This window comes from Microbulbifer bruguierae, assembly GCF_029869925.1.
GTDB lineage: Bacteria > Pseudomonadota > Gammaproteobacteria > Pseudomonadales > Cellvibrionaceae > Microbulbifer > Microbulbifer bruguierae.
The window spans coordinates 4,240,421-4,298,091 of record NZ_CP118605.1 but is presented as its reverse complement, the minus strand read 5'-3'; the positions used below and the strand labels follow the sequence as shown (position 1 = coordinate 4,298,091).

50 protein-coding genes (1 of these 50 cut by a window edge) are annotated in these 57,671 nt (G+C 53.7%); 13 read left to right on the top strand and 37 right to left on the bottom strand.

The genetic code is table 11. The features are described 5' to 3' along the window. Nucleotides 1–702: the 5' end (the start) of a TonB-dependent receptor gene (locus PVT68_RS17540; RefSeq protein WP_280320375.1), read on the bottom strand. It extends 1,530 nt beyond the left edge of the window; 702 of the gene's 2,232 nt are visible here — the first part of the coding sequence; the start codon lies at nucleotides 700–702; the stop codon falls past the left edge of the window. A 340-nt stretch (nucleotides 703–1,042) separates the two neighbouring features. Continuing rightward, nucleotides 1,043–1,576, bottom strand: a complete 534-nt coding sequence (locus tag PVT68_RS17535; RefSeq protein WP_280320373.1) for a carboxymuconolactone decarboxylase family protein — start codon at nucleotides 1,574–1,576, stop codon at nucleotides 1,043–1,045. Between the two features lie 90 nt (nucleotides 1,577–1,666). On the opposite strand from PVT68_RS17535, the gene dinB reads away from it, so the two are divergent. The 4 genes from dinB to PVT68_RS17515 all read left to right on the top strand — a co-directional run bounded on the left by dinB (nucleotide 1,667) and on the right by PVT68_RS17515 (nucleotide 4,570). Beyond that, nucleotides 1,667–2,749 (top strand): DNA polymerase IV, encoded by a 1,083-nt coding sequence (gene dinB / locus PVT68_RS17530; RefSeq protein ID WP_280320371.1) that lies wholly within the window; start codon nucleotides 1,667–1,669, stop codon nucleotides 2,747–2,749. Between the two features lie 178 nt (nucleotides 2,750–2,927). After that, nucleotides 2,928–3,248, top strand: a complete 321-nt coding sequence (locus PVT68_RS17525; RefSeq protein ID WP_280320370.1) for a DUF6116 family protein — start codon at nucleotides 2,928–2,930, stop codon at nucleotides 3,246–3,248. Between the two features lie 156 nt (nucleotides 3,249–3,404). Next, nucleotides 3,405–4,115: an RNA polymerase sigma factor gene (locus PVT68_RS17520; protein ID WP_280320368.1), complete on the top strand. Its 711-nt coding sequence runs from the start codon at nucleotides 3,405–3,407 to the stop codon at nucleotides 4,113–4,115. After that, complete coding sequence (locus PVT68_RS17515; RefSeq protein WP_280320367.1) at nucleotides 4,112–4,570, top strand: hypothetical protein; 459 nt, start codon at nucleotides 4,112–4,114, stop codon at nucleotides 4,568–4,570. Before PVT68_RS17520 ends, PVT68_RS17515 begins: the two co-directional genes overlap by 4 nt. A gap of 120 nt (nucleotides 4,571–4,690) precedes the next feature. Here the strand turns inward: PVT68_RS17515 and PVT68_RS17510 are convergent, their stop codons facing one another. From PVT68_RS17510 to PVT68_RS17470, 9 genes are all read right to left on the bottom strand, one after another. After that, nucleotides 4,691–5,680, bottom strand: coding sequence for an NADPH:quinone oxidoreductase family protein (locus PVT68_RS17510; RefSeq protein WP_280320365.1), 990 nt, complete (start codon nucleotides 5,678–5,680; stop codon nucleotides 4,691–4,693). 31 nt (nucleotides 5,681–5,711) lie between these two features. Beyond that, nucleotides 5,712–6,893 (bottom strand): acetyl-CoA C-acyltransferase, encoded by a 1,182-nt coding sequence (locus tag PVT68_RS17505; RefSeq protein WP_280320364.1) that lies wholly within the window; start codon nucleotides 6,891–6,893, stop codon nucleotides 5,712–5,714. A 37-nt stretch (nucleotides 6,894–6,930) separates the two neighbouring features. After that, entirely contained in the window at nucleotides 6,931–7,857 is a 927-nt protein-coding gene (locus PVT68_RS17500; protein ID WP_280320362.1) for an SDR family NAD(P)-dependent oxidoreductase, read from the bottom strand. 25 nt (nucleotides 7,858–7,882) lie between these two features. Then, a complete protein-coding gene (locus PVT68_RS17495) occupies nucleotides 7,883–8,341 on the bottom strand; it encodes a MaoC family dehydratase (RefSeq protein WP_280320361.1) in 459 nt (152 codons plus the stop codon). A 25-nt stretch (nucleotides 8,342–8,366) separates the two neighbouring features. Continuing rightward, a complete protein-coding gene (locus PVT68_RS17490) occupies nucleotides 8,367–9,161 on the bottom strand; it encodes an SDR family NAD(P)-dependent oxidoreductase (RefSeq protein WP_280320359.1) in 795 nt (264 codons plus the stop codon). Between the two features lie 2 nt (nucleotides 9,162–9,163). Continuing rightward, on the bottom strand, nucleotides 9,164–9,940 hold the full coding sequence (locus tag PVT68_RS17485; protein WP_280320357.1) for an SDR family oxidoreductase: 777 nt from the start codon (nucleotides 9,938–9,940) through the stop codon (nucleotides 9,164–9,166). 47 nt (nucleotides 9,941–9,987) lie between these two features. Further along, nucleotides 9,988–11,055, bottom strand: a complete 1,068-nt coding sequence (locus PVT68_RS17480; protein ID WP_280320355.1) for a phosphotransferase — start codon at nucleotides 11,053–11,055, stop codon at nucleotides 9,988–9,990. Then, complete coding sequence (locus PVT68_RS17475) at nucleotides 11,056–12,270, bottom strand: acyl-CoA dehydrogenase family protein (protein ID WP_280320353.1); 1,215 nt, start codon at nucleotides 12,268–12,270, stop codon at nucleotides 11,056–11,058. It lies immediately after the preceding gene. Between the two features lie 90 nt (nucleotides 12,271–12,360). Further along, nucleotides 12,361–13,032, bottom strand: a complete 672-nt coding sequence (locus tag PVT68_RS17470; protein ID WP_280320351.1) for a histidine phosphatase family protein — start codon at nucleotides 13,030–13,032, stop codon at nucleotides 12,361–12,363. Between the two features lie 198 nt (nucleotides 13,033–13,230). On the opposite strand from PVT68_RS17470, the gene PVT68_RS17465 reads away from it, so the two are divergent. The 3 genes from PVT68_RS17465 (at nucleotide 13,231) to PVT68_RS17455 (ending at nucleotide 20,024) form a co-directional block, all read left to right on the top strand. Continuing rightward, nucleotides 13,231–14,124, top strand: a complete 894-nt coding sequence (locus tag PVT68_RS17465) for a LysR family transcriptional regulator (protein ID WP_280320349.1) — start codon at nucleotides 13,231–13,233, stop codon at nucleotides 14,122–14,124. Between the two features lie 213 nt (nucleotides 14,125–14,337). Next, nucleotides 14,338–16,368 carry an NADPH-dependent 2,4-dienoyl-CoA reductase gene (locus PVT68_RS17460; protein ID WP_280320348.1) on the top strand — a complete coding sequence of 677 codons (2,031 nt, stop codon included), beginning with the start codon at nucleotides 14,338–14,340 and terminating at the stop codon, nucleotides 16,366–16,368. Nucleotides 16,369–16,748: 380 nt separating this feature from the next. Next, entirely contained in the window at nucleotides 16,749–20,024 is a 3,276-nt protein-coding gene (locus tag PVT68_RS17455) for a CapA family protein (protein WP_280320346.1), read from the top strand. Nucleotides 20,025–20,105: 81 nt separating this feature from the next. Here the strand turns inward: PVT68_RS17455 and PVT68_RS17450 are convergent, their stop codons facing one another. The 8 genes from PVT68_RS17450 to PVT68_RS17420 all read right to left on the bottom strand — a co-directional run bounded on the left by PVT68_RS17450 (nucleotide 20,106) and on the right by PVT68_RS17420 (nucleotide 25,420). Beyond that, on the bottom strand, nucleotides 20,106–20,513 hold the full coding sequence (locus PVT68_RS17450; protein ID WP_280320344.1) for a hypothetical protein: 408 nt from the start codon (nucleotides 20,511–20,513) through the stop codon (nucleotides 20,106–20,108). Between the two features lie 37 nt (nucleotides 20,514–20,550). Further along, the gene (locus PVT68_RS18440) at nucleotides 20,551–21,030 is read right to left on the bottom strand and encodes a GFA family protein (protein WP_456085773.1); all 480 of its coding nucleotides are present in this window, start codon (nucleotides 21,028–21,030) and stop codon (nucleotides 20,551–20,553) included. Between the two features lie 70 nt (nucleotides 21,031–21,100). Further along, nucleotides 21,101–21,505, bottom strand: coding sequence for a GFA family protein (locus tag PVT68_RS17445; RefSeq protein ID WP_280320342.1), 405 nt, complete (start codon nucleotides 21,503–21,505; stop codon nucleotides 21,101–21,103). 41 nt (nucleotides 21,506–21,546) lie between these two features. Then, nucleotides 21,547–23,424, bottom strand: a complete 1,878-nt coding sequence (locus PVT68_RS17440) for an AAA family ATPase (RefSeq protein ID WP_280320341.1) — start codon at nucleotides 23,422–23,424, stop codon at nucleotides 21,547–21,549. Between the two features lie 144 nt (nucleotides 23,425–23,568). Then, nucleotides 23,569–24,039, bottom strand: coding sequence for a hypothetical protein (locus PVT68_RS17435; RefSeq protein WP_280320339.1), 471 nt, complete (start codon nucleotides 24,037–24,039; stop codon nucleotides 23,569–23,571). Between the two features lie 22 nt (nucleotides 24,040–24,061). Beyond that, on the bottom strand, nucleotides 24,062–24,502 hold the full coding sequence (locus tag PVT68_RS17430; RefSeq protein WP_280320337.1) for a GNAT family N-acetyltransferase: 441 nt from the start codon (nucleotides 24,500–24,502) through the stop codon (nucleotides 24,062–24,064). Nucleotides 24,503–24,591: 89 nt separating this feature from the next. Continuing rightward, nucleotides 24,592–24,912: a hypothetical protein gene (locus PVT68_RS17425; RefSeq protein WP_280320336.1), complete on the bottom strand. Its 321-nt coding sequence runs from the start codon at nucleotides 24,910–24,912 to the stop codon at nucleotides 24,592–24,594. 130 nt (nucleotides 24,913–25,042) lie between these two features. Continuing rightward, the gene (locus PVT68_RS17420; RefSeq protein ID WP_280320334.1) at nucleotides 25,043–25,420 is read right to left on the bottom strand and encodes a hypothetical protein; all 378 of its coding nucleotides are present in this window, start codon (nucleotides 25,418–25,420) and stop codon (nucleotides 25,043–25,045) included. A gap of 592 nt (nucleotides 25,421–26,012) precedes the next feature. On the opposite strand from PVT68_RS17420, the gene PVT68_RS18435 reads away from it, so the two are divergent. After that, entirely contained in the window at nucleotides 26,013–26,348 is a 336-nt protein-coding gene (locus PVT68_RS18435; protein WP_407666109.1) for a DDE-type integrase/transposase/recombinase, read from the top strand. A 122-nt stretch (nucleotides 26,349–26,470) separates the two neighbouring features. Continuing rightward, a complete protein-coding gene (locus PVT68_RS17410; protein ID WP_280320333.1) occupies nucleotides 26,471–26,902 on the top strand; it encodes a helix-turn-helix domain-containing protein in 432 nt (143 codons plus the stop codon). Nucleotides 26,903–27,124: 222 nt separating this feature from the next. Here PVT68_RS17410 and PVT68_RS17405 read toward each other — a convergent pair whose 3' ends face one another. From PVT68_RS17405 to sdhC, 11 genes are all read right to left on the bottom strand, one after another. Next, a complete protein-coding gene (locus tag PVT68_RS17405) occupies nucleotides 27,125–27,814 on the bottom strand; it encodes a sulfotransferase family 2 domain-containing protein (RefSeq protein WP_280320331.1) in 690 nt (229 codons plus the stop codon). A gap of 712 nt (nucleotides 27,815–28,526) precedes the next feature. Beyond that, nucleotides 28,527–29,390, bottom strand: coding sequence for a crotonase/enoyl-CoA hydratase family protein (locus tag PVT68_RS17400; RefSeq protein ID WP_280320329.1), 864 nt, complete (start codon nucleotides 29,388–29,390; stop codon nucleotides 28,527–28,529). Nucleotides 29,391–29,529: 139 nt separating this feature from the next. Beyond that, nucleotides 29,530–30,402: a succinate--CoA ligase subunit alpha gene (gene sucD, locus PVT68_RS17395; protein ID WP_280320327.1), complete on the bottom strand. Its 873-nt coding sequence runs from the start codon at nucleotides 30,400–30,402 to the stop codon at nucleotides 29,530–29,532. 2 nt (nucleotides 30,403–30,404) lie between these two features. Next, nucleotides 30,405–31,571 carry an ADP-forming succinate--CoA ligase subunit beta gene (gene sucC, locus PVT68_RS17390; RefSeq protein ID WP_160153144.1) on the bottom strand — a complete coding sequence of 389 codons (1,167 nt, stop codon included), beginning with the start codon at nucleotides 31,569–31,571 and terminating at the stop codon, nucleotides 30,405–30,407. Nucleotides 31,572–31,720: 149 nt separating this feature from the next. Next, entirely contained in the window at nucleotides 31,721–33,163 is a 1,443-nt protein-coding gene (gene lpdA, locus PVT68_RS17385) for a dihydrolipoyl dehydrogenase (protein ID WP_280320322.1), read from the bottom strand. Between the two features lie 169 nt (nucleotides 33,164–33,332). Next, nucleotides 33,333–34,526 carry a 2-oxoglutarate dehydrogenase complex dihydrolipoyllysine-residue succinyltransferase gene (gene odhB / locus PVT68_RS17380; protein WP_280320320.1) on the bottom strand — a complete coding sequence of 398 codons (1,194 nt, stop codon included), beginning with the start codon at nucleotides 34,524–34,526 and terminating at the stop codon, nucleotides 33,333–33,335. 82 nt (nucleotides 34,527–34,608) lie between these two features. After that, entirely contained in the window at nucleotides 34,609–37,434 is a 2,826-nt protein-coding gene (locus PVT68_RS17375) for a 2-oxoglutarate dehydrogenase E1 component (protein WP_280320319.1), read from the bottom strand. Nucleotides 37,435–37,609: 175 nt separating this feature from the next. Further along, entirely contained in the window at nucleotides 37,610–38,314 is a 705-nt protein-coding gene (locus PVT68_RS17370; protein ID WP_280320317.1) for a succinate dehydrogenase iron-sulfur subunit, read from the bottom strand. Between the two features lie 18 nt (nucleotides 38,315–38,332). Further along, complete coding sequence (gene sdhA / locus PVT68_RS17365; RefSeq protein ID WP_280320315.1) at nucleotides 38,333–40,105, bottom strand: succinate dehydrogenase flavoprotein subunit; 1,773 nt, start codon at nucleotides 40,103–40,105, stop codon at nucleotides 38,333–38,335. A 3-nt stretch (nucleotides 40,106–40,108) separates the two neighbouring features. Continuing rightward, complete coding sequence (gene sdhD / locus PVT68_RS17360; protein ID WP_226662482.1) at nucleotides 40,109–40,477, bottom strand: succinate dehydrogenase, hydrophobic membrane anchor protein; 369 nt, start codon at nucleotides 40,475–40,477, stop codon at nucleotides 40,109–40,111. After that, the gene (gene sdhC / locus PVT68_RS17355; protein ID WP_280320311.1) at nucleotides 40,471–40,845 is read right to left on the bottom strand and encodes a succinate dehydrogenase, cytochrome b556 subunit; all 375 of its coding nucleotides are present in this window, start codon (nucleotides 40,843–40,845) and stop codon (nucleotides 40,471–40,473) included. The genes sdhD and sdhC overlap by 7 nt, the downstream gene beginning before the upstream one ends. Before the next feature lie 660 nt (nucleotides 40,846–41,505). On the opposite strand from sdhC, the gene gltA reads away from it, so the two are divergent. Further along, entirely contained in the window at nucleotides 41,506–42,795 is a 1,290-nt protein-coding gene (gene gltA / locus PVT68_RS17350) for a citrate synthase (protein ID WP_280320310.1), read from the top strand. Between the two features lie 402 nt (nucleotides 42,796–43,197). Beyond that, nucleotides 43,198–43,473, top strand: a complete 276-nt coding sequence (locus tag PVT68_RS17345) for a hypothetical protein (protein ID WP_280320309.1) — start codon at nucleotides 43,198–43,200, stop codon at nucleotides 43,471–43,473. Between the two features lie 86 nt (nucleotides 43,474–43,559). On the opposite strand, the gene PVT68_RS17340 is transcribed toward PVT68_RS17345, so the two are convergent. Continuing rightward, complete coding sequence (locus PVT68_RS17340) at nucleotides 43,560–43,787, bottom strand: DUF3820 family protein (protein ID WP_280320308.1); 228 nt, start codon at nucleotides 43,785–43,787, stop codon at nucleotides 43,560–43,562. Between the two features lie 240 nt (nucleotides 43,788–44,027). On the opposite strand from PVT68_RS17340, the gene PVT68_RS17335 reads away from it, so the two are divergent. Next, entirely contained in the window at nucleotides 44,028–46,328 is a 2,301-nt protein-coding gene (locus tag PVT68_RS17335; RefSeq protein WP_328517456.1) for a S46 family peptidase, read from the top strand. Nucleotides 46,329–46,452: 124 nt separating this feature from the next. Here PVT68_RS17335 and PVT68_RS17330 read toward each other — a convergent pair whose 3' ends face one another. Further along, nucleotides 46,453–46,638: a hypothetical protein gene (locus tag PVT68_RS17330; protein ID WP_280320307.1), complete on the bottom strand. Its 186-nt coding sequence runs from the start codon at nucleotides 46,636–46,638 to the stop codon at nucleotides 46,453–46,455. 4 nt (nucleotides 46,639–46,642) lie between these two features. Next, a complete protein-coding gene (locus PVT68_RS17325) occupies nucleotides 46,643–47,854 on the bottom strand; it encodes a BaiN/RdsA family NAD(P)/FAD-dependent oxidoreductase (RefSeq protein WP_280320306.1) in 1,212 nt (403 codons plus the stop codon). Nucleotides 47,855–48,135: 281 nt separating this feature from the next. On the opposite strand from PVT68_RS17325, the gene PVT68_RS17320 reads away from it, so the two are divergent. Continuing rightward, nucleotides 48,136–49,260 (top strand): AraC family transcriptional regulator, encoded by a 1,125-nt coding sequence (locus PVT68_RS17320; RefSeq protein ID WP_280320305.1) that lies wholly within the window; start codon nucleotides 48,136–48,138, stop codon nucleotides 49,258–49,260. A gap of 97 nt (nucleotides 49,261–49,357) precedes the next feature. Here the strand turns inward: PVT68_RS17320 and PVT68_RS17315 are convergent, their stop codons facing one another. The 4 genes from PVT68_RS17315 to PVT68_RS17300 form a co-directional block, all read right to left on the bottom strand. Beyond that, complete coding sequence (locus tag PVT68_RS17315; protein ID WP_280320303.1) at nucleotides 49,358–50,923, bottom strand: tetratricopeptide repeat-containing sulfotransferase family protein; 1,566 nt, start codon at nucleotides 50,921–50,923, stop codon at nucleotides 49,358–49,360. 61 nt (nucleotides 50,924–50,984) lie between these two features. Beyond that, nucleotides 50,985–53,528, bottom strand: a complete 2,544-nt coding sequence (locus PVT68_RS17310) for a family 20 glycosylhydrolase (RefSeq protein WP_280320301.1) — start codon at nucleotides 53,526–53,528, stop codon at nucleotides 50,985–50,987. A 49-nt stretch (nucleotides 53,529–53,577) separates the two neighbouring features. Continuing rightward, complete coding sequence (locus tag PVT68_RS17305) at nucleotides 53,578–54,525, bottom strand: hypothetical protein (RefSeq protein ID WP_280320299.1); 948 nt, start codon at nucleotides 54,523–54,525, stop codon at nucleotides 53,578–53,580. A 68-nt stretch (nucleotides 54,526–54,593) separates the two neighbouring features. Then, entirely contained in the window at nucleotides 54,594–57,428 is a 2,835-nt protein-coding gene (locus tag PVT68_RS17300) for a TonB-dependent receptor (protein WP_280320298.1), read from the bottom strand. Between the last annotated feature and the right edge of the window lie 243 nt (nucleotides 57,429–57,671).

Below are 57,671 nucleotides of genomic sequence, written 5' to 3'. Positions count from 1 at the left end.
GTCGGCGTCGCCAAAGCGGCGCGCCACATCTAAAGCGCCGTAAGCGTTACCGTTACCTTCCACACCCGCGGTAACGCGGGTCAGTGCCTCTTCCGGGGCGTGCTTCGGCACCAGGTTTACCCCGCCACCGAGGCCACTGCCGCCGGGAGCCGCGCCGTTCAGAAAGGCGCTAGCGCCGCGGAAAACTTCCACCCGCTCCAGCAACTGGCTGGCGACAAACTGGCGCGGCAGGATGCCGTAGACACCGTTGTAGGTCATATCGTCGGAAAACACCGGGAAGCCGCGAATCATGTACAGCTCCTGGAAATTACCGAAACCCTTGGCCACGCGCACGGTGGGGTCATTTTGCAGTACGTCCGCGACACTCACCGATTGCTGATTCAGCATCAGATCACCGGTGTAGCTGGTGCTGGAGAATGGCGAATCCATCATATCCAGGTTACCCAGTATCCCGGCGCGGCCGCCCCGGGCGACCTGGCCTCCGGCGTACTCTTTTGACAGCACTACCTGTGAGCCGTCGCCGGTCACCTCGACTTCTTCCAGTTGCTCTGCCGCACTCGGCGCCGGCGCCGTTGCCGGCGTTTCTTCAGCCAGCGCAGCACCCGCGAACAGTCCCACAAGCCCTATACCTGCGACCCTGATGGCGCGGCTCAGTTGATCAACAGAGAAAAATACATCCGACGTGTTGTGGCTAGAGGGCATGTCCGCTTCCCGTTATGTCTTTATGCGATGGATGATGATCCGGGCAATCGACGATTGCCCATAAGAAAAAGGGGTACAGCTGGTACTTTTGTACCTCTTTTAGAAAGTGCGCATACTATTGATAACTATTCTTATTTTCAAGTCCGAACGCGATTTAGTTGGGTAAATGCGCCAGAACGGGAATTCACACACGCGACGAAACTCACCGCTAAATTGCTTTAGAAACACACGGCAAGAGAAACATGCACAAGAAGAAACCTGCGGAAAGGAAAAGATCCGGAAGCACGAATGCGCCGGGATCGAGAGCTATAGCCCGGGAATAAAATCTACGCGCCTGCGCTCACGGGCGGATATCCGCAGGAATATCCAGCATGGTCGACACATGACTGATCTCTGAAGCCAGACTGGCGACCGCCAGCGCCTCGAGAATGTCCGCATCCGCCGCACCGGCGTCCCTCGCGTGATCGATATACCGCTCCCCGTGGTCGTGGGGCGTCAGATTGCCATGACGGGCTATTTCCAGCAGAGCATGCTCACGAGGTTCCAGATGGGCGTGATCCGGGTTGGTGCGGACCCGCAGGATTTCATGGGGGTCTACCCCCAGTTGCCGCAGCGCGCTGCTGTGCAGGGTAATACCGTAATCACTGTGCTCATCCTCAGCCACCATCAGCGCGATCTCCTCTTTAAGGCGCCGCGACAACCGACCGGTAAGCATGGTGTGCTGATAGCGCTCCCAGAGTTCAACCAGTAGCGTCGGATTGTTGGCGTAGGCCCGAAACAGCATGGGTACAAAACCGAGCTGCGCACGCACCTCATCGAGAACGCCGGAAACCCCATGCTCCATCTCATGATCCATCAGCGAGATTCTGCTCATCACATACCTCCTCACGCCTATTTTCTCCACCCCGAGTTCGGTTATTGCAAATCCGGTTGGCCAAATTCTGATACTGGATATAATCCCAGCATGCGAAAGATCATCCATTGCGACTGCGACTGCTTCTACGCCTCAGTAGAAATGCGAGACGACCCGAATTTGCGGGGGCGTCCCATCGCCGTGGGCGGTGCCAGCGATCGCCGGGGTGTGATTTCCACCTGTAACTACGAGGCCCGCAGCTTCGGTGTGCGCTCGGCCATGCCCACCGCACAGGCCAAGAAGCTATGCCCTGACCTGATTGTAGTGCCGGGCAATATGAAAAAATATCGGGAAGTGAGCGCTCAAATTCGGGAAATTTTCCTCGCTTACACCGACCATATCGAACCACTTTCCCTCGACGAGGCTTTTCTGGATGTCACTGACAGCGCCCATTGCAGCGGCAGTGCAACTCTGATCGCGCAGGAGATTCGCGCTCGGGTACATAAAGAATTGGGTATCACCATTTCCGCGGGGGTCGCACCGAACAAGTTCCTCGCCAAGATCGCCAGCGATTGGCAAAAACCCGATGGACTGACAGTCATCCGACCTGACGCAGTGGAAGAGTTTGTCCTTCGACTACCGGTAAAAAAAATCCATGGTGTGGGGCGGGTGACGGCGGAAAAAATGCAGCGGGAAGGAATCCGCACCTGCAGCGATTTACGGCGTTTTTCCCTGGTTGAGCTGGTGAACAAATACGGTAAGTTCGGCAACCGCCTCTACAATCTGTGTCGCGGTGTGGACAACAGACCGGTCAGTAGCGATGGCTCGCGCAAAAGTGTGAGTGTCGAACACACGTTTACCAGTGACCTGTGCAGCCAGGAAGAATGGCAACAGGAAATGGTCAACCTCTACGGTCGCCTGCAGGAGCGTATTGGCAATCTCGGTGACCGCTATGAAATCAGTGGCGCCGTAATCAAGGTCAAGTACACAGATTTCACCCAATCCACCCAGGAGCGCAGCAGCCGATCCGCGCGCATCAGCGAATTCAAACAGCTGTTACAACAGTGTTGGGACAGGCGTAACGATCCCATCCGTCTGTTAGGCGTCGGAGTGAAACTCAAGGATTTACGCGCTGAATTGGGCCCGGAGCAGTTACCCCTGCCCTTCCGGGGCAGCGCCCGCCCAACTGCCTGATGATCGCTCACTTTTCGGACTAGCACTGCGCCCATGGCAGAAACCTCTGCATGCGCAATGAAGCACTGCGCGCCAACCAAGGCCTATTTCCAGCGCCCCAACGCCCCTCCCTGCACACGGAAAAATTCGCCCCGGACTATACTCCGAACACGGTACTGAAAGCACTTTTGTTCAATCTATGAAGCGCGCACTCCCCAGCGTCCTGGTGGGCTGGTTTTTAAGTTATGCCCGTCGGCTGAAACACCCACAGCTATTTAAGTGGATGTGTGCCCTGTTTCTGGTGGACCTGCTGATTCCCGACCTGGTTCCCTTCGTCGATGAAATTTTGTTGGGGCTTGGCACCCTCTTCCTCGCCGCGTGGAAAAAAAGGGGCACGGATACTGGTGGAGAGATAACGGAAAATGAAAGCAGGAACGAAAAAGTGGTTTCAGGCACCGCGGAGAAAATGACCGATCGCCAGGAAGCGTCGGCGCGCCGAAGCAATCACGGTAAACACTGAGTATGAGAGTGGTATTCGCTCGGCAGTATTCAGCGAAATAACGTTAAATTTACTCGTTCAACGAAGTACCTCTGAGCCCTTTCCCGGGGCGTGATCTTCAGAGGATGTGCAACCGGGTAAGTGACATTGGGAATTGGAGCCAAGGAGGCAAATCCAATGTTTGCGGACAAGTTGTGCAGTCTCAGTGATGAAGACTTACTCGAACAGTATTGCAGCACACGCAATCAAAAAGCTGTTCGTGAAATTTACCAGCGCTACAAAGATCCCTTGTTTCGCTATTGCGCACAGACGTGTCTGCGACACTGCGTGCCTGTGATGGAGAAACTGTGGGGAATGCTGCTGGACAATCCTCCGTCCCCGAGGGAGCGGCAACTCAAAAACTGGTTCTATATCCAGATCAACAAACTGATGCAGTTACCGCAGGAAACTAGCTCAGAAACCAGTTCCGAACCACATGCTGCGGAAGAATCTCTGCGCGAGGCACTGGAGCGCTCGGATATTCTGCAAGCGATACAACAGCTGCCCCGGCGACAGAGAAATATTTTTCTGCTGGTGAACGAGTGCGGACTGTCATTGGCAACCGCCGCAGATATCGAGCGCATCACCCTCGCCCAGGGTCGACAGGACCTGGCCGAGGCCCGAAACCTGATCGCGTTCAACCTGCACGGGAGCGCACGCAAACCCTGGAAATCGGCGGATACCCTGGCGAAGGAAGCCGCCGAATCCGCGGAGCGGGAAGTGACCGCACCGAAAACGGAAACCATACGCCCCGCAGTTCCCTGGAGCAGCTGGGGAAAACGGCCCGCAAAACATTCGCCAGCCACACCCGCTACTGCTGATCGCTCTGTGGAGGTAGCACAAGTATGAACAGCAAACATTGGCAAAATGACTACCGGCGCGCGATCAATACGATTCGCTCACCGGCACTACTGGATGAAAAAGTCCTCGCCGGCATAGGAAAGATTCAACCCGTACGGGCCGAATCTGCCAAGGGGCACCGCACCCTTTCCAAGGTCGCATCCGGGTTCAGCGCAATTGCTATCGCCATTGTGATGCTACACCCCGCCCAGTATATCGATGCCGCACAAGGGCAACAGGCAGCACCGGCCGAAGAAAAACCCGGGGCCGAACAATACAAACCCACGCTCAGTCTCGCGCCGGTGAATCTGGATGGCTGGCACATTCTGCGAGCCGAAGTCGACGCAGGCAATTATGTTGAGCTCTGCGCGCAATGGCGACAACAGCAGCGGACTACCGACGTGGAGCCTCTGCCCAACGACCTCAAGGAACAGGCACGTGGCCACTGCCGAATTCTGCCCTGATACTTATCTACTGTGATGCTTATCTACAGTGATACTGGCCAGGTAAAAAAAAGGGGATCCAGCCTTGAACTGGATCCCCTTTTTAATTCCGCGTTTATTCCGCGAACCTCCAATAACCGGTCAGGTCGCAGCCTCGCCCATGGTAAGCACTACTTTACCAAGAGCCTTGCGCGCATTGATGGCTGCAAACGCCTGGCTAAAGTCCTCCAGTGGATAAACGGCAGTGGTCAGCGGCTGTAGCCGTCCCTCGTTTACATACCCGAGCAATTCAGCAAAGTTCTGCATGTTGCCCTTGGGATCCCGGCTCGCCCATCCGCCCCAGTAAATACCGAGAATGTCACCCGCTTTCAGCAGGGGCAGATTGAGCGGAAGGCTGGGAATATCCCCAGCGGCGAACCCGATCACCAGGTAACGCCCGCCCCAGGCGATGGAGCGATAAGCCTGCTCCGTAAAGGCGCCGCCGACCGGATCGTAAATCACATCCGCGCCCTTGCCATCGGTCAGCGCGCGAATACGCTCTTTAAGATCTTCACTGCTGTAGTTGATGGTTTCATCGGCACCGAGGTCGCGACAGAACGCGAGCTTTTCGTCCGAAGAGGCGCAGGCGATTACCCGTGCGCCCATCAGTTTCCCCAGCTGTATCGCCGTTACCCCAACGCCACCGGCTGCCCCCAGCACCACCAGGGTTTCCCCCGGCTTGAGCTGCGCGCGCTGTTTGAACGCGTAGTAAGAAGTCGCGTAGGTAATACAGAAACCGGCTGCCTGCGCAAAATCCAGTTGCTCGGGCATCGGCATCAACAGTTTGTGATCCACATTAACCGCTTCGGCAAACGCGGCCAGCCCGGGCATGGCGATCACGCGATCCCCAACCCGGAACCCCTTCACCGCATCGCCCACTTCGCGGATGATGCCTGCGCACTCACCGCCAGCCACAAAAGGCAATTCCGGCTTTACCTGATATTTTCCCTGCACCATCAGGCCATCGGGAAAATTGACCCCGGCCGCGTGCACCTCAAGACGCACTTCATGCGGCTTCAACGCTGGCAATTGCCATTCGCGGACTTTCAGGTTTTCTACCGGGCCAAAGGCCTCGCACACCAATGCTCGCATATTTACCTCCCGATTATTATTTAGTGCCGGATCAGACGATCTCGAACAGGCCCGCAGCGCCCATGCCACCACCCACACACATGGTCACCACAACATACTTCACACCACGGCGTTTACCTTCCAGCAATGCATGGCCGACCATACGTGCACCACTCATGCCGTAGGGATGTCCGATAGAAATGGCGCCGCCGTTGACATTGAGCTTTTCATTATCGATGCCCAGCTTGTCCCGGCAGTACAGTACCTGCACCGCAAACGCCTCATTCAATTCCCACAGGCCAATATCGTCCATGGTGAGACCGTTGCGAGCCAATAGCTTGGGAATCGCAAATACCGGACCTATACCCATTTCGTCCGGCTCGCAACCAGCCACCGCCATACCGCGGTAAATACCCAGCGGATTCAGGTTGCGCTGCTCTGCCAGTTTGCTATCCATCAACACCATGGCCGCGGCGCCGTCAGACAACTGTGAAGCGTTACCTGCGGTAATCACCCCATTGTCACGCACTGGCTTCAGTCCACGCAGACCATCGATGGTGGTGGAAGGACGGTTGCCTTCGTCCATTTCCAGCGTTACTTCCCGCGTGGACTGCTCACCGGTTTCTTTGTTCACCACAATCATATTTGCGGTGACCGGCACAATTTCGTCCCGGAACAATCCCGCTTGCTGGGCGGCCGCGGTGCGCTGTTGTGACTGCAGGGAATACTCGTCCTGCAGATCGCGGCTAATACCATAGCGCTTGGCAACGATTTCCGCGGTATCGATCATGGGCAGATAAATATCCGGGTGCATCTGCAACAGCGCAGGATCGGCAACACGGAAACTGTTCATCTGCTGGTTCTGTACCAGAGAAATGGATTCCATACCGCCAGCGATGGCCACTGGCAGGCCGTCCTGGGTAATTTGCTTGGCCGCGGTGGCCACGGCCATCAGGCCGGAGGAACACTGGCGATCGATGGTCATCCCCGCAACGGTGGTGGGCAGGCCCGCACGCAGGGCGATCTGTCGCGCTACGTTAGTACCGGTCGACCCCTGCTGCAGAGCGACACCGAAAACACAGTCTTCGATCTCGCCATGTTCTACCCCTGCACGGGTAACCGCCGCGGTCACCGCATGCGCGGCCAGGCTCGGACCTTCGAGATTGTTAAATGCACCGCGGTAGGCCTTGCCGATGGGCGTGCGTGCGGTGGAAACGATTACAGCTTCTTTCATTGAAATTCTCTCCCTCTGGCTCTTTTTAACCGCCGGATTAACCGTCGAGTTTCACACCAGTGCCCTGTGCGGCCTTCTGGATAAATTTAACGGTCTGATTCAGGCCGCCGACAAGTTCCTGCTGCCCGCGCTCATCACTGATGGCATCGAGATTGGCCAGAACGTTCTCCGCCGTCTGTTGCTCCGGGGGCAGGTAAATACCCTCGGTTTCCAGAATGCGTGCCTTGGCATAGGCTCCCGCACCAGCGCACAGAATAAAGCGGTTTGGACCGTCGTCCGCCACCAGCGCAATCAGGCCCGCGGTCACCGATTCCGGGGTCAGCAGTTCCAGCGCCTTGGGATCGGGAATAATGTCTTCGGTCATACGCGTGGCCGCAGTGGGAGAAAGGCAATTGACCCGGATGCCATATTTCTCGCCTTCCAGACACAGGGTATTCATCAGTCCCACCACACCGGTTTTGGCGGCACCGTAGTTTGACTGCCCGAAGTTGCCGTACAGTCCGGAAGACGACGTGGTCATTACAATGCGACCGTACTGCTGCTCGCGCATGATGTCCCACACCGCCTTGGTGCAGTTCACCGAGCCCATCAGGTGCACATCCACCACCAGCTTGAAGTCATCCATTGGTGCCTTGGCGAAAGACTTGTCGCGCAGGATACCGGCATTGTTCACCAGAATATCCACGCGACCCCAGCGCTCGGCGGCCTGCTTCACCATTTCCTGCACCTGCTGGTAATCGGTGACATTGGCCCCGTTGGCCATAGCCTCTCCGCCGGCGGCTTCGATTTCCGCAACCACCGCTTCTGCCGCCGTCAGGGATCCACCGGAACCATCGCGGGCACCACCCAGATCATTCACCACCACTTTCGCCCCGCGGCGAGCGAGCTCCAGAGCGTGGGATCGTCCCAGGCCATTGCCCGCACCAGTGACGATGGCCACTTTGCCTTCGAAAGAAATAGACATGCTTCTCTCCATCAAAATTTATTGTTTAGACAAACTGCATCACCAGCCATTCGGCGATCAGCGCTGGTTTTTCCTGCCCTTCAATTTCCAGAGTCACTTCAAGTTTGAGCTGAAACTGACCGGAATTTTTCTCGATAATATCGAGAACTTTCGCGCGTGCGCGCACCCGCTGATCCACTTTCACCGGATTGATAAAACGCACCTTGTCCAGGCCGTAATTCACACCCATTTTCACGCCGTCCACAGCGATCTGCAGTTGTTCGGCGAAAAAGGACAATAGTGAAAGAGTCAGAAATCCGTGGGCTATGGTAGTACCGAACGGAGACTTCGCCGCGGCTGCGGGATCGACATGGATAAACTGACGATCCAGGGTGCACTCGGCAAACATATCAATACGGTTCTGGTCGATCTGGAACCAATCGGTCGGCCCGGTCTCGCGACCGATTGCGCTGGAATAATCCTGCGGAGAAATAGTGATAGACATTTGAACTCCCTTTACTGAATGTTGATTAAAACGCGGAAACACCGCCATCGACCGCCAGTGTCTGGCCGGTAACATAACTGAGTGCCGGTGAACACAGCATCACCATGGCACTGACCACTTCTTCCGGTTTCCCCAGGCGTTTCATCGGACAACCCGCGGCAAAGATGCCATGCACCTGCTCTACGGTGGCGCCTTCGGGAGCGGTCATATCGGTAATCATCGGCGTGAGGGTATAGAAGGGGCAGATCGCATTCACCCGCACGTTGTGGCGGGCGTATTCCACCGCTGCGGTACGGGTGAGGCCGATGACCGAGTGCTTGGCACCGGCGTAGGCGGAAGACTTGGGCGCGCCGCCGAGACCGGCCATCGAGCTCACATTCAAAATAATGCCGCTGCCCTGGGTGCGCATCAGTTTCAGCTGATGCTTCATCCCGAAAAAAACGCCCTTCACGTTGACGCTATGCTGCAGGTCGAACGTCTCTTCCTCGACGTCTTCGAAATACTGCATCGGCGGTGCGATACCGGCATTGTTTACCGCAATGTCCAGGCGTCCGAAATTTTCCCGCGCCAGTGCCACCATCGCTGCACAATCGGTTTCCGACGACACATCGCAGGCTACGGCCTGTACCGCAACACCGGCATCGGTGAGTTTTTCCACCACTGGTGCCAGTCCGTCCTCGTTGATATCACCCAGCACCAGGCTCGCGCCACGGCGCCCCAGCTCTTCCGCCAGCAGCGCGCCGAAGCCGCTGGCGGCGCCGGTAATCAGCGCTACCTTGCCAGAAAAATCCAGCAGTGGATCAGGTCTGAAGTCCGCCATGGTTACAGACCTCCACAGGCGGTGAGTCCGCCATCCACCACCACGCATTCACCATTGGTGTAGCTGCTCGCATCGGATACCAGGTACAGCACCGTGCCGGCCATTTCTTCCGGCTCTGCATGGCGATGCATGGGGATATGGCCGATGGCCATGTTGTAGATTTCTTCGTGGCTGAACAGCGCTCCGGCAAATTTGGTTTTGGTCAAACCCGGCAGCAGCGCATTGACGCGGATATTGAACTGCGCGCACTCCTTGGCAAATGCTTTGGTCATGTTCACTACCGCAGCCTTGGTAATGGAGTAAATACCCTGGCCGACACCGGGCTGCAGTGCATTGATGGAGGCGGTATTGACGATGCAACCACCACCGTTTTCCCGCATCAGCTTGCCCGCTTCCACAGACATGAAGAAATAACCGCGGATATTTACGTCCACGGTTTTCTGAAAAGCACTCAGATCCGTATCCAGGATGTGGCCGAAATACGGATTGGTGGCGGCGTTGTTGACCAGAATATCCAGCTTGCCGTACTGGCTGCGGATATGGCTGAAGGTCCGGGAGATATCGTCCATATTGCCGATATGGCAGGCCAGCGCTTCGGCCTTGCCACCGGCGTCGGTGATCGCATCCGCCACTGCCTGACAGTCTTCGATCTTGCGGCTGGAAACCAGCACATGGGCACCCTGCTCCGCCAGTAATTTGGCAATGGCTTCACCGATGCCGCGACTGGCGCCGGTGACCAGCGCGATTTTTCCACTCAGATCAAACAGATTGGTCGCCATAAAAATTCTCCCAACGATCTATTGTTTTTTATTCACTTTGCTATTTATTAACTTTCTTTCTCGATAACACCCAGTGCGAGCATCGCCAGTGGCTCCACAAAGGCACCAAGTTTGGCCGCATTCTTGCTCGACGCATTGCCGTCCTGCGCGCGCTTGGCCACACCCTGGATAATTGCCGCCAGCCGGAAAAAGCTGAAGGCCAGGTAAAAGGCCCAGTTATCGATGCCGGCAATCCCCATACGCTCACAGTAGCGCGCCACATAGTCACGCTCGCTGGGGATGCCGAGAGCGGAGCGATTCACCCCCATCAACCCGGAAATATTTCCACCGTCTGCCGGCATACGCAGTTGCATGCACTGGTAAGCCAGGTCAGCAAACGGATGTCCGAGGGTGGACAGTTCCCAGTCCAGTACCGCGATAGCACGGGACTCGGTGGGGTGGAACATGATGTTGTCGAGGCGGTAATCCCCGTGCACCAGGGACACACGGCCATCGTCTGGCGGCAGATTTTCACCCAGCCACTGGATCAGCGTGTCCATCGCGGCAATTTTTTGCAGTTCCGATGCGCGATACTGTTCCTGCCAGCGGCCGAACTGCCGCTCGAAATAATTGCCCGGACGACCGTAATCGGACAAACCCACGGCGTCCACATCCACACTGTGTAATGCAGCCAGCACACGGTTCATTTCTTCATAAAAATCCGTGCGCTGCTGGTTGTCGAGTTCCGGCAGGGCCGCGTCCCAGAAGATGCGCCCCTCGCAGTATTCCATCAGATAAAACATGGAGCCGATTACATCGCGGTCTTCGCACAGGTGCAGAACACGGGGCACCGGCACGCCGGTATCCGCCAGTGCCTGCATCACACGAAATTCCCGGTCTACGGCGTGGGCGGACTTCAACAGTTTTCCCGGCGGCTGGCGACGCAATACGAAAGTACCGGCAGAGGTGTGCAACTGGAACGTCGGGTTGGACTGGCCACCGGAAAATTTACTGGCACGAACAGCGCCGTCAAAACCCGGCAACTTGTCTTTCAGCTTTTCTTTCAGGTAGGCGCTCAGACGTTCGGTATCCAACTGGTCAACCTGCGGTACCGGCGCTTCGGTTACATCCCCCATTTACACGCCCTCACTGCCGTAGGCCGCCGCCAGGTTGCGCCCCAGTTGCATCATGTGCACCTGGTCCGGGCCGTCGGCGAGGCGAATCGTACGCGCGTAGGCGTAGGCTCTGGCAAGATTGAAATCCTGACCAAGGCCGGCGGCGCCGTGAATCTGAATCGCGCGATCAATCACATTGCACGCCATCTGCGGAGCAACGATCTTGATCATGGAAATCAACTCCCGTGCCGCCTTGTTGCCGTGGCGATCCATCTGGTCCGCCGCTTTCAGTGTGAGCAGGCGCGCCTGTTCGATTTCACAGGCAGACTTCGCAATGTCTTCCCGCACCGAACCCTGTTTGCTCATGGGGCGGCCGAATACCACACGCTGCTCTGCACGCGCGGCCATCAATTCCAGTGCGCGCTGTGCCTGGCCGATCAGGCGCATGCAGTGGTGAATGCGGCCCGGACCGAGGCGCCCCTGGGCGATTTCAAAACCGCGCCCTTCTCCGAGAATCAGGTTTTCCGCCGGCACCCGCACATTGTCGAAAATAATTTCCCCGTGACCTTCCGGCGCATCGTCGTAGCCGAATACGGTCATGGGGCGAATCACGTTGACCCCCGGCGTATTCATCGGCACCAGAATCTGTGACTGCTGGCGATAGCGGTCGCTGCTGTCCGGTGCGGTTTTACCCATCACAATCATGATTTCGCAGCGGCGATTGAGCGCGCCGCTGATATAAAACTTGTGACCGTTGATCACGTAGTCATCGCCATCGCGCACAATCGACGTTTCGATATTGGTGGCGTCGCTGGAGGCGACTTTCGGCTCGGTCATGGCGAAGGCGGAGCGAATTTCTCCCGCCAGAAGTGGCTTCAGCCAGCGCTCCTGTTGCGCGGGGGAACCGTACTGGGTCAGCACTTCCATATTGCCGGTGTCCGGCGCGCTGCAGTTGAACACCTCGGACGAAAACAGCACCCGGCCCATTTCCTCCGCCAGCGGCGCATATTCCAGATTGGTGAGCCCTGCACCAAACTCGGTGCCCGGCATAAACAGATTCCACAGCCCGGCATCCTGCGCCTTGCGCTTGAGCGCCTCCATCACCGGAGGCTCACCCCAGCGGTCTTCTTCCAGCTGCTGGTAATAGGTCTGTTCCGCGGGGAGGACTTCCTCTGTCATAAACTGCCGCAGGCGTTGCAACAGATCCTGTACTTTGGGGGAATATTCGAAATTCATTGGCTGCCCTTGCATTTGTCGTTTTCAGGCGTTGTTTATTGCGTTTGGCTTTTCGCGTTTGTGTTTCGCTGATCGATTTAACGGGTGAATTTAGCTGTAAGTGATGTACTGACGCCGCTGCCCGCTGTCCAGGTGTGGCACATGATTGAAACTGTGCAGACTGAGGCCGCTGCGGCCGGCAAAAAAATGGCTGACTGCGGTATTCTTGATCTGCATATTCAACTGAATCACACCGTGGGCCGGCGCTCCCAGAATCTGCCGCACCATCATCGCAATGGCGCCGCCGGAACTGACCACCAGGGTTCTGCCGCGACTGGCGCCAGCGGCGATGATTCCCAGTACTTCCTCAATACGCTGTTCAAACTCCTGCCAGGTTTCCGCCGCGTGTATTTCGCCGACGGACCAGGCGTGCATGGCCTGCTTCAGCACACGGTAGTAATCCGCGCGCGCCGCCCCTGGCCCCGGCATCACCCCGGGATTGCTCGCCTCATAGGCCTGCATCACCCGCTTGAAATCAAACTCGTTCAATTGCGGCAGTTCCTGCAACCGGTCGGTATCAGCACCGAGTCCGTCACAGATGCCCTGTGCGGTTTCCCGGTGTCTGCGCAGGTCGCCGCACACGATGTGGTCGAACTGCTCACCGGCTTCCGCCCAGTGCTCGCCAAGCCAGCGGGCCTGCTGCCATCCAAGCTCGGAAAGCTGGTCGTAATTGTCACTACCGAACGACGCCTGGCCGTGGCGTACGGCAAAAATTTCGGGCACGGGTACTCCTCGATTGCGTGGCAGAGTAATGGATGGAAACCGGCTTTCGAATTACGTCCCGGGTTATTCACTCTCCCGGTGCGATGAGACATAAAGCTAGCGATTCCGCGTGGATCATCAAAGTTTATTATGTAAATATTCCATCATTCACATTAGTGATGATTGCCCGGTAACCGAGGGGAAAGGAAATAGCGAAACATGCAGTTGCAACAGATCGATATGAATCTCTTCCCGGTACTGGATGCCATCTACGCCACCCGCAACCTCACCCGCGCGGCGGAGCGCCTGCATATCACCCAGCCCGCCGTCAGCAATGCGCTGGCGCGCCTGCGTCGGGCGCTGAATGACCAGTTGTTCATTCGCACCCCCAGCGGCATGAGCCCCACTCCGCTGACGGAAAACATCATGCCCCGGGTGCAGCAGGCGCTGGCACTGCTGGGCAGCAGCGTGACCGAGCAGCATCAGTTTGAGCCGACAAATGCGCAGAAAACCCTGCGCCTGTCCATGAACGACATGGCGGAAACCCTGGTGTTACCGCAGCTGCTGGAGCATTTGCAGCAGGTCGCGCCCGGGATCAGTGTGGAGTCCTACTACGTGCCGCGGGACAGTCTGGTCAAGGAGCTGGCCGCCAACAGCCTGGACTTTGCCCTGGATATTCCCCTGGTCTCCGCCACACAACTGCATCAGCAGCGTTTGGTGGCGGACCGCTACCAGTGCATGTTGCGACCCGACCACCCACTGGCCGAGCAGTCCAGCCTGACCCTGGAGCAATATCTGGAGCTGGAACACATACATGTCTCCAGTCGCCGCAGCGGCCCGGGCATTGCGGATATGGCCCTCAACAAGCAGGGACGGCGGCGCAAGATCAAACTGCGGGTACAGCACTACCGGGTAGCACCGCTGGTCGTACTGAGGACCGACCTGGCCCTCACGGTTCCGATCAGTCTTGCCCGCCAGTACCCGGCCCGCTGCTTCGAGTTACCGTTTCAGATACCGCAGATGGACTGGCACCTGCTGTGGCACCGCAGCCAGGACGACGATGCCGCCCACCGCTGGCTGCGGGAGCAGATCATCTCGCTATTTGGAAGCTAGGACACGGTGCCGGGTCATTCCGGGGGAGAGACAGGAAGGTCAGAGGATTCGGTCGGATTGGTCAGTGTCAGTGGTTTCCGGCACTTGCTATCCTTCGGGCCTGATATGCAACTTTTTGCATAACCACAAATGCTTGTGTAGTCACAGATGCGTTTCATTATCACGTTGCACGACAGCCCACGCTGACGAACGACCAGAAAGAGAATGACCGATATGTCACAGCCGTACCCTCACCTGCTCGCCCCGCTGGATCTGGGGTTCACCACCCTCAAGAACCGGGTTTTGATGGGTTCCATGCACACCAACCTGGAAGAGCACCCCGGTGGCTTTGACCGACTGGCGGCGTTCTATGCCGAGCGCGCCCGCGGTGGTGTTGGCCTGATCGTCACCGGCGGTATCGCCCCCAACGAAGAGGGCGGTGTATTCCAGGGTTCGTCAAAGATGACCACCGCGGAAGAAGCACTGGAACACCGCGCCATTACCGATGCGGTACACGCAGAGGGCGGCAAGATCTGCATGCAGATTCTGCACGCCGGTCGCTACGCCTATAACCCCGCGCTGGTTGCCCCCTCCGCCATTCAGGCGCCGATCAACCCCTTCACGCCGAAGGAACTGAGCGACGAGGAAGTCGAGCAGCAGATCGAAGACTATGTGCGCTGCGCCACCCTGGCCCGCGAAGCCGGCTACGACGGTGTCGAGGTCATGGGCTCCGAGGGTTACTTCATCAACGAATTTATCGTCGAGCGCACCAACAAGCGCACCGACCGCTGGGGCGGCAGTTTTGAAAACCGCATCCGCTTCCCGCTGGAAATCGTGCGTCGTATCCGCGAAGCCGTGGGCAGCGACTTCATCATCATCTATCGCCTCTCCATGCTCGACCTGGTGGAAGGCGGCAGCGATTTCGATGAGGTGATCGCCCTCGGCCAGGCCATCGAAAAAGCCGGTGCCACCATCATCAATACCGGTATCGGCTGGCACGAAGCCCGCGTACCCACCATCGCCACCAGTGTGCCCCGCGCCGCCTTCAGTGAAATCACTGCCAAGGTGAAACAGCACCTGAGCGTGCCCGTCGTCACCAGTAACCGCATCAACATGCCACAGGTGGGCGAAGACGTACTCGCCAGCGGCCAGGCAGATATGGTTTCCATGGCGCGTCCGTTTCTCGCCGATGCCGAGTTCGTCAACAAGGCGGCGGAAAACCGCGCGGATGAAATCAATACCTGTATCGGCTGTAACCAGGCCTGTCTCGACCACACCTTTGAGCTGAAACTCACCTCCTGCCTGGTGAACCCGCGCGCCTGTCACGAAACCGAGCTGAACTACCTCCCGGTTACCAATGTGAAAAAAGTAGCCGTGGTGGGCGCTGGCCCTGCCGGCCTCGCCGCTGCCACCGTCGCCGCCGAGCGCGGCCACGAGGTCACCCTGTTCGAGGCCAGCAACAAGGTGGGCGGCCAGTTCAATATTGCCAAGCAGATCCCCGGCAAGGCGGAATTTGAAGAGACCCTGCGCTACTTCAAACGCAAGCTGGAACTGACCGGCGTAGAGCTGCGCCTCAACACCATTGCCGACGCCGAAACCCTGGCGGACTTCGAAGAAGTCATCATCGCCACCGGTATTTCTCCGCGCAAACCGCCGATTGAAGGTATCGACCACGACAAGGTACTCACCTACCTCGACGTGTTGCGCGACAAGAAACCCGTGGGTAAATCCGTTGCCGTGATCGGCGCCGGTGGTATCGGCTTCGACGTGGCCGAATACCTGACCCACAGCGAAGACCACGCCAGCGACCTGGTCGCCTTCAGCAAGCAGGAGTTCTTCGACGAGTGGGGCGTGGATATCGCCCTCGAAAACCGCGCCGGCCTCAAGCCCCAGGAACCGGTCAGCAGCCCGCGCCAGATCTTCCTGCTGCAGCGCAAAACTTCCAAAGTGGGCGCCGGCCTCGGCAAAACCACTGGCTGGATTCACCGCAGCAGCCTGAAGCATCGCAAGGTACTGAGCCTGGCGGGCGTCACCTATGAAAAGATCGACGACCAGGGCCTGCATATCCGCCTCGGCGATGAACAAAAGCTGCTGGAAGTGGATAACGTTGTGGTCTGCGCCGGCCAGGAACCCCTGCGCCAGCTGCACGACGAACTGCAGCAGCGCGGCGTCAGCAGCCACCTGATCGGCGGCGCCTTCGAAGCGGCGGAGCTGGACGCCAAGCGCGCGATCGACCAGGGCTCACGCCTGGCGGCTTCTCTGTAAACAGCACGATCACTGCCATTAACCCGGCAAGTTTATTGCCGGGTTAATGGCAGGCTCCGCGGGTCGCGGGTGCCTCGGAGATTGACGCGCCCGCCCTTTCCCTTCTCAACGATTCCCACCCGCCCTTTTTTACTCAACGCCCTTCATTTTCCCCACAGCCTTCCCTCAATAGATTTCCCGCATAAGCCCTACATCCGACCGGCAGCTTCGCGCCGCAGACCTATACTTGCTGCATCGTCAAACCTCGACAGGGAAAGTTTGTCCGCCGGGTGCACGACAAGTCACCCAACCAGCAAGGGCCACAATGCCCCCAGCCATCTTCTGGCATTGACGACTTCCCGCCGCCACTCCCGATAACGCCGCAGGAAAGCCAGCAAAGCATGCCCACATCCAGCTCGTCGAAGTCCGCCGCCGCGCCGTCCTTTTCCAGCCTGCTGTCCCGTGCCCGTCCCCACGTCGAACGGGAACTGGAAAAACTGCTTCCCCCCTACACGCTGTTTTTCTCCATCAGTGATGGCAAACAAAGGGCCAGGGTGTGCCACGCCCGCGGTGGCGACTTTGCCAGCCTGTGGCAATCCCTTGCCAGTAGCGTACGCAAGCAACTGAAAAACGCACAAATGCCGGCACGCTGGCTGCGGATCGACTGGGTGACCCACAGCCAGATATTGACCTGGCGCGCTCTACAGCAGCGCTTTGAACACACCAAGCGGGGCTATTTCCGCTACGGCCTTGCCCTGGACGAAGACTGGAGCCTCGCCTTCCTTGAGCAGGAGCTCAATGGCAACGCCATGCTGTACGGCGGCAACAAGATTCCGCACGTAGTGCTGAACCCGCATAAATTCCGCGCCTATGCCGATCGGCGCTTTGGCAAGAATGCGAACCTGGATTTCAGTGATCAGGCACTGGTGACCCAACTAAGCACCGAGGGGATTTATCTTGATCACCAGACGCCGCCACAGAAACTTTACGGCCCCGGGCGCAACGCGGGCCGCCGCATTATTGAAGAACTGGACGAAGCCACCAGCAGGCACCTGATCAATACCAGCAGCCGCTACCTGGCCAGTCAGGTCCTCAAGAACGGTCGCTTCGAATATGGCTGGCACTGTTGTTTTGACCGACCGATCGGCACCTACAACACGCTGCGCCACGCCAGCTCGATTTACGCGATGACCGAAGCCTGGGAAGTCACCCAAGACCCGGAACTCAAACAATCGATCGATCGCGCCCTCGCCCATCTCACCAAAAAGCTGATCCAACCGGCCCGGCTGCCTTCCGGGGAACAGGCCGCCTTTCTGGTCGAAGCCAATAACGAAATCAAACTGGGCGGCAATGCGGTATGCCTGTTGGCGCTGGTGAAATATTCCGAACTGACCGGCACCACGGCGTATCACACTCAGCTGGATCAACTGGCCGCGGGCATCCAGTTTATGCAGGACACGGAAACCGGAAAGTTCGCTCACGTACTGCGTTACCCGGAGCTATCGGTCAAAGACGAATTCCGTGTTATCTACTACGACGGCGAAGCCACCTTCGGTCTAATGCGCCTGTACGGCCTAACCAAAAACGAACGCTGGCTGAACATGGTTGAGAAAGCGTTCGAGTATTTTATTGCCAACAACCACTGGCAGGCCCACGACCACTGGCTTAGCTACTGCGTCAATGAACTGACCCTGTACCGGCCGCAAGCACGTTACTATGAGTTCGGTATTCAAAACGTAAATGGCTACCTGGATTTTGTGCTGGAGCGCATCACCACCTTTCCCACCCTGCTGGAATTGATGATGGCGGCAGAGCGCATGGTCACCCGTTTGCGTGAGCAGCCCGAATATTCACACCTGCTCGCACAACTCGACCTCCCCAAGTTTTATCGCGCCCTGCACACCCGCGCTATGTACCTGCTGAACGGCTATTACTGGCCCGAGTACGCCATGTACTTCGAAAACCCCGGAAAAATTATCGGCAGCTTTTACATCCGCCACCACGCCTTTCGCGTGCGCATCGATGATGTCGAACATTACCTCTCCGGATTCGTGGCCTTTCGCAAATACCTACTACGAGGTGGGCTGCCAGAGACGTTTTCCACCGCACTCACCGATTATCCAATGGCGGTAAAGAAGAGAAATCGGCGGGCAACCTTCGCCTGGGGCGGCGACGTCAATCTCGGCAGACGCCAGCACTACCGCATGGAAGAACTGGGCGAGGAACAGGTACTGGGACGACTACCCGCCTTGAGCAGCGCGGATCTCAGTGTGGTCAATCTGGAATGCGTCGTCGCCACCACCGGCGAACAGGGAATCGACAAAGGGGAAAGCGCGCCCTACTACTATCGCGCACGCCCAGAGATGCTGAAGCTGCTCTGCCGCGCTGGTATCGATGCGGTCACCACGGCCAACAACCACAGTGGCGACTACGGGTGTCAGGCGCTGTTGGAACAAGGTTTCTGGCTGAACGCCATTGGTATTGGCCACACCGGATCCGGAGTCAATCTGGAAGCAGCGCTCAAACCGATTATTCGCGCTGCCGGCGACCTGAACATCGCCATTTTTTCGCTGGATGCCACCCAAAAACACTTTGCCGCAGGGGCACGCCAGCCCGGTATCGCCCACCTGCCAATACGCTCACCGCAAGAATGGGAAGCGCTACTGAGACCGCGTATCGCCATCGCTCGGCAACGGGCACATGCGGTACTGGTAGCGGTTCACTGGGGAGACCACAGGCAACAGGCACCGGATCAACAGCAAATAGACGCCGGGCACAGCATCATCGACGCCGGTGCCGATGCAGTGCTCGGTACGGGCACCCATGACCTCCGGGGTATAGAGATCTACCGCCACAAGCCGATCATTCACGATGCCGGAGACCTGTTATTTGACGCGGTACGCAATGACCTGAAAGACAGCGGTATATTCCGGCTTGAACTCGGCCAAAACGGTGTGGAAGGCGTGCGCTATTTTCCTGTCGGTGTGGGGTTCGGCTTCAGCCGCCAGCTCACCGGAGACGACGCACACAGAGCAACCGAGCGCTACCGTCAAAGGTGCCTGCAACTGCGCAGTGACCTCCAGTTGCAGGAAGATGGCAGTGGCTACCTGCCATTAACCCCGCCACGCTTCAGCTATTTCCCCATTGATCCGGCACCCAAAACAATTCTCAAGCCGGAGCTGTTAAACCAGTTCAAGCGCCCTCCAAATCCCGACTGGATCGCCGTTGAAGTTCCGGTAGATGCGCAAATAGAACCGCAAGAATTTGGTCCGCTGCACTTGTTAGGTATTCGCTATTCACCAGATTTGATAGAACAGCGCCAGCTCTTCTTTGTGGAGACGTTCTGGACGCTGAGGGAAGAAGTAACTGGAAACTTGCGGCTGGATATCCGCGCCGTGCCGATACAGCAAACCACGATGCCGGAATGGGGGAAAAGCATGGACCACGAGCCCTGCGACTGGCAAGTGCCAACCAGCCGCTGGCAACCGGGCGTAATCTATCGCGATTATTACGCACTTCGCCCACCACTCTTCGATCAGCTGCGTAATATCGATTTGCAGTTGGAAATCGGGATCATCGGGCCTGAAACCACCATCAGACCCGAACGTATTCCCGGTGCGCTGATTCGGGTAAAAATCCCAAGTCTTATGACGACGGACCTCGCCTCACCGCCTTAATAGACAGAAACATTTCCACACCATTTTCGACAGAAAATCTTTCCAGGCCCCAATATCTAACGGCACACCTCATCGTCACTGTCAGCCGCACTCTCCCATATCCTGAGACAATTCAACGATAAAATTACCGTCTTTATCCAGGTACCGGTAGGCCATAACAACACCCAGCTCACGGAAGGCTCCCAACGCAGTATTGGCACACAGAGGATCAATAACTGCCGCCTTCAGCGCAACCTCAAACTCGGCCACGTTGAACTGGTCGACGGTGTAGTTCACCATGGTGTTGTTATAGATGATGATATTTTTTACCGTAGAAACAGAATCGAGCCTTGTATCTTCGTCGATCAACTGCGGAGCGCCTTTATTAATATGCAGTGCGGTCTGGGTCAACTGAATCGACAGGTTTCTTTGCTCATCTGTAGTCAACCCGTGAGAAAGCATGGGCAGAACCACCAAAGATACCGCGGATAAAAATCGAATCATATTCATTATTTTTCCTTATTAAAACTCAACATCGAGTATGCCACTAAACTTTAACAGCACGCTTATACCTAGTAATACTCTGCTCGGGCCAATAATTGCTTCTTTGATAGTACTCATCCATAACTGGCACGGAGTCGTTTAGCTCCACCCACTTCTGCTTTGTAGAAGTGAAAATATGTATATCTGGTGGACATGCATCAGGGTTGTTAAGTGTACCTACACGAATGAAGCATACCGCTTCATTTGCTGCGCCATAATTGCTCCAGAGAGCAGTTTTACACGAAGGGCAACGGCTAATTTTTTGCCCTATGCCGCTATTGCTCGGAACATCAGTTTTTTCAGGAGAACCCTGGATCAACCGAACCTCATCAGCCTCTATAAGCGCATTCACTGCAAACGCTGAGCCGGTTTCCCTTTGACACCAGGTGCAATGACAACAGTGTACGAACATGGGGATTGCAGTCAGTTCATACTCAATTTCTCCGCAAGTACACCTACCCGTATTTCTATTGTGCTTATTCATTTATAAGGTTTACCTTTTTGTGGGTAACTTGGAGCCCTGTTGCTTGTACTTGTCATGTGCTGACGATGCCTCATTTTGGAAAGGTATCGAATTCTGGTATTACTTCAAGCTCAGAGTCCCAAGGTGCTTTGCTTGATGTGAAGATATGCGCAGCTGGCCGGATGGTCAATTTGCTATCAAGGCTCCCAGCCGGAACTACCAAAAGTGCTCCTCCCATCTGAATATTGGGAAGAGCTGAGCCACAGAGTTTGCAAAAGCTTTTACTGTGGCGAGTACCGGGAAGAGTAAATTTGCTTATTGCAGTTTCGCCATCCTGCCAGATTAGCTCTGCAGATTGAGAGAATAGATTTGCAGCGTGCGCTGAGCCAGTATCCTTTTGGCAATGTTCACAATGGCAGAGGTAGAAACTATCAAAATCGCCAGTAATTTTGAATTTAACCGAACCACAAAGACATGAACCGTAGTTTTCGCTCATACGTTTATCTTCTGTGTGTTTCTAGGGTTGCAAATAACGCTTCAAGCAGGGGCGCAGCTTTGCTGCGTCCCTTGGCTTGACTTGTTATGTGCATTGACAATGTTTTGAATTTGATCAAATAAGGGCACAAACGCCTTAAATGAGTCAGGGCCTAGTGATCTTACCTTGTCAGAAAAATCTCTCTTTTTCCCTTTGAATACAACAATCTCTCCGCCACCCTGTATTATTTCTATTGAAAAATATTGGGACAAAGACGGATCTCCATAAAAAAGTAACTCTATAGATAAATTTGATTTGTCTTTAAATGTTTCAATACCACTTTTTATAACTTGCTTTTCGATCTTTTCTTGAGTCGGAACAGGTAACAATATTGCATAAGCATTCAACTCTGCATGACATTTGCGCAGACATTTCCGAGGATCTGTCTCAACTATTTTTGATAACTGACTCAACCCATTCCACGAGTTAAAACCTTCTGCATCAAAATCAAAAAGAGCAATCAGAGGCCTCTCATTGTAATTTACAAATATCCCATCTTGACCATCGTGACCACGCCGAAATAAATTTGCTAAAAATGACGCATCAAAGCAATCTTGAACAAAGAAAGGCATATCAATTTCAGGGTATAACTTTGCCCAAGCTACCTCGATCATGATTTTATCTGTAATACCCTCTGTAAAAAGTATGGGCAAATCCGTCTTAGATAAATTGTAATTTACACTTAATGTAGGCTCTATATCATTTAGGGTGGCAAATCCTTCGGTAAGAATTGACAAGGCCTCTTTTTTTGAGCGCTTTTCGATTCGGTTCTCACCAGACTTATTCATAACAAATATTGATTCTTCTGGTGATAGAGCAATTGTTGAAGGCGAATGCGAAACCAGCAACACTTTAATGCCATTCTCCAGAAATATGTTTTGAATCACGCCAAGCATGTTCTTCATCATTGAAGGGTGAAGTGATGCATCTACTTCATCAAGCAGCAGAATGTCTGGAAAATGATTATCGGAGGTCGACTTATATATTGATGCAACTAACGCCATTAAAACTCTTTCACCGGAAGAAAGGTTCGCAAAATCTAGCTGCAGTCCAGGAGTTCTTGTATGCTCAAGTTTAAGTTGATACTGTGAAAAGTAATCTGATCCTTCAGGTGAACTTACCCTATATTCAAGCGTGTCAAACTCTTCCATTATTTCGTTTATGACGTCCCACGGCTTTCTGCCGTGCTTTTCAATAAATTCCTTTTCACTTAATACGGGGTAATTCTTACCATTTTCACTATTTTCATAATGATAAAACCTATTCTGTTGGTATTTGACGTAGTAGTCCCATATAACCTTCCCTAGTTGCATCGGCAAAAAGTCGTTTTTGAACATATAAGGCTTATAGATAGAATTGAAATCTTCTTCTTTAATTTCATCGGCACTATATGGAAGCTTTTTAACAACGGACAAAATTCCTTGTGCTTGCGCATTCCCTTTCATTTGATTGCTGCCAAAAAGCCCCCTAATAGAATCTCGATAATTTTTAAGGGTAGTTACTCCCAGCTCCCACAATCCCTTGTTTTCATTTTTGCATTCCTCTTTAAGCAGAGGGTATGCATTTTGATCTATTTGTTTTTTCCAGTTTGGAGTGTGAGGCTTAACCTTTTGCTGATAAAAGGTCCACGCTGCGGTTGTTTCCTGCTTAATTTGTTGTGCGTTAAATGCCGCCTCGTTTTCGAGCTTAAAGTTCTCATAGTTGAAGTGAACAACAGTTGCATTTTCAAGGCCTTGAATAACGCACTTCTTTTGTTCGATGGCACTCAATAAATGACTTTTTCCAGAACCATTAACACCTGTAATAACAGTAAAATCAGATAGCTCAATTGGGTTAAACTGCGTAATAGAAACATGAGGTTGTTTAAAAACAAGTTCCATTTTATAAATCTCTAAATTGCTAAATGCACATAACGCCTTGCTCAGCGGCGGCTTACTTTATGCGGCTTTTGCGCGAAACTGGGAGCGAAGCGACCGCGCAAAAGGTGCATAAAGTAAGACGTCGGTTGCAGCAACTTGTTAGGCTCATAGGGCTTGCACCAAACTAGTTAAGTGCTCAATGAGCTGATAATTATACTCGCCGTCAACATGAATAACTCCAGAGAGCGCCGCCATATCTTCCTGAGTCCAATAACAAATTCTATAGGTGAGCTGAATTCCACCGAGAACCTCCCGCTCCAGCCTTATGTATGAATCAGTGGTTAGATCTATTTCGACCTTGTTGATCGTGAAATCTTTGAATCCATCCAAATTAGCCAGCAAATTCTCTCCACAAAGATGGAGAGCACTATTCATTCCCTGGAAGCATGCCAAATCGGTATAGGTATCCATATGTACCTTTACCGTAACACCTGAATATGGATCATCAGGATCGTTCTTTGAAATAGTTAAACTGTGGTGTTGATCACCGATTCTCATATCTTGGGAGCCTAACGCCGCCAACACAGGCGGCCGAAACGCAGTGTAGGCCGTCCAGTGCAATGCGCCTTTTTGCATTGCACGATTGTGCTTGGCCTTGTTAAGTGTTGTATGTGTAAAAGTGCCACGTACTTTTACCTGTATTCAATGAGTCGTAAAGTTTCTGTGCCTGCTCGTTATCTGTTGCCGTTACCCACTGTAAACGAGCCGCACCATTTTTTTCCGCAAAGCTGCGACAGTATTCAATAAGCTGACGACCGATACCTTTACCACGACAATTTGGCAAGGTGTATAGGTCATTTAGAACAGCTACTTTTGCAGTAATTGATGTTGTGAACGAAAAATAAACTGTCGCAAACCCAACAACAATGCCTGCCTCTCTATAAATGAACTGACAACCAGAAGGGCACGATTCACCAAACTGTGAAAAGAACTTTGAATTTCGATCATCGGATATTTCGGTAACGTTATAAAACTCCTGGTATGCCCGAATAAGAGGGAGTACTTCTGACAAGTTCTTTTGTGATACTACTTCAATCATTTGAGTTTTGAATCCTTGTGACACTTAACGCCCAAAGCAGCGGCGCGCGTTAGCGCGTCCAGCCCGCAGGGCGATGCTGCCTTTGTTTGTTAAGTGTTGGTCGTAATGCAGAAAAGTAAATTTGCATTATGCACCTCCGGATTTTCTAGCCACTCTGTATTAGCCTGCATGATAGTGCTTTTTACAAGCGCAATTGCCGATGTTTTTGGCATAGCAGAGAGGTCAACTGTACCCTGATATTTTTGAGAGTGACCAAGCGTACCATTTTCATACTTTAGCCAGCCCTCCCATCCGATAACTTGAGTATCACTTTGTTCGAAAAGGTAAAGCAGTTCCATGGCATCGGCATATCCGACTACAAGCTCATCATCTGATTCCGATCGCTCTTTTATATCTTCGAAGCTATACATAGTTGTGACACTTAACGCCGTGCGCAGCGGCGGCTTACTTTGTGTAGTTTTTGCGCGAAAATAGGAGCGTAGCGACTGCGCAAAAAGTGCGCAAAGTAAGACGTCGGGCTGCCGCACCTTGTTAGGCATTTCACCGCTGGAGGTAGACTCCACCCTTTATATATACGGGCTCAACTAAGGTATGCTGCTTACCTTCACACCAAGCTTTGGTAGTAATTTCTACCATTAACTCAGCATCACTAGCTTTCAGCCACTTGCTAGGAAAGCTGATTATTTTTGAATAATCAGCTCTCTTTCTGACACCAATTTTTCCTAAATTCGCGCTTTCGACTTTGCTTATATCGAACTTATTGTTTCCCGAGATCACAAAGCACTTACTTTCAATGCTAGATAATGGGATACAAGTAGCTTCAGCTACCCCATTTTCACTCAACAAAGATTTAGCTGACTCTGCCTGTGCGGCTAAGGCGAAAACTGTAATTATTGAGAAAATTACTGCTTTACTCATTTCGATGCCTAACGCCCGCTGTAGTGGCACACTCAATTTGGCCACCTGACTTTGAGTGATATTATCACGCTCAACGAGTTCAGGCTCGAGGCAGCCCAATTTTTCGTGGCCCAGAACGACACGGTGAAACAGGCTTGCGAAGCCATGGGCGTCAGCAAATCCACGATGGAGTCGTAGATACGGAAGCTGCGGGCAGAGCGAGGCGGTAATACGCCGGAGGGGCTAACTATTACTCCAGATCAGATTCGCATCCAAGAGCTAGAGCGGAAGCTTAAGCGAGTCGAAGAGGAGAAAGAAATATTAAAAAAGGCTACAGCTCTCTTGATGTCGGACTCGCTGAACAGTTCAAAATAATCGAGCGATTGCAGGGGAGCTACGCCGTTCAGTGGTTGTGTGACGTATTTGATGTACACCGGAGCAACTATCGGAGCTGGCGCGATAGACCGTCTGAGTCAAAATCAGAAGAGGTGCGACTACAGGTGTTAGTTATGGCTGCACGTAAGGTTAGCAACGGTTCTTTCGGGGCAAGAACCATCCCGAAGATCGTAACCCAGAGCGGTACACCGCTCACCCGGTACGCGCTGCAAAGCGAATGAAGCTACTCGGCCTGGATAGTACCCAGCTCCCGAATCATCGGTACAAGAAGGCGGAACAGCCACACATTGATGTGCCGAATCATCTGGATCGGGAATTCGATGTCGCTGCACCGGATACCTCTTGGGCCGGGGACATAACGTATATCTGGACAGGCGCCCGTTGGGCGTACTTAGCGGTAGTTATAGATCTCTTTGCACGTAAACCGGTCGGTTGGGCGCTATCACTTCCTTCCCCGCGGCTAGACAGGGAATCACGAATTACATCATTGGCTACTACAGCCAAATACGACCTCATCAGTAAAATGATCGAATGCCGCCGAATATGGCGGTAGGAAAATATTGGAATACTCAGAGTTCGGTGGCCAAAAAGAGTTGACTACTAAAAGATGACATCATCGACCACAAAAAGCTGCTATGCCAAAAACTCTATTTTGACCAACCTGTAAACAAGCTGGTGTTTGACAAAGATATACTCAACCACAGTATCAGCGATGCCAACCAACACCTCTTCCAGACCATGAAAGAGGCCCTCAGACGTATATATCAAAGCCAGGAGAAAAATGACGATGCACTTCTTGAGAGCATCCAAAAAGAAATCATTTCCGCATTACCAGAAGCCCTGCCCAGCATTGAGCAAGTCGCCGAAACACTAAACATTGGTGCTCATACACTTCAGCGTCGACTGTCGGATAAAGGATATAACTTTTCCAAGTTACTGGACCTGACCCGCCGTCAACTGGCGATGAACTATTTGCAAAACACGACCATCTCAACCTCTGAAATTGCCTTTCTACTCGCATATTCCGAAACCAGCGCTTTTGATCGGGCATTCAAACGTTGGACGTCTATGAAGCCATTGGAATACCGTCAGCGCCACAATCGCTAATTGACCGCTCTGAACTAAAGCTGTTTTTTGGTGACACGGTTGCGGCTACATACGAACCTTTGGGCGGAGAAAAAATTCGCATTGGAACCGGGAGGCTGAAAGCTTCCCGGAGAGAGGAGTCGGAAGGTTAAATAAGAACTGCGTCTCAAACCAGCTATAGCGCTATCGAAATAACCAAAAATACAAGTCGTGCGGGAAAATACCAAGACCGCACTGAGACACCTAAAATTCGTACCCGAATACCTGGATATCTTTTCGATAAATCGTCGCTACTTTATCCGCTAGGTCATCGGAATAGTATTTGTGGTACGACGTTTCCGTCGAGGTTACATTCCTACGTACCATCTCTTTCTCGGGTAAGCCCAATTTCTTGAAAACGTAACTGGCATCATCATAAAACGACTCCATTCGACCGATGTAATCGACCGAATTTAGGTCAATCAGTGCAGACTGTGAGCGTATATGACGATCACAATTCTCAATATCGATCCTCGATAAAAAATCTACAAAACCTTCAAAAGTTTGCAGTTTTTCCGCCTCAGAATCAGGAAGCAGGAAAAAATTTTTATTGCCTATATTCACCACTTTGTTACGCCAACAGGAAACGACCCTATCCCATGGATTGCGCACAAACGCGAATTTGAAGTAGTCACCAAAAGATTTGACCGGATAATGAAGCCAGCTCGCGTGTTCCACATCCAGAGGAACACCACTATCTTTCAAATGATTTAGAATAGTTCGCGTGCCAACCTTTGCCACCCGATACCAGATAAATTTTTTGCTATGAGACAGCGTGATATTGTAGCGCGAGCTTGTCGGTATTAACGGCATTTTCGCAACGCCTCTATACAAAAGTTGCATAGAGATACTTCTGACATCTAAACGGCCCGGTTTACCAGGTACGGTTCTCACACTTCAAACTCCCTTTTATCTATTTGACTTTCCATTCAAATCCGACAGCGACATTGCCAACCTACTATACGGACCAACATTACCCGGTATCGGTTCCCCAATAGTAACCGCGATAACAAATCCTGAAACGATAGTAGGCAAAAAATGAATCCCAGAAACAGAACGGCCGGAACCCCGAAACTATCAACAATCTAACACTAAAGCAATCTCATTTTGGCCAGAGCAGCGAGCTTTAGATGCATATGTCCAAAATAGTTATCAGGGTACCCGCGCACCCCCGGGAAAATCTGGGCAGCCCAAAACTACAGGCAAAGGTCAACATAACCGTTTTACACCGCTAATAATACTAACTGCGCGGTACGTAGTTTGCTGGTAATAGAAACACAGGGGTGAACAAAAAATAAACAGGCTAGATTGCGTTGCCAAAAAATTTTCGGCGCATAGGAAATGGCACAAACTTGTTACTGTATAAATTCCCGTAGCTAAATTTGGTTTCCCTCAGGATCCTCAATATTGCACACGTTACAATCTGGGTTTGATCACTCGCCCTGGAACGATTGACCGCCAGCATCAACAACTTTCCCTTTTAGCATCTTCGATACTAACTCCACTGAAGAACAGCTTAACGCCGCCACATCTCAATGTAGTGGGCCACAGCGGATGATCCTAATGCTCGGACCGCAACCTTTAATCCTGCGCCACGGTAAACCAGTTACTCCTCAAACAACGGCGAAATTGGCCAAACCTCATCAAAGGTTGGCTGCTCTTTCTGTGATTTCGCCACGAATGATTTCATCATATCGTCCTGTCGGAACATGCCCGACTGCCATGTAGCCATATACCTGAGGCTGTCCTGTACCGAATGATCCCGGCTGTAATTTAGCATTTCCTTGCAGCCAACCACTGCCAGTGGCGAATTTGCAGCAATCTGCGCAGCGATATCCATTACACCCGCTACCAGTGATTCATGATCAGAGAACACCTTGTTTACCAGCCCCATGGCCTCCGCTTCGCTAGCCCTGAATTTACGCCCGGTATACGCCAGTTCCCGGACCATGCCTTGCGACACCAGTTTGGGGAAACGCTGTAAGGTGCCGACATCGGCCGTCATCCCAAGCTCAGTTTCTTTGATTGTGAAAAATGCATCCTGTGATGCATAACGGCAGTCAGCTGCGCATACCATATCCAGAGCGCCGCCTATGCAGCCTCCGTGAATCGCGACCAGCACTGGTATTCTGGCTTTTTCCAGTGAGCTCAAGCTGTCCTGCAATTGCAGCACAACACGCCGCAAGTTTTCTCCCATACGCCCGGGATCCCCCCCCATCGGGACTGCTTTGGGATCAGAAAATACTGACAGATCCATCCCCGCAGAAAAGTGTTTACCGGTGGATGAAATAACAATAACCCGCGCCAGTGACTCGCGGTCGATTTGTTCAACCAAGCTTGGCAATTCATTCCAGAACGCCTTATTCATGGTATTCATCTGGTCCGGACGAGACAGCTGAATATGGGCAATATGGTCAGTAATCGACACGTTGAAACAGGAGTATTCGAATTGGGAGCCATCTACACTCATCGGAGGCTTTTCCTTTTTATTTCTGGTATTCACCGAGGTCGCCGCAGGGCGGTTAGATCGCGTACTTTACACCCTGGAGGGCAAAAAAAAAGCAGGCCCCATAAGGGGCCTGCTTTTTCATCAGCAAGAAACCGCGCAATTACCAGCCGGTTACTTCCTTCAGTGCGTTACCGATTTCCGCCAGAGAGCGAACGGTTTTAACACCAGCGTCTTCCAGCGCAGCAAACTTCTCGTCTGCAGTGCCTTTACCACCGGAGATGATCGCACCAGCATGGCCCATGCGCTTGCCGGGAGGAGCGGTTACACCAGCGATGTAGGAAACCACCGGCTTGGTGACGTTTTCCTTGATGTAGGCAGCCGCTTCTTCTTCAGCGGAACCACCGATCTCACCGATCATTACAATCGCTTCGGTCTGCGGGTCATTCTGGAACATTTCCAGGATGTCGATGAAGTTGGAGCCCGGGATGGGGTCGCCACCGATGCCCACACAGGTGGACTGGCCGAAGCCGTGGTCAGTAGTCTGCTTTACGGCTTCGTAAGTCAGAGTACCAGAGCGGGATACGATGCCCACTTTACCCGGCATGTGGATGTGACCGGGCATGATGCCGATCTTACATTCACCCGGAGTGATTACGCCCGGGCAGTTCGGGCCAATCAGGCGTACGCCCAGCTCGTCGCACTTAACCTTGGCATCCAGCATGTCCATGGTAGGAATGCCTTCGGTGATGCACACGATCAGCTTGATACCGCCGTTGGCCGCTTCCAGGATGGAATCCTTACAGAAAGGCGCCGGTACGTAGATTACGGATGCTTCTGCACCGGTCGCTTCTACCGCTTCTTTCACGGTGTCGAATACCGGCAGGCCCAGATGAGTCTGACCGCCTTTACCCGGAGTTACACCACCAACCATTTTGGTGCCGTAAGCAATCGCTTGCTCGGAGTGGAAAGTACCCTGGGAGCCGGTGAAGCCCTGGCAGATTACTTTAGTATCTTTGTTAATCAGTACTGACATGATTATTTACCCTCCGCAGCTTTAACCACTTGCTCTGCCGCGTCGGTCAGGCTGGTGGCCGCGATAATGTTCAGGCCGCTTTCGCTCAGAACTTTAGCGCCCAGGTCTGCGTTGTTACCTTCCAGACGTACAACAACCGGTACTTTTACGCCAACTTCTTTCACTGCGCCGATCACGCCTTCAGCGATCATGTCGCAGCGCACGATGCCGCCGAAGATGTTGATCAGAACGGCTTTTACGTTCTCGTCAGACAGGATGATTTTGAACGCTTCGATTACGCGCTCTTTGGTCGCGCCGCCGCCAACGTCCAGGAAGTTGGCCGGCTTGCCGCCGTGCAGGTTGACGATGTCCATGGTACCCATGGCCAGGCCGGCACCGTTTACCATGCAGCCGATGTTGCCATCGAGAGCTACATAATTGAGGTCCCACTTGGCTGCGTGTGCTTCGCGCTCGTCTTCCTGAGACGGGTCGTGCATTTCACGCAGGTCCGGGTGACGGTACAGAGCATTGCTGTCGATAACGATCTTGGCGTCCAGACAGTGCAGGTTTTTCTCTGGGGTGATTACCAGCGGGTTGATTTCCAGCAGGGCCAGATCTTTCTCTTTGAACATCTGGGCCAGGCCCAGGAAGATCTTGGTGAACTGCTTGATCTGGTCGCCTTCGAGGCCCAGTTTGAACGCCAGCTCACGTCCCTGGTAAGGCTGAGCGCCTACCAGCGGATCGATGATGGCTTTCAGGATTTTTTCCGGAGTCTCTTCCGCTACTTTTTCGATCTCAACGCCGCCTTCGGTGGAGGCCATGAAAACGATGCGACGGGTAGCGCGGTCAAGTACTGCACCGAGGTACAGTTCCTGTTCGATGTCGGTGCAGCTCTCAACCAGGATACGGGAAACCGGCTGACCATTTTCGTCTGTCTGATAAGTTACCAGGTTGTTACCCAGCCACTTCTTGGCGAATTCTTCAATTTCCGCTTTGGAGTCTACCAGCTTAACGCCGCCCGCTTTACCGCGGCCACCAGCGTGTACCTGGGCCTTAACAACCCACTTGTCTCCGCCGATTTCGTCTGCTGCCGCTGCTGCTGCTGCCGGGGTTTCCGCTGCGATGCCTTTGGAAACCGGCAATCCGTATGCTGCAAACAGTTGTTTGCCCTGATACTCATGCAAGTTCATAGTCAATACCAATTCACATTTGAAATGTGTTTACCAATTGCAGATTACTCTGCACCTTTAGACAGTAACCAAATTCTGATTCATTACAGAATCGGCGCCTGAAATGAAACCGGGGCGGCTTTTGATGGCCGCCCCGATATACAAGTCGCTTACTTGCGCTTCTTACGGTTGGCCATATGGATGGCGTGGCCGTTGACCGCAAGTGCAGCCTCTTTAACTGCCTCAGAGAAAGTCGGGTGACCGAATACGGTCATGCCGATATCTTCTGCGCTGGAACCGAATTCCATGGCAATCGCCACCTGTTGAACCAGGTCGGAAGCGCTGGGGCCGACAATGTGTGCGCCCAGTACGCGATCGGTTTCTGCGTGGGCGATGATTTTCACCATACCGCCAGATTCGTTAGCGGCAACCGCGCGACCAACCGCCAGGAACGGGAAAACACCGATATTGTAGGGTTCGCCATCGGCCTTGACCTGCTCTTCGGTGCGGCCAACTGCGGCGATTTCCGGGTGGGTGTAGATCACGTTCGGGATCACGTCGTAGTTCATCATCGGCTTCTGACCGGCGATGCGCTCGGCAACCACCACGCCCTCTTCAGATGCTTTGTGGGCCAGCATCGGGCCGCGAACCACGTCACCAATCGCCCATACGCCCGGCGCAGAAGTCATGCACAGGTCGTTCACGTAGATGAAACCGCGCTCGTCCATCTTCACACCGGCGTCTTCGGACAACAGGCCTTCGGTGTACGGACGACGGCCGACACACACGATCAGCTTGTCGAAGGTTTCCTGATGCTCTTTACCGTCTTTGTCCTGGTAAGTAACGACAACTTCTTTGCCCTTTACTTCGCTACCAGTCACACGGCAGGACAAGCGAATGTCGAGACCCTGCTTTTTGAAGATCTTCTGGGATTCTTTGGCGATCTGCTGATCCATGATGGCGAGGAAGCTGTCCAGGGCTTCCAGAACCACAACGTCGGAACCGAGACGGTTCCACACAGAACCCAGTTCCAGACCGATCACGCCGGCACCGATCACGCCGAGGCGCTTGGGTACATCGGTGAATTCCAGTGCACCGGTGGAATCAACAATCACTTTGTTGTCCACAGGCGCCGGCGGGATGTTTACCGGTACAGAGCCGGAAGCCAGGATCACGTTTTCGGCTTCGTAGACGGTGGTGTTGCCGTCTTTATCGGTCACTTCCACTTTCTTTCCAGGCAGCAGCTTGCCGGTGCCCTGGATCGAGGTCACCTTGTTGGCCATAAACAGACCGGAGATACCACCGGACATCTGTTTGACCACGCCTTCTTTACGCTCGATCATTTTCTTGACATCGATCTTTACCTTACCGGTTTCGATGCCGTGCACTTCCAGAGCGTCTTTTGCTTCGTGGTATTTCCAGGAGCTGTCCAGCAGCGCCTTGGAGGGGATACAGCCCACGTTCAGACAGGTACCGCCATTAACGGTCTTGCCTTCTTTGTTCACCCATTTTTCAACACAGGCAGTTTTCAGACCCAGCTGCGCTGCGCGAATTGCGGCTACATAACCACCGGGGCCAGAGCCGATTACGATTACGTCAAATTTTTCTGACATGGTCTGTTCCAAATTTGAGTGGATTCAACGGATGCGACTTTCTATCGCAAAACCGGGGATCTGCCCGGTATTCCCTGAGGCGGTCTTGTTGCCGCTGATGCCAGACGTGCTGGCTCATTGTTTAGGGCGACCGCAGCCGCAGCCGCCCCATCTCCAATATTTGAACCGCTTACACTTCCAGCAGGATGCGCGCCGGATCTTCGATCATTTCCTTGATCGCAACCAGGAAGCCAACCGCTTCCTTGCCGTCAATCAGGCGGTGGTCGTAAGACAGAGCCAGGTACATCATCGGCAGGATTTCTACCTTGCCGTTTACTGCCATCGGGCGATCCTGGATCTTGTGCATACCCAGAATCGCGGTCTGCGGCGGATTCAGGATCGGGGTGGACAGCAGGGAACCGAACACACCACCGTTGGTGATGGTGAAGGTACCGCCGGTCATCTCTTCGATGGACAGTTTGCCATCGCGAGCACGCAGACCCATGTCACGGATATTGTTTTCGATATCTGCCAGGCCCATATTTTCGGCACCGCGCAGAATCGGCACGACCAGACCTTTCGGAGAAGAAACGGCTACACCGATATCCTGGTAGCCGTGGTAAACGATATCGTCACCATCGATGGACGCATTCACCGCGGAATAACGCTTCAGAGCTTCTACTGCGGCTTTTACGAAGAAGCCCATGAAGCCCAGACGGGTACCGTTGTGGGTCTTCTCGAACAGGTCTTTGTAGTTCGCGCGCAGATCCATGATCGGCTTCATGTTCACTTCGTTGAACGTAGTGAGCATGGCGGTGGACTGGGAAGCGTCCAGCAGACGCTCGGCGATGCGCTTGCGCATACGGGTCATGGGTACACGCTTTTCAACGCGCTCGCCCGGTGCAACTGCAACCTGAGCGGCAGCGGCAGGAGCCGCGGCGGGTGCAGCCGGCGCAGTGCCCGCTTTCATCACGTCTTCTTTCAGTACGCGACCGCCTTTGCCACTGCCTTCAACACCGGCGAGGTCAACACCTTTTTCCGCCGCCATTTTCTTGGCGGACGGCATGGCAATTTTTTCACCAGTAGCGGCGGGTGCCGGAGCGACGGCTGCGGCTTCGGCGGCCGGAGCAGCGGCGGAGGCGCCAGCGCCTTCTTCGAATATGGCGATCACTTCGTTAGAGAGAACAGTGTCGCCCTCTCCCTTAATGATCTCACTGATGGCGCCGTCTGCCGGTGCAACGACTTCCAGCACAACTTTATCGGTTTCGATATCCACGATCAGTTCATCGCGGGACACAGCTTCGCCCGGTTGTTTATGCCAGGTGGCTACAGTGCCGTCCTGAACGGATTCCGGGAAAGTTGGCGCTTTAATCTCGATGGTCATTGTTCCTGTTTCCTGAGATTGCTCTTGGATGCAACCCAAACCTCACGATTTGAAGCGCATCCTGTTTCGTTGTACTGCTGCCTTATTCGACAGTCAGCGCCTCATTGATGAACGTGTTCTGTTCTTCCAGATGGGTGGACATATAGCCCGCCGCCGGTGCAGCAGAAGCTGCGCGGCCGACATATTCCAGCTCCAGCTTCGGATGTGCTTCTTTCAGCAGACGACGCAGGTGGTGCTGGCTTGAGTACCAGGCACCCTGATTCATCGGCTCTTCCTGACACCAGGCGACACTTTCGATGTTCTTGAATGCGGAAACCGCAGCCAGGAATTCGTCGTCGGGGAACGGATACAGCTGTTCCAGACGTACAAACGCTACCTCTTCCTGTTCACGCTCCATGCGCGCTTCCAGCAGATGGTAGTAAACCTTGCCGGAGCAGATGACCAGGCGTTTGACCTTGGCCGGGTCGACCGCCTCGTCCTGAATCACATTCTGGAACTGGCCATTGGCCAGCTCGTCCAAGGTGGAAGTGGCCAGCTTGTGACGCAGAATCCACTTCGGACTCATGATGACCAGCGGACGGCGCATCGGGCGGACTGCCTGACGGCGCAGCAAGTGGAAGATCTGTGCCGGCGTGGTGGCATTACACACCTGGATATTGTGCTCTGCACACAGCTGCATGAAGCGCTCAAGGCGTGCGGAGGAGTGCTCCGGACCCTGACCTTCGTAGCCGTGCGGCAGCAGCATCACCAGGCCACACATACGGCCCCACTTGTGCTCACCGGAAGTGATGAACTGGTCGATCACTACCTGGGCGCCATTGGCGAAGTCGCCGAACTGCGCTTCCCACACCACCAGGGATTTCGGGGTGGTGGTGGCGTAGCCGTATTCGAACGCCAGAACCGCTTCTTCCGACAGTAGTGAGTCGTACATATCGAAGCGCGGCTGGCCTTCGTACATATGCTGCAGCGGAGTGTAGCTCTGGCCATCTTTCTGGCTGTGCAGCACCGCGTGGCGGTGAGAGAAGGTACCGCGACCCACATCTTCACCGGTGAAGCGGACCATGTAGCCCTGCTCCAGCAGGGTGCCGTAAGCGAGGGTTTCCGCCATGCCCCAGTTCAGTGGCAGGGCGCCACCGGCCATTTTGCGGCGGTCTTCGTAAATCTTGGAAACCTGGCGCTGCATGACAATGCCATCCGGCACGGTGGTCATGCGGTTGGCTACGTCCTTCAGCTTGGTCAGCGGGAAGCTGGTGTCGCCTTCGGCGGTCCATTCGTGGTTCAGGTAGGGGCGCCAGTCCACAAACATGGAGGAATCCGGCTCTTTTACCAGACCGGTGGCCACGTCTTCACCGCGGTCCAGCTTGTCCCGGTAATCATTGGCCAGCGCATCTGCTGCGGCCTTGTCCAGCACACCCTCGGCAATCAGTTTTTCCGCGTACAGGGTACGGGTGGTTTTCTGTTTGCGGATGGCCTGATACATCAGCGGCTGGGTGCCGGAGGGATCGTCGGTCTCGTTGTGGCCGCGACGGCGGTAACACACGAGATCGATCACGATGTCTTTCTTGAACTCGTAGCGGTAGTCCACGGCCAGCAGGCCGGCCAGTACCACCGCTTCCGGATCATCGCCGTTCACATGCAGTACCGGGGCGTCGATCATCTTCGCCACGTCGGTACAGTATTCCGTGGAGCGGGCGTCTTCACGCTTGCTGGTGGTGAAGCCCACCTGGTTGTTCAGCACCAGGTGAATGGTACCGCCGGTGTAGTAACCACGGGTCTGGGACATCTGCAGGGTTTCCTGCACCACGCCCTGGCCGGCAAATGCGGCATCACCATGGATATTGATCGGCATGACCTTTTCGCCGGTGCTGTCGCCGCGGCGGTCCTGACGGGCACGCACGGAGCCGACGACCACCGGGGCACAGATTTCCAGGTGCGAGGGGTTGAACGCCAACGCCAGGTGCACTTCGCCACCGGGGGTCATCACATTGGAAGAGAAACCCTGGTGGTACTTCACGTCGCCGGAAGTATCGAGGGTTTTCTTGCCTTCGAATTCTTCAAACAGGTCCGCCGGGTTTTTGCCCAGAATATTGACCAGGGTATTCAGGCGGCCGCGGTGCGCCATACCGATGACGATTTCTTTCACCGCGTAGGTGCCGGAGCGACGGATGAGCGCGTCCATCAGCGGGATCAGGCTCTCGCCTCCTTCCACGCCGAAACGCTTGGTGCCCGGATACTTTGAATCCAGGTGACGCTCGAGGCCTTCTGCCGCAGACAGGCGCTGCAGAATCTCAGTGCGGATGTCATTGCCAAAGGTTGGCTTGCTCTGGCTGCGCTCCAGGCGTTGCTGGAACCACTGCTGCTCGTCCAGATTGGACAGGTGCATGATCTCAGCGCCGAGGGTGCCGCAGTAGGTATTTTCCAGGCCCTGCACGATTTCACGCAGTGTGGCTTCGCCATTGGTGAAGTACAGGTCACCGGTTTGGAAGGTGGTGTCAAAATCACCTTCGGTGAGACCGTGATAATTCAGTTGCAGGTCCGGCACCTGTTCACGGGCCATCAACCCCAGGGGGTCCAGGGTGGCTTTTTTGTGGCCGCGGTGGCGGTAGGAATTGATCAGCTGCAGAACTTTGATCTGCTTGCGCTCGTGCTCCACATTGACGGAACCGGCGCCGGGTGCGGACAGCGGGCGGGTGCGGTTTTTCGCCAGCAACTCGAAATGCTGACGAATGGCGGCATGTGAGACGTCGCCCCCATTTACCCGCGGCAGGCTATCGAAGTAACTGCGCCATTCATCCGGTACACCGCTCGGGTCGTGTAGATAGGTCTCGTACAGCTCCTCCACGTATCCGGCGTTACCACCGGAGATATGCGAAGTGCGCCAGAGCTCCTCCATAGTGCTTTCGTGCATTAATTGCCTACCTCAATTGACGGCGCACACCCTTAAAATTCTGCGCCGTTCTTTCCTGTCTTTTCACCCACAAAAGGGGAGGTGCTGTAAAGACACCTCCCCTTTCTCGTATAAGCCTGACACCTGCATTGCTGTCGGCCTAATTGTGATTATCTATGGTGGCTAAACCCGCTCCCTATACGGCGCGAGTGATCAGCATATTGCGGATATGTCCAATGGCCCGGGTGGGGTTCAATCCCTTGGGACATACATTTACGCAGTTCTGGATACCATGGCAGCGGAAGACACTGAAGGGATCGTCCAGTTTACTGAGACGCTCATCAGTGGCTTCGTCGCGGCTGTCGGCCAGGAAGCGATACGCTTGCAGCAGACCAGCCGGCCCGATGAACTTGTCCGGGTTCCACCAGAAAGACGGACACGCAGTGGAACAGCAGGCACAGAGAATACACTCGTAAAGGCCATCCAGCTTTTCACGCTCTTCCGGGGTCTGCAGACGCTCGATCGCCGGCGCTGGAGAGTTGTTCTGCAGGAAGGGTTCAATCTTCTTGTACTGGGTGTAGAACTGCTCCATATCCACAACCAGGTCGCGGATCACCGGCAGACCCGGCAGCGGGCGCAGGATCAGCTTGCCTTTCGGGGCTGCTTCGGAGATCGGCATGATACAGGCAAGGCCATTCTTACCGGAAATATTCATACCGTCGGAACCGCACACACCTTCACGGCAGGAGCGACGGAAAGCCAGGCTCGGGTCCTGGGCTTTCAGCAGTTCCAGCACATCCAGCACCATCAGGTCTTTGCCCTGGGTATCCAGCTCGTAATCCTGCATGTAAGGAGCAGAATCGGTTTCCGGGTTGTAACGGTAAATGCTTACTTTCAACATATTGTTTCCGCTCCCGAATTAATAAGTACGTGCTTTCGGCTCGAAAGCTTCGACGGTTTTCGGTGCAAAGTTCACCGCACGCTTGCCGACACGCTTCTCACCCGGGAAGAACATGGAGTGACACAGCCAGTTCTCGTCGTCGCGCTCCTGGAAGTCTTCGCGAGCGTGAGCGCCGCGACTCTCAGTGCGCACTTCCGCAGCAATCGCGGTCGCTTCGGCCACTTCCAGTAGGTTCTGCAGCTCCAGTGCCTCGATACGCGCGGTATTGAATGCACGAGACTTGTCGTCCAGGCGTACGTTGGCGATGCGCTCACGCAGGCTTTCCAGCTTCTTCACACCCTCGGCCATGTAGTCGCCGCGACGGAATACACCGAAGTGGTTCTGCATCACGTTCTGCAGCTCGGTGCGCAAATCAGCCGCTTTCTCACCGTTGTTGGTGGTTTCCAGACGATTCAGGCGAGACATCGCCGCTTCGATATCGGAGTCACTCGCTTCGCGAGCTTCGATACCTTCGCGCAGCGCCTTCTCGATGAACAGCCCGGAAGCGCGACCGAATACCACCAGGTCCAGCAGAGAGTTGCCACCCAGACGGTTGGCACCGTGTACGGATACACAGGCAACCTCACCACAGGCGAAGAAACCGTCTACGACCTGGTCGTTGCCGGACGCGTCCTGGGTCAGAGCCTGGCCGTGAACATTGGTGGGGATACCACCCATCATGTAGTGGCAGGTCGGAACCACCGGAATCGGCTCTTTAACCGGGTCGGCATGAGCAAAGGTCTTGGCCAGCTCACAGATACCCGGCAGGCGGCTGTGCAGCAGCTCTTCACCCAGGTGATCCAGCTTCAGGAATACGTGGTCACCATTCGGGCCGGCACCGCGGCCGTCGAGGATTTCCAACACCATGGAGCGGGCAACCACGTCGCGGGACGCCAGGTCCTTCGCGTTGGGCGCGTAGCGCTCCATGAAACGCTCGCCGTCCTTGTTGATCAGGTAGCCGCCTTCACCGCGACAACCTTCTGTAACCAGTACCCCAGCGCCGGCGATACCGGTGGGGTGGAACTGCCACATTTCGATGTCTTGTACCGGGAAGCCTGCGCGCAGGGCCATGCCCACGCCGTCACCGGTATTGATGTGCGCATTGGTGGTGGACGCGAAGATGCGGCCGGCACCACCGGTGGCTAACACGGTTGCCTTGGACTTGATGAAGACCACTTCGCCATCTTCGATACAGATGGCGATAACACCCACAACCACGCCATCCTGGTTCTTCACCAGATCCACCGCGAACCACTCGTTCAGGAATACGGTATTGTGCTTGACGTTGTTCTGATACAGGGTGTGCAGCAGAGCGTGACCGGTACGGTCCGCCGCCGCGCAGGTACGCGCCGCCTGGCCACCGCGGCCATAGTCCTTGGACTGGCCACCGAAGGGACGCTGATAGATGCGGCCTTCTTTGGTACGGGAGAACGGCAGACCCATGTGCTCCAGTTCGAACACCGCTTCCGGGCCTACGGAACACATGTACTCGATCGCGTCCTGGTCACCGATGTAATCGGAACCTTTGACGGTGTCGTACATGTGCCAGCGCCAGTCGTCATTGGGGTCATCGCTTGCGATCGCACAGGTGATACCGCCCTGGGCGGAAACCGTGTGCGAACGGGTCGGGAATACTTTGGTGATTACCGCAGTCTTGAAACCGGACTGGGCCATCTGCAGGGCCGCGCGCATACCCGCACCGCCACCGCCAATTACGATACCGTCAAAGGTAATTGTTCGCATATTCGACATAACTTACACACCCCACAGAATTTCAATGCCCCACACCGCGTAGAACACGGCGACGGCCCCCAACAGCACCTCTACCAGAATGCGCAGCACGGTAGCCTTGCCACCCATCATGCGATTGGTGAGGTAGTCGGTAATCACGGACCAGAGGCCGATCCAGGCGTGAGCAATTGTGGAGATCAGAGCTACCAGACTGAATACACGCACCCAGCGCTGCTCGAACAACGCTGACCAGCTCGCGTAGCTGAAATCTTTAGAGAGAAAAATAAAACCCACTATAAAGAGGGTGTAAGCCACCAGCACCACGGCACTGACGCGTTGAATAAACCAGTCGTAAAGGCCACTGCGACCAAAACCTGTAACTGCCTTTACCATATCAGGACTCCTGCCAGCAGAATGAGTACAACTGAAAGTACCAGCACAGCGATGGCACCGCGGCGACCACCCTCCAGGCTCTCACCAACACCCAGATCCATGATCAGGTGGCGCACACCTGCGATCAGGTGATAGATGAGCGCAGCCAGAGATGCCCACAAAATGAGCTTGGCCGGAACGCTGGTAAAAAACTCAGCTACCTTATGAAAACCCTGCTCAGACTCCAGACTGGAATCCAACATGCACAAAAGAAGCGCAACTACAGCGAAGAGCACCACACCGGAAATACGGTGCAGAATGGATACCAACGCTGGTACAGGAAGCTTGATAGTAGAAATGTCTAAATTGACAGGTCTGTTCTTGTTCACAGGAAAAACACCTTGTTGCCCTGAAAAGACGGGGCGCCCGTTAATTTTGCATGTACCGGGCGAGCTTGCCGATCACCAAACACACAATCTGTTGAGATTGCGTACAAAGTGGCCTTACCACAGCGCAAGCCGCGCGGATTATAGGCATTCGAGTTGCAAAAAACAACGAACGCCAACCCTCGGATTAGCTCCCGGTATCCGTCCTATATCAGTTGGAAACCGCGCCAGGCAATAGACCAAGGTATGATCCGCCCAATCAGGTGCCCCCAAATGGGTCCGGCACACACCCCTTCCGTAACAGGCAATTTTCCTGCCGACTTGGCCTATTGCGGAACATCATGTGGTAGTAAAACCTATCAGCCTCGCCAATTTGGTTTGACAATTTGAGGCGCGGCACTTAAGTTTGGCCGCGCTCAAAAGCCCGCTAGCCCCATATCCGCGTCCGGATGCCGCCAACGAAGGCCCTCCGAACCCGTAGAATCCGGCAATTCCCGGGTTTTGCACCGACGAAATCGACACCGGTGGTACACCTTCCTATAAAAGGTGATCACAGGTGAGCGCGGAACGAGCCCCTACCCGGGCCGTGGAATCACTGCAAATATTCAGTGATTTATGTGGAAGTAAAAAAGCTGGCAAAAGAATAGTTTTTAGGAGTCCACAATGTCCGACAAGAAAGCTCAACTAACGGTCGACGGTATCGACGCCCCTCTGGATCTTCCGGTCTACTCTGGCACTACCGGTCCTGACGTTGTCGATGTCAGCGGCCTGGCAAGCAAGGGCCTGTTTACCTATGACCCGGGCTTCATGTCCACCGCCTCCTGTGAATCCAAAATCACCTATATCGATGGCGCCAAGGGCGTTCTGCTGCACCGCGGCTACCCCATCGAACAGCTGGCGGAGAAGTCTGACTATCTGGAAACCTGCTACCTGCTGATGAACGGCGAGCTGCCCACGGCAGAGCAGAAGAAGGAATACGTCAACGGCATCATGAACCACACCATGGTGCATGAATCACTGGTCAACTTTTTCAAGGGCTTCCGCTACGACGCCCACCCGATGGCCATGATGTGTGGTGTTGTCGGCGCCCTCGCCTCTTTCTACCACGACTCCCTCGATATCACCGATCCGGAACACCGCAAGATTTCCGCTGACCGCCTGATCGCCAAAATGCCAACCCTGGCAGCCATGTGCTACAAGCACAGCAAAGGCCAGCCGTTCATGTACCCGGACAACAGCCTGAGCTACTCCGAGAACTTCCTGCACATGATGTTCGGAAACCCCTGTGAGCCGAGCAAAATCGACCCGGTCGTGGCCAAGGCCATGGACGTGATCTTCCTGCTGCACGCCGACCACGAGCAGAACGCCTCGACTTCCACTGTGCGTCTGGCCGGCTCCTCTGGTGCCAACCCCTTCGCGTGTATCTCCTCTGGTATCGCCACCCTGTGGGGCCCGGCGCACGGCGGCGCCAACGAAGCGGTTCTGAACATGCTGGAAGAGATTGGCGATGAAAGCCGTATCGACGAGTACGTCGCCAAAGCCAAGGATAAGAACGATCCGTTCCGTCTGATGGGCTTTGGCCACCGCGTATACAAAAACTTCGACCCGCGCTCCCGTGTGATGCAGGGCATTTGCGACGAAGTACTGGGTGCCATGGGTGCCGAGAACGATCCGCTGCTGCGTATCGCCAAGAAACTGGAGAAAATCGCGCTGGAAGATGAGTACTTCGTGGAGAAGAAACTCTATCCGAACGTAGACTTCTACTCCGGTATCATCATGAAGGCCATCGGTATTCCTACCGATATGTTCACCGTGATCTTCGCTACTGGCCGTACCGCTGGCTGGATTGCGCACTGGAACGAGATGATCTCCAACCCGTACAAGATCGGCCGTCCGCGTCAGCTTTACACCGGCTACACCACGCGCGACTACGTTTCTCTGGAAAGCCGCTAAGCGATTCGCATCGCATAGAACACCAGAGCATAAAAAAACCCGGCAATTGCCGGGTTTTTTTATGCCTGAAAACAGAAAGCGGCCGATAGTTTATCGACCGCTCACCCCTTTTTACCCAATCAAGCTGACTGAAACATCCCGCTCTTTCACTCGCTGAAGTCAACACTCCGACCAGTGGTCACCCGCTGTGGGCCTATTTACGTACGTGCTCAGTCTCCGTTACGGACCGCTTTTTCTTGGCACTCCACCTCGTCTTGCGATGGGGGAGTCTACCCGGGCTGTTACCAGTATAGTGTCCAGCCTGCGCGGCCCAAATATTTTCACTGAGGATTCAATTGCTGGGACTCACCCTTGCGCCACCATAAACTCCACGGGCAATTCCCGAGACAAGCGGAGTTTTTTATGCAGTTTCGAGCTATCAAACGCACAGGCCTGGTCTCAGCACTGGCCTTCACCCTGACAACCGCCGGCTGCGCCAACATGAGCAATACCGACCGTCGAGTTGGCACAGGTATTGGAATCGGCGCGGTAACCGGCGCACTGGTGACCGGTGGTAAGGTAGGCGGCGCCGCTGTGGGCGCGGCGCTGGGCGGTGTTGGAGGCTGGCTCTACGATCGTGAGAAAAAGCGGCGCTACTACTACGACAGCAACGGCCGTCGCGTTTACGAGCGTTACTAAACCGATCAGGAAGGCTTCCCCAAAAAGAACATTACCGCAGTGGACCCCAAAAGGGTTCACTGCGCTTTGGTTCACTGCGCTTTGGTTCACTGCGCCTTCAAGGGCTTGATCAATCCTTCCAGGCCTTCAATTTTTATCTCCAGAGTTATCGCCATCAGCTGTCCCAGGCGCCCCCTGGGAAAGCCCTTCTTGGCAAACCAGAGTAGATATTCCTCCGGCAGGTCAATGAGTAGCCGGCCTGCGTACTTTCCAAACGGCATGGGTGTACGGGCAATATCCAGTAAATCCTGCTTTTCCAAATCGCCCCCTGCCATTCGGCCTCTGACCTCTGATACCGGATCGAAAACAAACTCCGGACGGGCATTCTACACTGATCACACCACAACTCACCGAGACGTCGAATTAGCTTTTGCAGTGTTTTACCACCGTGGCTGTTGTGCCAGTATTCGCGGCCCGTGGCGCGCTTTGCCTCCAACTCCAGCGCCGCACAAAAGTTAACCATTGCATTTTGAATCGTTACCTTGCGTGACCTTACAACCGCAGAAGGATTTCCTGTGAAACATAAACGCATCCCCCTGAACCAGGCCATTGGCCTATCCCTGAGCCTTGCCCTGCTCACCGCCTGTGGCAAACCCAATACCCAAAGCGCGCCTGAAAGCACCACTGCGTCCGCCCCCATTGCGGCCACAGACAGTGTATCCACGGAAGGTATGTGGATGCCCCGCCAGTTACCAGAACTGGGCGACAAGCTGCAAAGCCTCGGACTGGAGCTGGACCCGAAAACCATGACGGATCTGACCAAGTTCCCGATGAATGCTGTGGTGAGCCTGGGCGGTTGTTCCGCATCCTTTGTTTCCCCACAGGGTCTGGTGGCCACCAACCACCACTGCGCTTACGGTTCCATTTCCTACAATTCCACCGAAGACAACGATCTGCTGGCGAACGGCTTTCTTGCCAAAACACGACAAGAAGAACTGCCCGCAGCCCCAGGCTCGCGTATTTATGTCACCGTCGACATGAACGAAGTCACCGACAAGATCAACAGCACGCTCAGCGATGACATGGACGGGGCGACCCGATTCAAAGCCATTGAAGACGCAGAAAAGGCCCTCGTTGCAGATTGTGAATCTGACCCAGGCCACCGCTGTGAGGTCTATAGCTACTACGGTGGCGCCAGCTATTACCTGATCAAGCAGCTCGCTATCCGAGACGTGCGTCTGGTCCATGCACCGGCATCCTCCATTGGCAAATTCGGCGGTGATATCGACAACTGGATGTGGCCACGCCACACCGGCGATTACTCTTTCCTTCGCGCCTATGTAAGCCCGGAAGGCAAGCCGGCAGACTTCTCCAAAGACAACGTGCCCTATGCGCCGAAACATTTCCTGAAAGTCGCTACCCAGGGACCACAGGAAGGTGACTTTGTCATGGTTGCCGGTTACCCGGGGCGCACCAACCGCTACCGCACCGCGGAAGAAGTGAACAACAACTTCACCTGGTACTACCCCACCATGCAGAAAGTGCTGGCGGAGTGGTCGGAAGTGATCGGTAACGCCACCGAGAACAACAAGGACGCCGCGCTCAAATACGCAGGTCAGGTTGCCGGCCTGAACAACTACTCCAAAAACTTCACCGGCATGATGGAAGGCTACAATCGCAGTGACCTCCTGAGCCGTAAACAGCAGCTGGAAAAAGACCTGCAGGCATGGATCGAGGCCAATCCGGAAAACAACCAGAAATACGCTTCCGTGATCGCCGATCTGCAGCAGCTGATTACCGAAAAGCAGTCCACCCAAGAGCGGGATCTGCTGCTGGGATACATGAATCGCTCCGCCATGTTGAGTGCTGCGCAACGCCTGTATCGCCTGAGCCTGGAAAAACAGAAGCCAAACATGGAGCGCGAACCCGGTTACCAGGATCGCGATATGACCCGCTTTACCGAAAGCATGAAGCGGTATGAGCGCAATTTCGAGCCGAGTGTGGATCAGGCCGTGTGGACCTACTTTGTCGAGCGATACAATGCGCTGCCGCAAGACCAGCACATGGAAAGCTTCGACAAATACTTTGCTGGTGAACTGAATGGCGATGTATTACAGCAGAAACTCAGCGCCATGTACGAAGCCACCGGCCTCACTGATACCGAGACCCGTTTGGCCTGGATGGATAAATCCCCGGAAGACTTCCGCAACAGCGACGATCCGTTTATCCAGCTGGCCATCAATACTTACGATGACCGCATTGCGATCGAAGAGCGCGACAAGGCCATGGCCGGTCGCTTCGCGGAACTGCGCCCGCAGTACATGGACCTGCTGATCGCCTACTACAACGAGCAGGGCAAACCGGTTTACCCGGATGCCAACAGCTCCCTGCGCCTCACTTACGGTCTGGTAAAAGGTTACACCCCGCCTGCCGGCACCATCAAAGGCCCAGCCGATGGTAACGACGGAAAGGATGGCTTCGTACCCTTCACCACTCTGCGCGGTATCGAGGCCAAGTACACCGGCAAAGACCCGTTCGATGCGCCCCAGGCAGAACTGGATGCGATCAAAAACAAGGACTACGGTCGTTTCTACGATGAGAAACTGGACTCCGTTCCGGTAAACTTCCTCAGCACCGTCGACATCACCGGCGGCAACTCCGGCTCCGCCACCATGAACGGCAAGGGTGAACTGATCGGCCTGGTGTTCGATGGTACCTACGACAGCATTAATGCGGACTGGGACTTCAACGACAACACCCGCGCCATCCATGTGGATGTGGAATACATGCTGTGGGTAATGGAGAAGGTGGACCACGCAGATAATCTGCTGGAGGAGATGGGTGTGGCTGCGCCCAAGGGCGACACAGCTCAATAAGTGCTGCTATTTTCTCGATAAAATGACCGTCATCCCGGACTCGATCCGGGATCCAGCACCAGGAGGCACAGCAAGCCACTGTGCCATCAACCTGGATGCCGGCCTGCGCCGGCATGGCGGTAGCTTACAAAAGTTCGGTCTTGGTTTTCCCACAGCGCTGGCAACAGTACTCGGTTACCAGCTTTCCCTGCTTCACATCAAACTTGCGCTCGGTAACCACTTTCCATTTGTGGAAGCCGTCGCGACACAGACTGCTGCCTTTGTGCTTTTCCCAAGCAGTTTTGCGTTTAAATGGCAGTACGTTGCCCATCGTATTAAACCTCCCCTCCTGCGGCATGCGCAGACGCCCAGGCCCACTGGAAATTGAAACCACCAAGCCAGCCGGTGACATCCAGTACTTCACCAATAAAATACAGGCCCGGCTGTTTCATACTTTCCATACTACGCGACGAAACTTCATCGGTATTCACCCCGCCCAATGTAACCTCTGCGGTACGATAACCTTCTGTACCTTCCGGAATCAGCGTCCAGGTCTGTAGTTTTTCACCCAGGTCCCGCAATTCACCATCCCCATACTGCTTCAACGGCTTGCTTTGCAGAGCATTTCTTTGCAGCAAGAACTGAACCAGCTTTTTGCTCCACAGCTCCGCCAGTACCGTATGCAGAAAGCTCTCCTGCTTCTTGCCACGCTGCTCGGTAAGCCACCCGGATAAATTCAGCCCAGGAGCCAGGTCAAACGTAACCGGCATCCCCTCTTTCCAGTGACTGGAAATCTGCAACACGGCCGGACCACTCAATCCTTTGTGGGTAAACAGCATCTGCTCATGAAAATGCCCCAGCGCACAACTGGCATTGACCGCCAGGGAGGTGCCCGGCAATTCCTGCTGCCGAGCAAGTGCGCGTTTATTCAGGGTAAAGGGAACCAGCGCGGCACGTGTGGGAATGATATTGTGGCCGAACTGCCGCGCAATTTCATAACCAAAACCGGTGGCACCCATCGTCGGGATCGACAGGCCGCCGGTGGCGATGACCAGGGATTCGCACACCACCCTTCCCAATGAAGTGTGCACCTCAAAACCTTTGACCTGCAGAGGTTCGATACGCTGAATTTCACAACGAGTGCGGACCTGGGCCCTGGCTTCGCGACACTCCGACAGCAAGAGGTCGACAACATCCCGGGAGCTGTTGTCACAGAACAGCTGGCCGAGGGTTTTCTCGTGGTAGGGGATACCGTGCTTTTCCACCAGCGCGATAAAGTCCCACTGGGTATAGCGTGCCAGGGCGGATTTACAGAAATGGGGATTTACGCCGTAGAAGTTATCCGGCGATGTATACAGATTGGTGAAGTTGCAGCGCCCACCACCGGACATCAAAATTTTCTTGCCGACCTTATTGGCGTGATCCAATACCAGCACACTGCGTCCGCGCTTACCCGCCACCGAAGCACACATCAAGCCAGCGGCGCCAGCGCCAATCACAAGTACATCTACAGTTCCGGGTAAAAAGCTGGAGGAAGAGTCACTCATAGGCAAGCGGTAAACACTCAAGTCTGGAAAACATGTCGGCTGTGGCCAACAGTTTGATGGCGGACCCGCCAGTCGTCTAATGATCGAGGGCTTGAGGGCACTCAATGAAACTGGCCGCTAAAGTATCAGAATTTCCGGCGATTTGCAGTACGCAAAGTGCTCCTCGCCATACCGCGCGGACCGCCAACGGGCTCTGGATAACCGACAAGTCCGATTGATGCTCATCAGGAGTGCCACTGGTATACTTTGCGCCAAATAATACGTTGACGACCACCATAGTAATGACCGAAACCTACTTTAATATTAACGATGTAATTCTTATTCTATCTATAGGCCTAAGCATCGTCCTGGCCATATCCCAGCCACTCTACACAACAAAAAATCATCTTTCCAAATATCTGCTGGCTGTATTCTTCCTGTGCATTGCCATTTTCGATATTGGCATTCTGCTGATTTGGAACGAATACATTCCGAAAAGCGAAGCTATCCTGACCGCCACACCTTACTTATATACTGTCGCAGCCCTGTTGAAAGGCCCGAGTTTGATGCTCTACGTCAGCAGTATTACAGATGACAATTTTCGACTGCAACGATATCACTGGCTGCATTTGATACCCGCTGCGATCATTGCAGCTGTTATCGTATATTTTGGCATCGACCTGAATCTTTTGAGGCTCGACACCTTTGGTCTCGACAACCCTACCTATCGCGCTATCGACTACAGCTTGTGGTTTATCAAGGTTGTACCTTTCGCTTATTTCGCTTACGCACTATGGGTCGTCTGGCGTTATCAAAAAGTGGTATTCACTCAAAACTCTTCAGTAAATCTCGAACCTATTATCTGGCTCTATTTACTGACAGGCGCCTATATAGCGTCCGCGCTCTGGTCCCTGACGCTCAGCTTTCTCGCCGTCATGTACAGATTGCCTTACGGAGTCACGGACAACTACATCAACTTTATTCTGCTTATTGGTATCTTTTTCTACAGTGTGGCTTTGTCTCCAAAACTTACCGCGGCCAAGACCGAGGAGAAACAAGATCAGCCCCTCAACCCCAGTGAAAAAATTGCGAGCCTGGTTGCCAAGATCATGCGGGGAATCAAAGAGGAAAAGCTGTACTTACAGCCCAACATCAACGTTGAACAGTTCTCGGAAAAGATTGGTCTCCCCTACCGGGATGTATCCTTTGCCATCAACAGGGCCTTTGGCACAAACTTCTTTGAGTTCATCAATTCCTATCGAGTGGAGGAGGCAAAGCGCTATCTGAGTGACGAAAATCACCTGGATATGTCGGTCATGGAAATCCTGCTGGAATCCGGTTTTAACAGTAAATCCTCCTTCCAGCGGTTTTTCAAACGCCTCACGGGGGAGTCACCCACGGAATTCCGAAAGAAAAGCTTAAGTTAGCGGTCCTCACAGAAAGAGACGGGGCAATTTCAAAGTGAAATTTCCCCGTAGAGTTAGCTCTTAAGATTAGATACGGCTTAATGCCGACGTAAAAGCTTCAGAGAGAAATACGGCCATCCAACAGAATCGCTGCGGCTTCTGACAAGCAGCCTTGATATCTGCGCCATTGTCCTATGGATTTGGAGTGAATCCCCTCCCTCACCTGAACAGAGCTTGCCGTGGCAACCGGGGTATGGTTCGCTTCAATATTCAGGCAACCCGGTTCCCAAGGGAGCCCACAGAAACTGAGCAGCTTCCTGACCTCTGTTTCCGGGCTTGACACCAGCATCTCGTAGTTCAGGACGTAAAACCGCTTACGGTAAACATCTGCAAGACATTCAGTTAACTGTTTAAACGACAGGTAATATTTTGCGATATCTTGCAGATCAAGCGTATATCGGTACGCGGCGTCATCAAAGCTGAATAGCTGGCGAAAGTTGCCCACAATCGTATCCAGAGGATGCCTGTCAAGGCAGATAATAATCGAATCGGGCAGAGACTCCATTATCTGTTGGGCGTACAAAAAATTTACGGGCAGCTTATTGGTAAGAACCTTCCCTGTTCTCAGGTAAGCTGTCGTCTCCTCATACAGATCTCCAATCTGCTTGAATTTAGACGCATTGTTTATCTCCAGATCAGTGGGGGAAGCAAACTCTCGGCCATTCAGGTTCATGACTTTTTTAAATGCCATATTGAAGTTGTACAGCTCACCACCGGAAACAACGCCAGCAAGACCTGACAGGATACGGTCAAGTAATGTGGTTCCGGTTCGAGGCATTCCTACGATAAAGATATCTTTTACTGTCTGAACCTTGTGATTAGAGGGGGATTTTATCGCAACCAGATTCTGGTGAACTTTGGCAAAAACAGACTGGTCAGAGGAAAAAGCATAACTGAGCCGGACTTTCTCCGGCGATTTGGCCTTGTTCAGGACATCGATGGATTCACTGTAGTGTCCTGCCCTTTCAAGCTCCCTCGCCAGAGCATGTCCAATATGGAGTCTGGAGTCATTGCCCGGAGCTTGCTCAAGCAGTTCGCGCAACGCCCTGATACGAGCGTCATCGGCATCACAACCGCCAAGGGATGAAAGTGCTGCCTGGGCTTTATAGTAATTCGGCTGCAGAGCGATCGCCTGCAGGAGCGCCTCCCTGGATTTTGAAAATTTTCCTACGTATTTGTAGCAGATTCCCAGATTGAACCATGAAGAGGCACTTATGCCCTTCATTCCCACCAGTTTCTCGTAACCTCGACAGGCCTCAGTGTACAGATACAGTCGGTTATACGTCGTTGCTACCGCATCCACTAAATCGACGTCTTCGATCAGGCTCAGGTCTATCTGATCGAGTGCGGATTTGGCCCGGTTGCCATCGCCGTAAAATGCCATTGCCCTCGCCAAAAAGACTTTATAGCGCAGGCTATCGGGCTCCAGGCGGAGTGCCTGCGACAGCAACTCCACCTCCTTGGAATAATTCCGAAATTTGTGCGCAATATGGCTTAACAGGTAATAAGCATTGGCATTGGAAGGATCGCACTTAAGAAGGGTTGCCAGTGTCTGGTACGCCTCCTGATCCCGTTGTTCGACTAACTGCTGTTGGGCTAAATGCGCCATCTCCGCCAAGCTCATACTCAAACCTTCAAAAACTCTCTAATCCGAGGAACATTCGGTCCGGGCGAAGCTGATCGTTTCACAACGTCATCCCTACGGGGCGACTTACCTGTCCCCCCAGACGAGCGCGGAACCTTAACTGTTTGGTTGGCTCGACAAACTGCTCACTGTACATCTGCCAAGTTTCCCCCTCATCGAGACTGAATTCAATCTTCAGACCCGGAATGACACTTTTCGGAAACACGCGATTACCGAATAGCTTCAAACCAGGCGGAGGCACATAAAAATGAACATCTCGCTGATCCAGTTTCGGGAGATCCTTGACAACCAGGGAAGACAGGAAACTCGACCAGTCTCCCGCGTAGGATTCACCTTTCGGTCCCTTACTTTCCCACGCAGCCTCATGCCATGCGCGCTCAGCAAGTGCAATCAATCGCGGGAAAATCATTTCTTCAACCTGATGTTCGGTACGTATGGTTTCTGTCCAGAGCTGCCCCTGTATCCCCAGAATTCGCTCCGGTGCAATCAGTTTTTCATGCACTTTATTGGCAAGATCATCTAGATTTTCAACGTTCCGGCCACCAAGAGTACGATCTGCATTTGCATAGAGATCATCCGGCATAAAAGAAAACACTTTCTCAATATCGGTATAACGTGTGGCCCAGTGGTAACCCCGGTTGTGCGGATTCGTCTCGTAAGGATGGTCAAAATACAAATGGGTGGCGGATGAAAGTACAACGTCATATCCGGCATTGGCAAGAATATAGGCCCGATCAGACACGCCGTATTCCCAGATATTGTCCCAAGCATTCGCGATAACACGATCTCCGGAGATCAATGATTTCGGAAAAGGGGTATTTTTATCGTACATGAGGCCATCTTCCCAGCCCATGATGGAAATACCGCGCCTATCAGCGATCGCAGAAACCTTACTGACGAAATATGCCTTGAGGTCATCGACACCGACCACCTGAGAATCACGCTTATCAAACAGTTGTTGGCAAACCGGCGACTTGGCCCAGGCACCTTTGCCAACCTCATCTCCGCCCATATGCAGGATATCTAAAGCAGCACCCGCATCGCGATGCATTCTCTGTATTTCATAGACAACCTTATTCACAAAGCGGTATGTCGAGTCCATACAAACATTGATCGCATTATCGGTATAGTTTTGTACCGAGGTATATTCCGACCTATCCTGCGGGTCGCTTAACAGATATTCTTCAGCACCACGCTTGTCGCCCTTGCTGAGAAAGCGTTGATAACGCGCATTCATTGCCACTGTCGCTGCCCGAGCATGACCCGGCATATCGATTTCCGGGATCACCTGAATATTCCTGTTTTTGGCAAATCTCAGAATTTCTATGTAATCTTCCCGGGAAAGGGAACCACTTCCCGAATTGCCGCCATAGGGTCCGGTGCCAAGCTGCGTCAACAGGCAATGCTGCTCCGACAAGTCAAAGCAACGGGAAGCCCCAATGTCGGTCAATTCCGGCAATCCAGGGATCTCAATACGCCATCCTTCATCATCGGTTAAGTGCAGGTGGAGGCGATTCAGCTTGTAGCGCCCCATTTGCTCTATAAGCCTTAAAATTGCGGATTTGCCATGAAAATTTCTCGCGATATCGTAGTGCATGCCGCGCCACTTATAGCGTGGGGCATCAAATACGCGCACGGCGGGAATCTTTACCAACCCCTGAGGGTTCTCTGCCGGAACCAGACTGAGCAGGCTTTGTACTCCGTAGAAAACACCCGCCCTCGATCCGCCGACAATGGTTATCCGATCGCTCTTTATATCCAGTTCGTAGGACTCACTGTCGGTTACAGTATCAGACACCACAAGGCTGATCGTTTTCTCGGCCTCTTTGGAATCAGTTATCTCAACCGTTACACCACTGAAATTGAGCTGCTTCTGCAGGTATTCCGATTCAAACTGTAAACCACCCGCCTGTCGAATACTCCATTCCCCGGTAAGGTCGATTTGACCTCTACTGGTATACATTTCCCGTGGAGTAGGAATAATCGAAATTACGTTCGGATCAAGCTCGGCATTATATGCTGCTTCATATCGCCGCTCAGGGGTTACCAAGTGATATTGATCCTGATCAAACCTGAGATACTGCTCTGGTTTCTCGATCGGGTAGGTATACTGGCTATATTCTTCCGTTGCGGTATTCTTGAAGACAAACGGGTTCCCGGATTCACCAACAATGAACACGTTAGGCATAAAATACGCATAACTGGCGATGTGCCCGACAGACTGGTAAAAAACCCGATACTTATCTCCGCGATCAACTCCTGAGAAATTCTCGCGAGGGGTCAATCGATAAAGATCACCTTGAATATTTTCAAGGTCTACCTCATCGCTTTCCACATCCGTTATCGTCCTGACGAAGTGAAAATATATCGACCAATCGCTTTTCCCTTTTGGTATTGACACATCAGAGCCATTCTCTATTTCAAGAAATGACCTGAACTTTCCGCTCTCTGAGAAGTTGCTAACGACACCAAAACGTATCTTGGCATCAGCCGCCAAAGTCTCATAGTCTGTCGCCAGACACAGCTTCGAGGTTCCGACCAAAATCAGCAGGGAAAATATAAATTTCGCCTTATTTATAATCATCACTTATTTCAACCTACTTCCATGCCCTGACAGGCACTTACCGTCCAGCTTATCCCGCACACGCACTGTTCTTCTGTGGCTGGGAGAGAATAGTATTCTGATCAAAGTTCTGGATATCTGCAAAGTAGTTATAAAGGAACCATGTCCCCCCCATTACCTCTACATTCTGCTTCCAGTCACCAGTCAGCTGTTGATAACCAGTCATCCAGGATTTATACGGTTGATCCATGGAATGGTCTTCCAGCCAGGGACCCATAAAGTATGCCGTTGGATCACCTGTGTTATCCGGGCCTTCATTGGAGAAGATTGGTGCCACTTTAACCGGGGAAGCCCCAGAACCAAGGTACTGGAGCCTTTCAAGACCATAATTAATGATATCCGTATCATTTTGACGATAGAAATGCACCAAAACTCGATCCACCGCACTGGCAAGACTGATCCCTTCGGCTTCCGTTATCCAGCCAACATAGATCTCCGTTTGCATATTTTGCAGGGAAGCAACGGACCTAAAATGATTCAGAATCTGTAGTGCATCATTAAATGCTTCCGTTCTTTCCGGAGTATTCCAAAATTCAAACTCCAGGTTTAATACGTCAACCTTTTCCTGTGCACTATGCCCATTGTTATACGCTGCGATTTCGTCCGCGCCGTACGAAGAACCCAGTGCTGCGCCTACTTCTTCAATACCGTAAGATTGACGGCCTCTGGAGATCAGGCTCGCAAGCTGAGATTGACGTGCACTATCACTGCCAACGCCCTCCAGGCTGTAAAATATCAAATAATTAACACCATTTTTCTTTGAAAACTCCAAGAGCGCTGTTTCTCGCTCGAAGTTTCCGAGTATGCCGTCTTCGCCATTCCCCAGATAAACGTACATTCCATTGATGGAAACACAGTGTCCACCAATAAACGCCGATGATTGGCTGACAGCAAAGCTGGTGTATAGAGACAGGATGATGCCTTTTATCAGCAAGGCAATAGTTTTTCTCGCACGCACAAATCCACCCACCTTATTAGCGTTATAAAAAGAGGTCCGGTTTTACCCGGACCCAAGTACAAGGTGAATCAGAAACTGGCGCGAAGACCCAAGGTGTAGAGAGACCCGAAATCTTCATATCCAATGAATTGATTTTTATAGCGACCATATTTGTTAATGGTCTCACCGGTGATATTAATCCCCTGCAGGAAGGTAGTGATATTGTCCGTCAGGTCATAACTGAAATTGACATCCACGGTTCCAAAATCATCGTAGTGAACGGGTTCGTTGGAGGGGCCACTAAATACAATGCCGACGAAATTGGTACGGTAATTGTAAGCGACGCGCCCCTGGAAACGATCCTTACCGTAAAATACCGAGACATTTCCGGTATCACTGAGCCCCGGCAAAGCAAACTGCTCTACATCATCGGAGTCGCTGAGTGTAGCGCTGCTATCCACGATGGTGTAATTCGCGGTGAAGCCAAGTCCGTTATCAAAGGCATGAGTAAAGTTGATTTCCATACCTTCAATGGTGGCAGACTTGGTATTACGTGGCCGGGTGACATTGAACTCTTTCCAGGCCGGATCCTCTACATCCAGACCTTCAAAAACTTCCGTTTCCGTACGTCGAACGATGTAATCCTTGATGTCTTTCTTATACAGGGCAAGCGCCAGAATACTTGATCGGTCGAAGTAGTACTCGAACGACATGTCGTAGTTGGTTGAGCGGAACGGCTTCAGGTCCGGGTTACCGCCCATGGCATTACGGGTGGATGTGGTGGTGGTGCTGTACGAAACATAAGGTGCAAGCGCTGACAGTGTCGGGCGCGTCAGTGTCTGGCTGACGGCGCCGCGAATGTAGAAATCATCATTTACCTGTAGCGTCGCGTTTAAGGAAGGCAGCCAGTTTTCATAATCATTTTCAACTTCTACCGGTGTACCGGCTTCGTCGTCCATAATCTGCACCAGCCAGGGCGAAGGCGGTTGCCCTTCCCCCGTGGATTCGCGCTCCAGACCAGAAAGCACGGCACTTGTGCCATCAGAGGTCAGCGTGGTCGAGGTATAGCGAATGCCCGCGTTCAGTTCCAGCGGCATGTCGAAGACATAGGTGCTGTAATCTGCTTCCAGATATGTGGAGAAGACGTTCTCCTCCAGTGTGTACGAATCATTCGACTTTACCGCAGCCCAGCTGCTGCCATTGGCGAGGAAGGCTTCCTTGGAGGCAATCCCGGTTGCGGTACCGGCCCTGGTACGACCATCCAGGTTGTTCGCCATCCACTCCCGGTAGGCCGCCGGATCAATCATATACACATCGTTAATCAGGCCACCGAAGTCGGTGTCCACGCTTTTAATACCGGTAACAATACTTGCGTAATCTATTTCCTGACCGGTAGCCAGCCCGTGGTACATACGGCGAATAAGGTCAGGGGTCTGCCAATATTCCGTCTGCTTTTCCGCGATGGTGTTGTTGAAGCCGAATCTCACACTGGTAAAGTTGGAGCCGGACGGTTCCCAGGTAACGTCGAGCTGGTATTCATCATTGATGCCCTTGTTATATACGCCATCGTTGGATGAAATCCGGGCGCGCAGATCCTGCATGTTCTGGCTGCCCATCTCCGGCTGAATAGCGTCGATATCCTTGTATTCAAATTCCGGGATGCCGCCGTCAGAGGTCACGATGTAACCGGGACGATTGAGGAACTCAAGAATATACAGACGGTCGAGTCCGCGGTTATCCAGCTCGGCTTCGGAGTGGGAAATATCGGCAACAACGGTAACGTTATCCGCAGGTGTCCACTCCGCATTGAAACCGCCGATACTCGAGGTTGTCGGCCGCTCGGTAGTGGTCAGCAGGTGGGCGTAACCACTGATGTTATAGCCGTCGTCATACCCGTGATTGAGAACACTGTAGTAACCATTTTCATCCACCTGATTGACGTCCGACAGGGTCGGTGCCCAGAGGTAGGAACCGGTTGAATACTCTTTGCTCGAAATACTGTAATCGGAGTAAATCACATCCGCGGTGAGTACCAGCTCATCGGTAGGCCGCGCCTGCAATACCAGGTTGCCGCCCACGCGCTTGCGCTGCTCTTCGACGGCACCCGCGTAAATGCTCTGAACACGATAGGTATCCTCATCCAGACCGTCACCGGAATAGGCATATCCCCCGGCCCAACCCTGGCTCGGGTCGGTGAATGTCAGGAAAGGCTCAAGATCGGTATCGGCAATGTACTCGTTCTTGACGGTGTATTTTCCGGTAGAGCGCTCTTGATAGGTCACAGATGCGAGCACACCAAACCGGCCTTCATCAAAGGTGTTGCTGACGATAAAGGAACCCTGCGGGCGGGTGTCGCCACTGTTACCCTCGTACATTCCCTTCATACTGCCAGCGAACTTGAAGCCGTCAAAGTCAAACGGCCGCGCAGTCACAATATCCACGGTACCACCGAGCCCGCCTTCTTTGAGACCCGCATCGGTGGTTTTAAAGACATCCACCCGGCTGACCAGCTCTGCAGCCAGGGTGTCGAAGCTGAAGGCCCGCTCTTCGTTTTCTGTCGCCGGAGAACGGCCATTGACCAAAACCGCAGAAAAGTCGGGGCCCAGACCACGGATGCTGACGTAGCGCCCTTCGCCACTGGAGCGGTCAATGGCAACACCGGATACTCGCTGCAGCGAGTCGGCAATATTGTTATCCGGAAACTTGCCCAGGTCCTCGGCAGAGATACCGTCCGAAATCAGTTTGTTTACTCGCTTGCGGTCGATGCTGCGCTCAACACTGGCGGCAATACCGGTTACAACAACTTCTTCAAGTAACCCCTCTTCTGATTCCACCGGTTTGTCCGCCTGTAGCGCAAAGGCGCCAGCGGAAAACGTGGATACGACCCCGATAATTGCAGCGGATAATTTCGTCTTCACAAACATCTTATTTTTCTCCTGAATATGAGTGAGCGCAGCACCGCAGTTTTCTTATAGTTATCCATCGATACGTCTTTGTGCGGCTTCGTATTCCACCTCTTTCATACGAACTGCGTGTGGATCTATGGACTTATCGCCTTGGCCATGGCTGCCATTAGCCCATAGCACTGATATCGCAGCGCCTCACTTCGCGAAATATGGGAAAAATGACCCGACCCACTTTGACCAAAGAAGTGAACCAACCAGTAA

Excerpts from the sequence above, each read along its gene's own strand:
- PVT68_RS17535 (WP_280320373.1), bottom strand. The coding sequence starts at position 1,576 with ATGAGCAGAATCTCGCTGATGGATCATGAGATGGAGCATGGGGTTTCC.
- dinB (WP_280320371.1), top strand. The coding sequence starts at position 1,667 with ATGCGAAAGATCATCCATTGCGACTGCGACTGCTTCTACGCCTCAGTA.
- PVT68_RS17525 (WP_280320370.1), top strand. The coding sequence starts at position 2,928 with ATGAAGCGCGCACTCCCCAGCGTCCTGGTGGGCTGGTTTTTAAGTTAT.
- PVT68_RS17520 (WP_280320368.1), top strand. The coding sequence starts at position 3,405 with ATGTTTGCGGACAAGTTGTGCAGTCTCAGTGATGAAGACTTACTCGAA.
- PVT68_RS17515 (WP_280320367.1), top strand. The coding sequence starts at position 4,112 with ATGAACAGCAAACATTGGCAAAATGACTACCGGCGCGCGATCAATACG.
- PVT68_RS17510 (WP_280320365.1), bottom strand. The coding sequence starts at position 5,680 with ATGCGAGCATTGGTGTGCGAGGCCTTTGGCCCGGTAGAAAACCTGAAA.
- PVT68_RS17505 (WP_280320364.1), bottom strand. The coding sequence starts at position 6,893 with ATGAAAGAAGCTGTAATCGTTTCCACCGCACGCACGCCCATCGGCAAG.
- PVT68_RS17500 (WP_280320362.1), bottom strand. The coding sequence starts at position 7,857 with ATGTCTATTTCTTTCGAAGGCAAAGTGGCCATCGTCACTGGTGCGGGC.
- PVT68_RS17495 (WP_280320361.1), bottom strand. The coding sequence starts at position 8,341 with ATGTCTATCACTATTTCTCCGCAGGATTATTCCAGCGCAATCGGTCGC.
- PVT68_RS17490 (WP_280320359.1), bottom strand. The coding sequence starts at position 9,161 with ATGGCGGACTTCAGACCTGATCCACTGCTGGATTTTTCTGGCAAGGTA.
- PVT68_RS17485 (WP_280320357.1), bottom strand. The coding sequence starts at position 9,940 with ATGGCGACCAATCTGTTTGATCTGAGTGGAAAAATCGCGCTGGTCACC.
- PVT68_RS17480 (WP_280320355.1), bottom strand. The coding sequence starts at position 11,055 with ATGGGGGATGTAACCGAAGCGCCGGTACCGCAGGTTGACCAGTTGGAT.
- PVT68_RS17475 (WP_280320353.1), bottom strand. The coding sequence starts at position 12,270 with ATGAATTTCGAATATTCCCCCAAAGTACAGGATCTGTTGCAACGCCTG.
- PVT68_RS17465 (WP_280320349.1), top strand. The coding sequence starts at position 13,231 with ATGCAGTTGCAACAGATCGATATGAATCTCTTCCCGGTACTGGATGCC.
- PVT68_RS17460 (WP_280320348.1), top strand. The coding sequence starts at position 14,338 with ATGTCACAGCCGTACCCTCACCTGCTCGCCCCGCTGGATCTGGGGTTC.
- PVT68_RS17455 (WP_280320346.1), top strand. The coding sequence starts at position 16,749 with ATGCCCACATCCAGCTCGTCGAAGTCCGCCGCCGCGCCGTCCTTTTCC.
- PVT68_RS17450 (WP_280320344.1), bottom strand. The coding sequence starts at position 20,513 with ATGAATATGATTCGATTTTTATCCGCGGTATCTTTGGTGGTTCTGCCC.
- PVT68_RS18440 (WP_456085773.1), bottom strand. The coding sequence starts at position 21,030 with ATGAATAAGCACAATAGAAATACGGGTAGGTGTACTTGCGGAGAAATT.
- PVT68_RS17445 (WP_280320342.1), bottom strand. The coding sequence starts at position 21,505 with ATGAGCGAAAACTACGGTTCATGTCTTTGTGGTTCGGTTAAATTCAAA.
- PVT68_RS17440 (WP_280320341.1), bottom strand. The coding sequence starts at position 23,424 with ATGGAACTTGTTTTTAAACAACCTCATGTTTCTATTACGCAGTTTAAC.
- PVT68_RS17435 (WP_280320339.1), bottom strand. The coding sequence starts at position 24,039 with ATGCAAAAAGGCGCATTGCACTGGACGGCCTACACTGCGTTTCGGCCG.
- PVT68_RS17430 (WP_280320337.1), bottom strand. The coding sequence starts at position 24,502 with ATGATTGAAGTAGTATCACAAAAGAACTTGTCAGAAGTACTCCCTCTT.
- PVT68_RS17425 (WP_280320336.1), bottom strand. The coding sequence starts at position 24,912 with ATGTATAGCTTCGAAGATATAAAAGAGCGATCGGAATCAGATGATGAG.
- PVT68_RS17420 (WP_280320334.1), bottom strand. The coding sequence starts at position 25,420 with ATGAGTAAAGCAGTAATTTTCTCAATAATTACAGTTTTCGCCTTAGCC.
- PVT68_RS18435 (WP_407666109.1), top strand. The coding sequence starts at position 26,013 with ATGAAGCTACTCGGCCTGGATAGTACCCAGCTCCCGAATCATCGGTAC.
- PVT68_RS17400 (WP_280320329.1), bottom strand. The coding sequence starts at position 29,390 with ATGAGTGTAGATGGCTCCCAATTCGAATACTCCTGTTTCAACGTGTCG.
- sucD (WP_280320327.1), bottom strand. The coding sequence starts at position 30,402 with ATGTCAGTACTGATTAACAAAGATACTAAAGTAATCTGCCAGGGCTTC.
- sucC (WP_160153144.1), bottom strand. The coding sequence starts at position 31,571 with ATGAACTTGCATGAGTATCAGGGCAAACAACTGTTTGCAGCATACGGA.
- lpdA (WP_280320322.1), bottom strand. The coding sequence starts at position 33,163 with ATGTCAGAAAAATTTGACGTAATCGTAATCGGCTCTGGCCCCGGTGGT.
- odhB (WP_280320320.1), bottom strand. The coding sequence starts at position 34,526 with ATGACCATCGAGATTAAAGCGCCAACTTTCCCGGAATCCGTTCAGGAC.
- PVT68_RS17375 (WP_280320319.1), bottom strand. The coding sequence starts at position 37,434 with ATGCACGAAAGCACTATGGAGGAGCTCTGGCGCACTTCGCATATCTCC.
- PVT68_RS17370 (WP_280320317.1), bottom strand. The coding sequence starts at position 38,314 with ATGTTGAAAGTAAGCATTTACCGTTACAACCCGGAAACCGATTCTGCT.
- sdhA (WP_280320315.1), bottom strand. The coding sequence starts at position 40,105 with ATGTCGAATATGCGAACAATTACCTTTGACGGTATCGTAATTGGCGGT.
- sdhD (WP_226662482.1), bottom strand. The coding sequence starts at position 40,477 with ATGGTAAAGGCAGTTACAGGTTTTGGTCGCAGTGGCCTTTACGACTGG.
- gltA (WP_280320310.1), top strand. The coding sequence starts at position 41,506 with ATGTCCGACAAGAAAGCTCAACTAACGGTCGACGGTATCGACGCCCCT.
- PVT68_RS17345 (WP_280320309.1), top strand. The coding sequence starts at position 43,198 with ATGCAGTTTCGAGCTATCAAACGCACAGGCCTGGTCTCAGCACTGGCC.
- PVT68_RS17340 (WP_280320308.1), bottom strand. The coding sequence starts at position 43,787 with ATGGCAGGGGGCGATTTGGAAAAGCAGGATTTACTGGATATTGCCCGT.
- PVT68_RS17330 (WP_280320307.1), bottom strand. The coding sequence starts at position 46,638 with ATGGGCAACGTACTGCCATTTAAACGCAAAACTGCTTGGGAAAAGCAC.
- PVT68_RS17325 (WP_280320306.1), bottom strand. The coding sequence starts at position 47,854 with ATGAGTGACTCTTCCTCCAGCTTTTTACCCGGAACTGTAGATGTACTT.
- PVT68_RS17320 (WP_280320305.1), top strand. The coding sequence starts at position 48,136 with ATGACCGAAACCTACTTTAATATTAACGATGTAATTCTTATTCTATCT.
- PVT68_RS17315 (WP_280320303.1), bottom strand. The coding sequence starts at position 50,923 with ATGAGCTTGGCGGAGATGGCGCATTTAGCCCAACAGCAGTTAGTCGAA.
- PVT68_RS17310 (WP_280320301.1), bottom strand. The coding sequence starts at position 53,528 with ATGATTATAAATAAGGCGAAATTTATATTTTCCCTGCTGATTTTGGTC.
- PVT68_RS17300 (WP_280320298.1), bottom strand. The coding sequence starts at position 57,428 with ATGTTTGTGAAGACGAAATTATCCGCTGCAATTATCGGGGTCGTATCC.